The 49,495-nt window shown below is 72.6% G+C and carries 45 protein-coding genes; 21 read left to right on the top strand and 24 right to left on the bottom strand.

Annotated features, from left to right (window positions below):
* Window positions 1-684, top strand: a 684-nt coding sequence (locus BG452_RS29165; protein WP_188307346.1) for a hypothetical protein, incomplete at its 5' end; no start/stop codon positions are given.
* 8 nt (window positions 685-692) lie between these two features.
* Window positions 693-1,526 carry a polysaccharide deacetylase family protein gene (locus tag BG452_RS29160; RefSeq protein WP_188307345.1) on the top strand — a complete coding sequence of 278 codons (834 nt, stop codon included), beginning with the start codon at window positions 693-695 and terminating at the stop codon, window positions 1,524-1,526.
* On the opposite strand, the gene BG452_RS29155 is transcribed toward BG452_RS29160, so the two are convergent.
* Window positions 1,411-2,247, bottom strand: a complete 837-nt coding sequence (locus tag BG452_RS29155; RefSeq protein ID WP_188307344.1) for a helix-turn-helix domain-containing protein — start codon at window positions 2,245-2,247, stop codon at window positions 1,411-1,413. The two genes, BG452_RS29160 and BG452_RS29155, sit on opposite strands and share 116 nt — an antisense overlap.
* A 129-nt stretch (window positions 2,248-2,376) precedes the next feature.
* On the opposite strand from BG452_RS29155, the gene BG452_RS29150 reads away from it, so the two are divergent.
* Window positions 2,377-3,441, top strand: coding sequence for an aldo/keto reductase (locus BG452_RS29150; protein ID WP_188307343.1), 1,065 nt, complete (start codon window positions 2,377-2,379; stop codon window positions 3,439-3,441).
* A 196-nt stretch (window positions 3,442-3,637) separates the two neighbouring features.
* Window positions 3,638-5,152, top strand: coding sequence for a tyrosinase family protein (locus BG452_RS29145; RefSeq protein WP_223242886.1), 1,515 nt, complete (start codon window positions 3,638-3,640; stop codon window positions 5,150-5,152).
* 314 nt (window positions 5,153-5,466) lie between these two features.
* Here BG452_RS29145 and BG452_RS29140 read toward each other — a convergent pair whose 3' ends face one another.
* On the bottom strand, window positions 5,467-6,447 hold the full coding sequence (locus BG452_RS29140) for an AraC family transcriptional regulator (RefSeq protein WP_188307341.1): 981 nt from the start codon (window positions 6,445-6,447) through the stop codon (window positions 5,467-5,469).
* Between the two features lie 210 nt (window positions 6,448-6,657).
* On the opposite strand from BG452_RS29140, the gene BG452_RS47820 reads away from it, so the two are divergent.
* On the top strand, window positions 6,658-6,999 hold the full coding sequence (locus tag BG452_RS47820; RefSeq protein ID WP_188307340.1) for a hypothetical protein: 342 nt from the start codon (window positions 6,658-6,660) through the stop codon (window positions 6,997-6,999).
* A gap of 1 nt (window position 7,000) precedes the next feature.
* On the opposite strand, the gene BG452_RS29130 is transcribed toward BG452_RS47820, so the two are convergent.
* Together BG452_RS29130 and BG452_RS29125 are read right to left on the bottom strand one after the other, a co-directional pair.
* Window positions 7,001-7,846: a YhjD/YihY/BrkB family envelope integrity protein gene (locus tag BG452_RS29130; protein ID WP_188307339.1), complete on the bottom strand. Its 846-nt coding sequence runs from the start codon at window positions 7,844-7,846 to the stop codon at window positions 7,001-7,003.
* A 217-nt stretch (window positions 7,847-8,063) separates the two neighbouring features.
* Window positions 8,064-8,633: a TetR/AcrR family transcriptional regulator gene (locus tag BG452_RS29125; protein WP_188307338.1), complete on the bottom strand. Its 570-nt coding sequence runs from the start codon at window positions 8,631-8,633 to the stop codon at window positions 8,064-8,066.
* Between the two features lie 71 nt (window positions 8,634-8,704).
* On the opposite strand from BG452_RS29125, the gene BG452_RS29120 reads away from it, so the two are divergent.
* From BG452_RS29120 to BG452_RS29110, 3 genes are all read left to right on the top strand, one after another.
* A complete protein-coding gene (locus BG452_RS29120) occupies window positions 8,705-9,190 on the top strand; it encodes an FBP domain-containing protein (protein ID WP_188307337.1) in 486 nt (161 codons plus the stop codon).
* 308 nt (window positions 9,191-9,498) lie between these two features.
* Window positions 9,499-10,317 (top strand): PP2C family protein-serine/threonine phosphatase, encoded by an 819-nt coding sequence (locus BG452_RS29115; protein ID WP_188307336.1) that lies wholly within the window; start codon window positions 9,499-9,501, stop codon window positions 10,315-10,317.
* A gap of 76 nt (window positions 10,318-10,393) precedes the next feature.
* Window positions 10,394-11,395: an MASE1 domain-containing protein gene (locus BG452_RS29110; RefSeq protein WP_188307350.1), complete on the top strand. Its 1,002-nt coding sequence runs from the start codon at window positions 10,394-10,396 to the stop codon at window positions 11,393-11,395.
* Between the two features lie 102 nt (window positions 11,396-11,497).
* Here the strand turns inward: BG452_RS29110 and BG452_RS29105 are convergent, their stop codons facing one another.
* Window positions 11,498-12,871, bottom strand: a complete 1,374-nt coding sequence (locus tag BG452_RS29105) for a hypothetical protein (RefSeq protein ID WP_188307335.1) — start codon at window positions 12,869-12,871, stop codon at window positions 11,498-11,500.
* A 513-nt stretch (window positions 12,872-13,384) separates the two neighbouring features.
* Window positions 13,385-14,230: an alpha/beta hydrolase gene (locus BG452_RS29100; RefSeq protein ID WP_188307334.1), complete on the bottom strand. Its 846-nt coding sequence runs from the start codon at window positions 14,228-14,230 to the stop codon at window positions 13,385-13,387.
* A 117-nt stretch (window positions 14,231-14,347) separates the two neighbouring features.
* Between BG452_RS29100 and BG452_RS29095 the strand changes: the two genes are divergently transcribed.
* Window positions 14,348-15,280: a LysR family transcriptional regulator gene (locus BG452_RS29095; RefSeq protein ID WP_188307333.1), complete on the top strand. Its 933-nt coding sequence runs from the start codon at window positions 14,348-14,350 to the stop codon at window positions 15,278-15,280.
* 151 nt (window positions 15,281-15,431) lie between these two features.
* On the opposite strand, the gene BG452_RS47815 is transcribed toward BG452_RS29095, so the two are convergent.
* The 3 genes from BG452_RS47815 to BG452_RS29080 all read right to left on the bottom strand — a co-directional run bounded on the left by BG452_RS47815 (window position 15,432) and on the right by BG452_RS29080 (window position 20,277).
* The gene (locus BG452_RS47815; protein WP_188307332.1) at window positions 15,432-17,384 is read right to left on the bottom strand and encodes an Ig domain-containing protein; all 1,953 of its coding nucleotides are present in this window, start codon (window positions 17,382-17,384) and stop codon (window positions 15,432-15,434) included.
* 213 nt (window positions 17,385-17,597) lie between these two features.
* Window positions 17,598-19,571, bottom strand: coding sequence for a HAMP domain-containing sensor histidine kinase (locus tag BG452_RS29085; protein WP_188307331.1), 1,974 nt, complete (start codon window positions 19,569-19,571; stop codon window positions 17,598-17,600).
* Entirely contained in the window at window positions 19,561-20,277 is a 717-nt protein-coding gene (locus BG452_RS29080) for a response regulator transcription factor (protein WP_317621278.1), read from the bottom strand. The genes BG452_RS29085 and BG452_RS29080 overlap by 11 nt, the downstream gene beginning before the upstream one ends.
* 201 nt (window positions 20,278-20,478) lie before the next feature.
* Between BG452_RS29080 and BG452_RS29075 the strand changes: the two genes are divergently transcribed.
* The 7 genes from BG452_RS29075 to BG452_RS29045 all read left to right on the top strand — a co-directional run bounded on the left by BG452_RS29075 (window position 20,479) and on the right by BG452_RS29045 (window position 27,615).
* Window positions 20,479-21,150 carry a hypothetical protein gene (locus BG452_RS29075; RefSeq protein WP_188307329.1) on the top strand — a complete coding sequence of 224 codons (672 nt, stop codon included), beginning with the start codon at window positions 20,479-20,481 and terminating at the stop codon, window positions 21,148-21,150.
* Window positions 21,134-22,522: a peptidoglycan-binding protein gene (locus tag BG452_RS29070; protein WP_188307328.1), complete on the top strand. Its 1,389-nt coding sequence runs from the start codon at window positions 21,134-21,136 to the stop codon at window positions 22,520-22,522. Before BG452_RS29075 ends, BG452_RS29070 begins: the two co-directional genes overlap by 17 nt.
* Window positions 22,519-23,205, top strand: a complete 687-nt coding sequence (locus BG452_RS29065) for an ABC transporter ATP-binding protein (RefSeq protein ID WP_188307327.1) — start codon at window positions 22,519-22,521, stop codon at window positions 23,203-23,205. The genes BG452_RS29070 and BG452_RS29065 overlap by 4 nt, the downstream gene beginning before the upstream one ends.
* A complete protein-coding gene (locus BG452_RS29060; protein ID WP_188307326.1) occupies window positions 23,202-24,434 on the top strand; it encodes an ABC transporter permease in 1,233 nt (410 codons plus the stop codon). The genes BG452_RS29065 and BG452_RS29060 overlap by 4 nt, the downstream gene beginning before the upstream one ends.
* A 281-nt stretch (window positions 24,435-24,715) precedes the next feature.
* Window positions 24,716-26,320, top strand: a complete 1,605-nt coding sequence (locus tag BG452_RS29055) for an MFS transporter (RefSeq protein ID WP_188307325.1) — start codon at window positions 24,716-24,718, stop codon at window positions 26,318-26,320.
* A gap of 254 nt (window positions 26,321-26,574) precedes the next feature.
* Entirely contained in the window at window positions 26,575-27,012 is a 438-nt protein-coding gene (locus tag BG452_RS29050; RefSeq protein ID WP_188307324.1) for a universal stress protein, read from the top strand.
* Window positions 27,013-27,147: 135 nt separating this feature from the next.
* Window positions 27,148-27,615 (top strand): ricin-type beta-trefoil lectin domain protein, encoded by a 468-nt coding sequence (locus BG452_RS29045; protein ID WP_188307323.1) that lies wholly within the window; start codon window positions 27,148-27,150, stop codon window positions 27,613-27,615.
* Window positions 27,616-27,717: 102 nt separating this feature from the next.
* On the opposite strand, the gene BG452_RS29040 is transcribed toward BG452_RS29045, so the two are convergent.
* Window positions 27,718-28,998 (bottom strand): alpha/beta hydrolase family protein, encoded by a 1,281-nt coding sequence (locus tag BG452_RS29040; protein WP_188307322.1) that lies wholly within the window; start codon window positions 28,996-28,998, stop codon window positions 27,718-27,720.
* A 587-nt stretch (window positions 28,999-29,585) separates the two neighbouring features.
* Window positions 29,586-30,284: a TetR/AcrR family transcriptional regulator gene (locus tag BG452_RS29035; protein WP_317621277.1), complete on the bottom strand. Its 699-nt coding sequence runs from the start codon at window positions 30,282-30,284 to the stop codon at window positions 29,586-29,588.
* 160 nt (window positions 30,285-30,444) lie between these two features.
* Here BG452_RS29035 and BG452_RS29030 point away from each other — a divergent pair, with 160 nt between their 5' ends.
* Entirely contained in the window at window positions 30,445-30,825 is a 381-nt protein-coding gene (locus BG452_RS29030) for an NAD(P)H-binding protein (RefSeq protein WP_188307321.1), read from the top strand.
* On the top strand, window positions 30,825-31,790 hold the full coding sequence (locus tag BG452_RS29025) for an amidohydrolase family protein (protein WP_188307320.1): 966 nt from the start codon (window positions 30,825-30,827) through the stop codon (window positions 31,788-31,790). The genes BG452_RS29030 and BG452_RS29025 overlap by 1 nt, the downstream gene beginning before the upstream one ends.
* Before the next feature lie 210 nt (window positions 31,791-32,000).
* Here BG452_RS29025 and BG452_RS29020 read toward each other — a convergent pair whose 3' ends face one another.
* Together BG452_RS29020 and BG452_RS29015 are read right to left on the bottom strand one after the other, a co-directional pair.
* Entirely contained in the window at window positions 32,001-33,230 is a 1,230-nt protein-coding gene (locus BG452_RS29020) for an MFS transporter (protein ID WP_188307319.1), read from the bottom strand.
* A gap of 182 nt (window positions 33,231-33,412) precedes the next feature.
* A complete protein-coding gene (locus BG452_RS29015; protein ID WP_223242885.1) occupies window positions 33,413-34,801 on the bottom strand; it encodes a jacalin-like lectin in 1,389 nt (462 codons plus the stop codon).
* Between the two features lie 294 nt (window positions 34,802-35,095).
* Here BG452_RS29015 and BG452_RS29010 point away from each other — a divergent pair, with 294 nt between their 5' ends.
* Entirely contained in the window at window positions 35,096-36,016 is a 921-nt protein-coding gene (locus BG452_RS29010) for an NADP-dependent oxidoreductase (protein ID WP_188307318.1), read from the top strand.
* Window positions 36,017-36,190: 174 nt separating this feature from the next.
* On the opposite strand, the gene aspA is transcribed toward BG452_RS29010, so the two are convergent.
* The 4 genes from aspA to BG452_RS28990 form a co-directional block, all read right to left on the bottom strand.
* Window positions 36,191-37,600 carry an aspartate ammonia-lyase gene (aspA, locus tag BG452_RS29005; RefSeq protein ID WP_188307317.1) on the bottom strand — a complete coding sequence of 470 codons (1,410 nt, stop codon included), beginning with the start codon at window positions 37,598-37,600 and terminating at the stop codon, window positions 36,191-36,193.
* Between the two features lie 50 nt (window positions 37,601-37,650).
* A complete protein-coding gene (locus BG452_RS29000) occupies window positions 37,651-38,667 on the bottom strand; it encodes an asparaginase (protein WP_188307316.1) in 1,017 nt (338 codons plus the stop codon).
* A gap of 99 nt (window positions 38,668-38,766) precedes the next feature.
* Window positions 38,767-40,206, bottom strand: a complete 1,440-nt coding sequence (locus tag BG452_RS28995; RefSeq protein ID WP_188307315.1) for an amino acid permease — start codon at window positions 40,204-40,206, stop codon at window positions 38,767-38,769.
* Window positions 40,203-40,880, bottom strand: a complete 678-nt coding sequence (locus tag BG452_RS28990; protein ID WP_188307347.1) for a FadR/GntR family transcriptional regulator — start codon at window positions 40,878-40,880, stop codon at window positions 40,203-40,205. Before BG452_RS28990 ends, BG452_RS28995 begins: the two co-directional genes overlap by 4 nt.
* A gap of 609 nt (window positions 40,881-41,489) precedes the next feature.
* Here BG452_RS28990 and BG452_RS28985 point away from each other — a divergent pair.
* Window positions 41,490-42,398 (top strand): LysR family transcriptional regulator, encoded by a 909-nt coding sequence (locus BG452_RS28985; protein ID WP_188307314.1) that lies wholly within the window; start codon window positions 41,490-41,492, stop codon window positions 42,396-42,398.
* 72 nt (window positions 42,399-42,470) lie between these two features.
* Here the strand turns inward: BG452_RS28985 and BG452_RS28980 are convergent, their stop codons facing one another.
* The 4 genes from BG452_RS28980 to BG452_RS28965 form a co-directional block, all read right to left on the bottom strand.
* Window positions 42,471-43,730: a hypothetical protein gene (locus BG452_RS28980; protein ID WP_188307313.1), complete on the bottom strand. Its 1,260-nt coding sequence runs from the start codon at window positions 43,728-43,730 to the stop codon at window positions 42,471-42,473.
* A 249-nt stretch (window positions 43,731-43,979) separates the two neighbouring features.
* Entirely contained in the window at window positions 43,980-44,222 is a 243-nt protein-coding gene (locus BG452_RS48190) for a beta-propeller fold lactonase family protein (protein ID WP_188307312.1), read from the bottom strand.
* A 157-nt stretch (window positions 44,223-44,379) separates the two neighbouring features.
* The gene (locus BG452_RS28970; RefSeq protein WP_188307311.1) at window positions 44,380-45,039 is read right to left on the bottom strand and encodes a helix-turn-helix domain-containing protein; all 660 of its coding nucleotides are present in this window, start codon (window positions 45,037-45,039) and stop codon (window positions 44,380-44,382) included.
* Window positions 45,040-45,065: 26 nt separating this feature from the next.
* Window positions 45,066-46,109 carry a zinc-dependent alcohol dehydrogenase family protein gene (locus BG452_RS28965; RefSeq protein ID WP_188307310.1) on the bottom strand — a complete coding sequence of 348 codons (1,044 nt, stop codon included), beginning with the start codon at window positions 46,107-46,109 and terminating at the stop codon, window positions 45,066-45,068.
* A 110-nt stretch (window positions 46,110-46,219) separates the two neighbouring features.
* Here BG452_RS28965 and BG452_RS28960 point away from each other — a divergent pair, with 110 nt between their 5' ends.
* Window positions 46,220-48,052: a GAF domain-containing protein gene (locus tag BG452_RS28960; RefSeq protein ID WP_188307309.1), complete on the top strand. Its 1,833-nt coding sequence runs from the start codon at window positions 46,220-46,222 to the stop codon at window positions 48,050-48,052.
* Between the two features lie 17 nt (window positions 48,053-48,069).
* On the opposite strand, the gene BG452_RS28955 is transcribed toward BG452_RS28960, so the two are convergent.
* From BG452_RS28955 to BG452_RS28945, 3 genes are all read right to left on the bottom strand, one after another.
* The gene (locus BG452_RS28955) at window positions 48,070-49,050 is read right to left on the bottom strand and encodes an Acg family FMN-binding oxidoreductase (RefSeq protein ID WP_188307308.1); all 981 of its coding nucleotides are present in this window, start codon (window positions 49,048-49,050) and stop codon (window positions 48,070-48,072) included.
* 16 nt (window positions 49,051-49,066) lie between these two features.
* On the bottom strand, window positions 49,067-49,204 hold the full coding sequence (locus BG452_RS28950; RefSeq protein ID WP_188307307.1) for a hypothetical protein: 138 nt from the start codon (window positions 49,202-49,204) through the stop codon (window positions 49,067-49,069).
* A gap of 124 nt (window positions 49,205-49,328) precedes the next feature.
* Window positions 49,329-49,495, bottom strand: a 167-nt coding sequence (locus tag BG452_RS28945) for a response regulator transcription factor (protein WP_188306486.1), incomplete at its 5' end; no start/stop codon positions are given.

Below are 49,495 nucleotides of genomic sequence, written 5' to 3'. Positions count from 1 at the left end.
ACACCCGCGACGCCCGTACCCGGACAGCCGGCCCCCGCCCCGCGCCGCCCCGTCCGCCGGCTGGGCGTCGCTCTCGCCGCGCTCGCCGCGACCGTCTGGCTGGCCACCGGCGGCACCCAACTGGCCGTCGCCTACGGCGGGTTGGACACCATCGACGCCGAGCACACCGGCCGGACCTACCTCGTGGTGCACCCGCCCGGCGGCGAAGCCCTCCCCCCGGCCACCCTCAAGGCGCTGTCGGCCGCGGGCGCCGCCGTCGCCGTCGACACCGCCCAGGCCGCCGCCGACCCCGCCGAGGTCCGCCGCCTCGCCGGGGCCGGACTCACCCTGGTCAATGCCGGCTACGGCCCGCCGTACGAGACCGGGATCGTCACCGGCCGCAGCTCCCTCGACGCCGGGGCCACCGCGCTGCGCTCGGCCACCGGCGCGGCCAGCGACTTCTTCCTCTCCAGCCGCCACCTGGACGCCCTGGACCTCGGCCTGGCCGCCTTCCACCACGAGCACCTGGTCGTCCCCGACGCCCGGATCGCCTGCGGCAGCCCCACCACCCCCGAGCTGAAGCCCGGCCAGATCGTCCTGCTCGAATGCGGCAAGGCCCAGCCGGCGGACCTCGCCGACACCCTGAAGCGCCTGCTCACCTCCCACCGGCCGCCGCGCCTCGGCGCGCTCATCACCCTTTCCTGAGGCCCGCCATGAAGCCCCGCACCCTGCTGCGCCTCGGCGCCACCGCCGCTGCCGCCGTCACCGCCGCCCACGCGGCCCCCGTGCTCTCCACCTACGGGCCGCTGCGCAACCGCCTGCTGCCCCGCCTCGCCGGGACGGGCCGCCCCGACCACATCGCCCTCACCTTCGACGACGGCCCGGACCCGTACTCCACGCCCTCCTTCCTGACGCTCCTGCAGAAGTACGACGTACGGGCCACCTTCTTCCTGCTCGGCTCGATGGCCGAGCGGACGCCCGCCCTGGTGCGGGAGATCGCCGACGCCGGCCACGAGATCGCCGTCCACGGCTGGGCGCACCGCCCGCTGCTGCTGCGCGGCCCCCTGGCCACCCACCAGGACCTGCGCCGCGCCCGCGACACCATCGCGGAGCTGAGCGGCCGCGCACCGCAGTGGTTCCGGCCCCCGTACGGCGTCATGAGCACCGCCGCCCACCTGTCCGCCCGCCGCCTCGGTCTCACCCCCGTGCTGTGGACGAGCTGGGGCGAGGACTGGACCAGCCGCGCCACCCCCGACACCGTCCACCGCACCGTCACCGCCGACCTGTACGGCGGTGGCACGGTGCTGCTGCACGACTCCGACTGCACCTCCGCCCCCGCCGCCTGGCGGTCCGCCCTCGGCGCCCTGCCCCAGCTCCTCGACCACTGCGCCGCCCAGGGCTGGCAGGTCGGCCCGCTGCGCGAGCACGGCGTCACCGCGCGCACAGCCGGTCCAGTGCCGTCCGGCTCGCCTCGTCCGCAGGGCGGTAGACCAGCACCCGCTGGTCCGGGTCCTGAAGCGGCACCAGCACCTCGAACCGCACGGTGATCTCCCCGGCCTCGGGGTGTCGCAGCACCTTGCTGCCGCGGCCGTTGACCCGGACGTCCCGCTCCGCCCACAGGCGTGCGAACTCCTCATCACCAGACGCGAGTTCGGCGATCAGGCCGGTCAGCGCCCGGTCCTCCGGGTGCGCCGCCCAGGCGGCCCGCAGATGGGCGACGCCGTCCCGCACGGTGTGCTCGCGGTCGGCGTAGAACCCGAGCATCGCCGGGTGCGCCAGGCACAGCCACATCGCGTTGCGCCGCGCGGGCGGCAGGGTGTCGAAGTCCGGTAGCAGTGCGGCCATTTCACCGTTCCAGGCCAGGATGTCGAAGCGGTGGTTCAGCACCATCGCGGGCTGCGGCGACAGGTCGGCGACCAGCCTGGCCAGCTCCGGCGGTGCGGTGGCGGCGGGCTGGTCGGCGGTGCGCGGGCGACGCTGACGGGACAGGTCGAACAGGTAGCCGCGCTCGTCCGGGCTCAGCCGCAGCGCCCGGGCGAGCGCGTCCACCACCTCCGCCGAGGGGCGCGGGCCCCGGCCCTGTTCCAGCCGCACGAGGTAGTCGGCGCTGATCCCGGCCAGTTCGGCGACCTCCTCCCGGCGCAGGCCGGGGGTGCGCCGGAACTGCCGCCGCGAGGGCAGTTCGAGGTCTCGCGGGTCGAGGCGTTCGCGTCGGCTCCGCAGGAAGGCGGCCAGCTCCTGGGTCGCGTCCACGGTAGAGGTCATCATGCCCGGTCCAACAGCGAGGCTGGGACGGGCGTTCCCAGGAACGGCCGTCCCTTACCCCCGATCCGCCGGGGTCGCAGGCTGGTTCCCGACGCCGGACGACCGGCGGCCGACGAATCACAGGAGGACCTGATGTCGCTCACCCTCGACACCTACCGGCTGCTGGGCCGCTCCGGACTGCGGGTCTCACCCCTGGCCCTGGGCGCGGCCACCTTCGGCACCGAATGGGGCTGGGGCGCCGAACGGGACGAGGCACGCAAGCTGTTCGACCACTACGTCGAGCGCGGCGGCAACTTCATCGACACCGCCGACACCTACACCGACGGCAGCTCCGAGCGCCTGCTCGGCGAGTTCGCCCACGGCGACCGCGAGCGGCTGGTGCTGGCCACCAAGTACTCGACGCTGCGCCGCCCCGGCGACCCGAACTCCGGGGGCGCCCACCGCAAGGCCCTCACCGCGTCGGTGGAGGCCAGCCTGCGCCGGCTGCGCACCGACTACCTCGACCTGCTCTACCTGCACGTGTGGGACTCCACCACCCCGGTCGAGGAGGTCCTGCGCGGCATGGACGACCTGGTCCGGCTCGGCAAGGTGCTGTACGTGGCGATCTCCAGCGCCCCGGCCTGGCAGGTGTCCCGGATGCAGACGATCGCCGACCTGCGCGGCTGGTCACCGCTGGTCGCGCTGCAGATCGAGTACAACCTGGTCGAACGCACCGGGGAGCGTGACCTGATTCCGATGGCCCGGGAGATGGGCCTGGGCGTGGTCCCCTTCTCCCCGCTGGCCGGCGGGGTGCTCACCGGCAAGTACCGCCGCGAGGAACCGGGGGCGCCGGAGACCGGCTCCGGCGACAGCGCCCGACGGGCCGCCAACCAAGCCCTGGGCGCCGTCACCGACCGCAACCTGGCCATCGCCGAGGCCGTACGGGAGGTCGCGCAGGACGTGGGCCGCACCCCCGCCCAGGTCGCCCTGGCCTGGACCCTGCAGAACCCGGCCGTGACGGCGCCGATCATCGGCGCCCGCACCCCCGCGCAGCTGCTGGAGAACCTCGGCGCCCTGGACGTCGACCTCGCCGACTCCCACCTGGCCCGCCTCGCCGAGGCCAGCGCCTTCCCCCTCGGCTACCCGCACGACCTGCTCGCCGGTGACCACATCCGCAAGGTCACCAGGGGCGACCTGAGGTTCGACACCCACCGGTAGGGTGCGCCGCCGCCCACGGCACCCGAATGGCCTCACCCGCGTCTGACCGTCCGCAGGAATTCGGCTCCCGCACGACGATTCTCCGAGCACGGGCCCGTGTCGATCGTATGGAGGCCTTTGCCGCACCGCATACTCGCAACCGCAAATGCTCCCTGTACGACCGAACTCCCCCTGCCCCGAGCCCAGCGGAGGACCCATGAGCACACCCCCGGCCAGCCCGAACGGTGATCCGATCGTCGCGGCGCCGACGTACCTCGCGGACATCAGCACCTACTTCCGCCCCGACGACATCGCGCACATGGCCGCCAAGGGCATCGAGCTCGGCACGTACGACGGGGTCAAGCAGAACGCGTTCTCGATCCTCGCCCACACCTCGCCGCCGAACGCGGACATGCCGCCGGACGCGGCGGGGAAGTGGAGCGCCAACCGCTGGCAGACGTTCAAGAACTGGATCCTCGCCGGGTACCCGATCGGTACGGCGCCGACCCCGGTCGTTCCGCCACCGGCCGGGGCGGCGGCCACCCGGCTGCGCAAGGACGTCACGACCCTCACCGACGCCGAATTCGCCCTCCTGACAACGGCGTTCAACGGCGTCATGGCCCGCGACACCACAGCACCGGACGGCTACTTCACCCTGGCCGGGCAGCACGGTCTCCCGAAGGCCTGGTGCCTGCACCACGAGGACCGCTTCAACCCGTGGCACCGCGTGTACCTGCGGGAGTTCGAGGACGCGCTGCGCTCCGTCCCGGGCTGCCAGGACGTGACGCTCCCCTACTGGGACATCTCGACCCCGCTGCCGGACCGGTTGCAGCACCCGCCGTTCGACCAGTACGTCCTGCCGGCCGACCCCGGCGCCACCGTGCATCCGCCCGTGACCAAGTTCTTCCCGTACACGACCAAGCGCTACTCGGCGGCCGAGATCACCCAGAACATCCAGGACTACTCGGTCCTGGAGGAGATCGCGACCTCGATGGTCCAGTCACTCTGGGGCGCGTACAACACCAACGGTTACCAGGACTTCTCGATCCAGGCCCACGACAACGGCCACGGATCGACCGGGGAGACGATGGGCATCCAGGAGGTGTCCGCCTTCGACCCCGTCTTCTGGTTCTTCCACTGCAACATCGACCGGCTCTGGCTGAGCTGGCAGACCCGCGCCGCCGCCACCACCCTCGACGGATTCCGCACCAGACTGGCCGGGCAGGACGACACCTGGCTCAAAGCGCCCCTCCCGCCGTTCACTTCGACCCCCGACCAGACCATCGCCACCGACATCTCGTACGACCGGCTTGACCTCCCCAGCGCCATGGAGGGCGGTATGGCCGGCGCCATGGAGAACCTGACCGGAAGCATCGACGCCGCCCGCACCTTCTCCTTCCGGAGCAGCGACCCGGTCTCGGTACGGGTGAAGGGGATCAACCGGCTGAACATTCCGGGGTCCTTCATCGTGACCCTGCTCGCCGACGGCGAGCCGATCGCCAAGCGGTTCTTCTTCCAGCCGAACGACCCGCAGCGCTGTGAGACGTGCAGGCAACACGGCATCATCAACCTCGACTTCCGGATGCCGCAGGACCGGCTCGTCGACCGGACACTCTCCGTGCGGATCGACGTCCCCGGCCACTCCGGGGAGATCGGCACGGCCTTCCCGCTCTCGCAGGCGGGCAACCCCACCGTCAACGCGCGGCTGCTGGTGGGGGAAGCCCAGCCGTAGCGTCTCGCGGCCGGACCCGAGCCGCGCCGCCGGTCACCCGAGGGGGATCCGGCGGCGCGGCTCTTCTGCGGACAGACGAAGCGGGCCGGCTGGAAGCTGGTGAGGCCGAGCTGCCGGACGCCGTTGGTCTGGCCGGTCCGCCCGCCGGTCAGGCCACCGTCCGGACGGACGGTACACGGTCGGGACGGGGCACCCCGGCTCAATTCAGCTGCCCCGTCCCGGTGCCCGGCCGCTCGCACCGCGCCCGGCGTCGCGCGGGCGGGGCGGCCTCCCCCGTGATACCCGCCCAGTGTGCGGCAGCCCGGCGGGCGCGGCTATCCGGTTCGCTCGCTTCCGAACGCGTTTTCCGGACAGCCTCCGGTCAGGACCTCGGAGGGCAGCCGCCCGTAGGCCTTCCGGTACTCCTGGGAGAAGCGGCCCAGGTGGGCGAAGCCCCAGCGCAGTGCGACCTGGGTGACCGTCGCGGCGGATCCACCGCGGGCGGCGGCGAACAGGTCATGGTGGGCGTGGTCCAGCCGGACGCGGCGCAGATGGGCGAGCGGTGTGGTGCCCAGGTGGATGCGGAAGCCCCGGCGCAGGCTGGGCAGGCTCACCCTTGCGGCCTGGGCGATGTCCGCGACCGAGATCGGCTCGTGGGCGTGCTCGGCGCAGAAGGTGACGGCCCGGCGCACCGCGGCCGGTGCGGCGACCACGGCGGGAGCGCGCCCCAGGTTGTGCGGTTGGATGTCCAACAGGCCGTGCAGCAGCAGCTGTTCGTGGTGCTGCCGGGCGAGCGGCGAGCGGGCGAACAACTCCCCGCCGGCGGCCCGCGCGTAGGCGCGGGCGAGGTCCAGCCAGTCGGCCATGGCGGCGGACTCCCGCTCCAGGGCCGGGTCGAAGCGGACGGCCTGTTCGCCGGGCTCGCCCCGGCGGACGGCCACGGCCCGGTCCACGGCCTGGCGGGCGATCAGCAGGACGGTGTTCACGCAGTCCCGGCCCCAGTCCATGGCGAGGTGCTGGCCCGGCCCGGCGATGCTGAACGGCGTGGACAGCGGACGGCCGTCCACGGTCACCAGGCCGGAACCGGCCAGTGGGATCTGGAGGCTGTAGAAGTCGGTCAGCTCACCGGGGACGACGTCGACGTCCGCGCCGTAGCCCAGTTCGTAGACCGATACGTCACCCTGCCAGTGCCGGACGAATCGGCCGCCGCCGGCCGCCGGGACTTCGCGCACCCGCAGCTTGTGCGGCGCGAACTCGGCGGCCACGGTGTCATGGAGGTCCCGCACCTCGCCGCCGCTGAACAGCACCGTCGCCATGCCCGTCCCCACTCCCGGCCCGCTGCGGGGCGCAGCGGTGTGTTGGAGCCCAGTATCGGCGTCATGGCGTGAGGAGTGGGAAGTCGGTGTGGCCGACTTCCCACTCCGGGGTGGCGGTGGCGCTCGAAGTGGACTGTGGGGCGGGGTGGTTGTGGTGACGGGTGGTGACGGAGCAGTAGGCTGATCTGCGATCCGGACGAGGTCCAGATCATGAACGCGCGCTACAACATCCTCAGGGCGCAGGCCCTTGGCCCCGAAGAGTCCCTGGCCTTGACCGAGAAGATCCTGGGAGAACGATGCCGATTCCGGGCCGGGCCGGGCCGGTCGTTCGGCCGTCGCGCCAAGCGCGCGATCGGGGCCGGGATCCTGCCGGTCGCCGCGCTGCTCTTCGTCCTCTGGGGTCACCCCACGGCGCTGCCGGTGTTCTGGTTCGCCGTCGTGGTCCTGATCGCCTTCGGGATCCGTGAGTTCCTCGCCCCCGGACCCGGGCTCGCCGGGCTGCGCCGAGAGGCGCCGCTGGGCCCGGGCGACCCGCGGTCCGCCGCGGGGTAGCTCAGCGCTCGGGCTTCCGGGAGCGACGGTGGGCCGCCAACTGCTCCCGGGCGGTCTGCCACCTCAGACGCGCGTGCGCGATCACCTCGTCCCATTCCCGGCGGACCTCGTCGTCGGCGGGGCGTTCCCCCCGCTTGATGCGGTCCAGCTCGTCCCGCACCTCCCGCCCGACCGCCGCCGAGCCGACCAGGACGAACATCACGCCGAAGAGGGCGGAGACCAGCGCGAAGACCGCGCCCATCGCGCCGTACTGGTTGGCGGACGAGCTGAACAGCCGGGGCAGGTAGACGGTGGCGCCCACCGAGTACGCGGCCTCCCCGACCGCCCCGACCAGACCGAACGGCAACAGGTCCCACCAGCTGACCCTTCCCGCGGAGAGGACCCGGCCGCTCCACATCAGGAAGACCGCGGTCACGGGAGTCTGGACGGCTACCGCTCCCAGGGACAGCCGCCCCTGCCCGAGGACGGCGGACAGCCAGGCCGTCACGGTGAGGTAGACCAGCAGCCCGGCGCTCCACCGCAGGCCGTTGAGCGTGTTGCGGACGCTCAGCGGCAGCAGCTCCCAAGTCTGTTCGAACAGCCGTTGGACGGCGCGCGAGAAGCTCAGCAGCGACACCGCCAGGAACAGCAGCCCGAACACGCCCACCCCGGTGTCCACCCCGGCACTCGGCGAGAAGACGTACAGCACGGCCTCCGCGCCGCCTCCGGTGAGGCCGTACCGGTCGATGATCCGGTGGGCGGTGTCCTTGGAGCCGAGGTGGGCCAGGACGACGCCGGAGACGATCACCAGCGGGATCACGGCCGAGAACGCGCTGGAGGCCAGGGCCATCGAACGGTCGAAGCCCACGAGCCGCTGGAACCGGTTGACCAGGCGCAGCGCGAAGGCCGGCCGCAGCCAGAAGGTCAGGGCGCGCAGCAGACTCTCTCGGGTGACCAGCGCCTTGCCGCCCTCTCCGTCGTCCGGCCCGGCTGATTCGCGACTTAGCGCTAACCGCTGCCGCCGCGCGGGAAACCCGCTTCACCCGTGCGGTGCAGCGACGTGCCGGCTCCCGGCCCGGCTGCCGTCAGGCCTTCGGCCAGTTGCGCAGCAGGGCGTCGAGGGCGTCCAGGATCCGCGACCAGGTCTGTTCGGTGGTGCGCGGGGTGTGCTGGAAGCTCCCCGCGCGCTCCAGGGCCACATAGCCGTGGAAGGTGCTGCCGAGCAGGCGGACGGCGTCGGTCTCGTCGGGTTCGGCGAGGTCGTAGCCGCGCAGGATCGCGCGGGTCATCTGCGAGTGCCGGACGGCCGCGCTGTTGAGCGCAGTCGCGTAGTCGAGTTCGAGCTGCGCGGCGGCGTAGCGGCCCGGGTGTTCGCGGGCGTAGTCGCGGTAGGCGTTGGCGAAGGCCGCCAGGGCGTCCTTGCCGGCGCGTCCGGCCAGGGCGGCGGCGACCCGGTCGGCGAGTTCCTCGAGGGCGAGCAGGGCGATCCTGGTCTTGAGGTCCTGCGAGTTCCTGACGTGCGAGTAGAGGCTCGCGTCCTTGACGCCGAAGTGCCGCGCCAGCGCCGAGACCGTGACCTTGTCGAAGCCGACCTCGTCGGCCAGGTCCGCTCCCGCCCTGGTGAGTCGTTCCGCGTTCAGTCCTACGCGTGCCATGCCCTGCCCTTCGATCGACTGAGGCCATTATACGTTTGCCTAATCCTCCTAGGTAATTTACGTTGCTCCCTATGAAGCCGATGACCGAACAAGAGATCCGCGCCGCCTTCGTCAACTGCAGCAAGGGCGAGGCCAAGCGCCTGCACGTGCCCCGCGACCTGGCCCAACAGCCCTGGGACGACCTGGACTTCCTCGGCTGGCGTGACCCGCAGGCCCCCGACCGCGGCTACCTCGCCGCCGAGGTCGACGGCCGCACGGTGGCGATCGCGCTGCGCTCCTCCGGCGCCGCCTCCTGGCAGGCCCGACGCAGCATCTGCTCACTCTGCGTGACCACCCACACCGGGCGCATCTCGCTGCTGGTCGCACCGCTCGCCGGGAAGGCCGGCAAGCAGGGCAACTCCGTCGGCGCGTACATGTGCACCGACCTCGCCTGCTCCCTCTACGTGCGCGGCAAGCGGGAGGTCGGCACCCGGCTCCACGAGTCGCTCACCGTCGAGGAGAAGATCGAGCGGATAGCGGCCAACCTGACCGCCTTCGTCGCCAAGGTCACCGCCTGAACGGGGACGCGCGACGGGGAGCCGCGGAGCCGCGAGAGCCCGCACTCGACGCGATCGACGGGCCGCTGCGCCGTTCGCCCGCCGGTCGCAGTTGCCGGCGGGCCACCTGTGACTCGGCGCCGGACACGCTCCGGAGTGCGAATCCGGCAGCCCCGCCCGAGCGCCCCGCCGATCACCTTTCGGCCATGAGGTCATCACCGTCGGTTCGGTTACCACGGGTGACCGCGGCGTCGCTCGGGCGGCCGTCCCCCGTTCGGCCGACATACGCTGACCCTGACCACCCCGTCCCCCACGCCGCCGGAGGGTCGATGAGCCGACGCCGCCCCACCGATCGCCCGAGCGCGGACGACCTGCTGACCGAGCTCGGCCGGCTCACCGCGTCCGCGCTGGAGCAGGCCGAGCTCCAGCGGGCCCGGGTGGAGCTGGCCGAGGCGTTGCAGCGCGAGCTGCTGCCGGCCGCGCTCCCGCAGCCGCCCGGGCTCCGGGCGGCCGCCCGGTACGCGCCGGCCCGGCACGGGCTGAGCATCGGCGGTGACTGGTACGACGGCTTCCGGCTGCCGGACGACTCGGTGGCCTTCTCGCTCGGCGACGTCCAGGGCCATGACGTGGAGGCGGCGGCGATCATGGGCCAGGTGCGGGTCGGCCTGCGCGCCGTGGCAAGGACGGCCACGGACCCCGGCGAGGTCCTCGGCCGCGCCAATGACCTGCTGATCTCCATGGACAGTCGCCGCTTCGCCACCTGCAGCTTCCTGCGCTACGACCCGGCCACCGGGGACCTCTCGCACGCTCGGGCCGGGCACGTCCCGCCGGTCTGGGCGAACGCCGACGGTCGCTGGGGGCACTGCCCCGACGATGACGGCGGCCCGCCGCTGGGCGTGCTGCCCGGCCAGACGTACCCGGTGAGCCACCACCGCTTCTCCGGGACGGAGGTCATCGCGCTGGTCACGGACGGGGTGGTCGAGGGCCCGGAGTTCCCGATCGAAGCCGGACTGGCCCGGGTGGCGGCCGTGCTGCGGGAGCGGGTCGCGGACGACCCGGACGCCCTGGCCGCCGAACTGCTGGAAGTCGCCGACCTGACCGGCCACACCGACGACGCGGCGGTGCTGGTGCTGCGCCACGACGACTGAGCTACGACCCGGTCGGCCGGGAGCCCGCGCGTGTCACGCCCGCACCGAGGTGCCCGAACGTAGTCAGATGACTACCATGCCGCCGACGACCGAGCCCCGTTCCCGCGACCCCCGCCAGCTGGCCGTGGCCGCCGCGCGCCTGCTCGCGGTCACCGCGGTCTACCTCGCGGCCGGCCGGATCGGCCTGCTGCAACAGGTGGTGGTCGGCGGGGCCAAGGTCACCCCGCTCTGGCCGCCGACCGGGATCGCGCTCACCTGTCTGCTCCTGTTCGGGCTCCGCTTCTGGCCCGGGGTGGCCCTGGGGGCCTTCCTGGTGATCCTCGTCACCGGGCCGCCGCGCTGGGGGTCGATCGGCATCGTCACCGGGAACACCCTGGCCCCGGTCGCCGCGTACCTGATGCTGCGCCGGGCCCGGTTCCGGATCGAGCTGGACCGGCTCCGGGACGGCATGGCCCTGGTCTTCCTGGGAGCGTTCACCGGGATGCTGATCAGCTCCGGCACCGGCACCGCCGTCCTGGTCCTGAACGGGACCCTGCCGGTCGACGGGTTCTGGTCCACCTGGTCGGCCTGGTGGACCGGCGACGCGATGGGCGTCCTCGTGGTCACCCCGCTGCTGCTGGCGCTGCGCACGGCTCGGCTGCCCGCCGGTCTCCGCGCGTTCGACTGGGTCGAGCCGGTCCTGCTGCTGGCCGGCACCGCCGCCGTGACCGTGATCGCCACCTCCACCACGCTGGGTCTGCTCTTCCTGGTCTTCCCGTTCCTGATCTGGGCGGCGCTGCGCTTCCAGTTGCCCGGCGCCGCGCCCTGCGTGCTCCTGGTCTCGGTGCTCACCATCACGGCGGCCACCCACCACTCCGGTCCGTTCGCCGGGCACGGGCTGGTCGCCGACATGGTGATCCTCCAGGCACTCAACGGCTGCGCGGCGCTCACCGGACTGCTGCTGTCCGCGATCGTCGCCGAGCAGCGCAACACCTACCGGCGGATCGAGCAGGCCTGCGTCGAACTCGCCGAGGTCGTGCACCGACTGGCCCCCGGCAAGATCGACACCAACCGGTGGCTGCCGCCGGACGGCGAGTGACGGGGGCGCTCACACGCCCGAACTGGGCACCGCCGTGCCCGCTTTCGGCGAACCGCCAGATCCCGCACGGAACGTACTCAGCGTCGCCGGGGCGGGCCGCGTTCAGCGCCGGAACAGACCGCGTCGCTTCGCCTTCACCGGCGGCGGAGGCGGCGGGTCGAGAAGGGCCACGACAGCCTCGATGAAGGGACGGGCCTCGGCGGTCATGCCCGTCCGGTGCAGCCGGTGACGGCTCGCCGTCTCCCACTCGCCCAGCACCGCCCCGCGCTCGCCCGTGATCGGGTCGACCGCGTACTCCAGGGCGAAGGCCCGTTGCCCGGAGCCGTCGCCCGGCCAGGCCAGCACGACCGCGAAGGCCTCCGTCGCCGCCCGCGGCACCGGGAGCGCGACCAGGAGCATCCGGTGCCGGCCCGCCTGGACGAATCCGCCCTGGAGGCCGTCCGGTGCCAGCCGCTGGTCCGCGGGCAGCGTCGCGCCGTGCTGCTCCCAGAGCCGCAGCAGCTCGGCGCCGATCCGCTCCCCCGGCACCGACCCCAGGTGGGTGAGCGAGGGCAGCAGGCGGTGCGCGAAGCCGTAGTGGTGCGGGCGCCGTCCGGACACCTCCCCTTCCCCGCCGGCCAGCCGGGTGACGGCGGCGATGACCTCGTCCGCGTTCACCAGCTCCAGCTGTCCACCCCCCGCCACCGCGGTGAGCGGGGTCAGCTCGCCGCCCCGCCACCAGTAGGTGTGCGGGGACAGCGGCGCACCGGACGCGTCGAACTCCCGGGCCGCCGTCTCGATCAGGACCTGCAGCACCTCCGGCACCCGCAGGTCGAACGGCGCGAACAGCAGGGAGAACGGCGTGGGGAACGCCACCACCGCGCCGTCCGGCGGCAGTTCCCGCCCCGTCAGCTCGCGGTGGATGGCGTCCAGGACGAGCACCCGGCTCCCGGTCAGCGCCGAACTCCCGCTGACGACATGGAGGTTGCCGCCCTGCCCGGTCGGCCGGACCTCGTGCCGCTCGACGGGCAGCCGGGCCAGCCGCGCCCGCGCGCCCCGGCGCAGGTACGACGCGTCGGCGAGTTCGGCGACGGCCTCGGAGGTCAGCACCTGCCAGCCGACGGGCGACTCCAGTGCGAGGAACTCCAGCATCCCGGGCACGACTTCGAGCGCGTGCGGGTACTGCGCGGGGTCGGCCAGGGTCGCGGCGTCCAGGAGCAGCGGGTAGAGCCGGGCGACCGTCTCCTCCGGCGAACCGGCCCTGCCCGCCCCCGGGCCCTGGACGGCGGCGACCAGTTCGAGGACATGGGCGCGGACCAGCTCCGGCAACGGTGCGTCCGACCGCCGTTCCACCAGTTCGAGCAGCCCGCCGAGCCCGTAGTCGCGCCCCTGGGCGTCCCGGGCGACGTCCCCGTGCAGGGTCACCTCGCTCCCCGCCTCCGCGAACACCGCCCGCACCAGCGCGGCCAGTTCCGGCTCCAGCTCCCGACGTCCCATCGTCCCCTCCCGGCTCACGGTTCCCCTCCGTCCGTACCAAGACGCCCCCGGCCTGCGCCCGGTTGCCCCGCGCGGCGCTCCCGGTCCTCACCGTCGCCGCGACCGGCGGGTCCGGCCGGCGCCTGGGTTCGTACACATGACGGTCCGAAGGGGCCATCCTCGCCCGCGCACCGCGTCGTGTCCATGCGCCCGAGGTGCCGATGATGCGCGCGACGTGCCCGGATCATGACGGCCTCGTGACGGACCGGGGCAGGGTGGTGACCGCGCCGGACGGTGGCGTCGACCGCCGTCGTCCTCACCGCCGCCACCTCGCTCAGCCCGGCCGGCACCACCTCCGGCTCACTGATCGTTTCGGGTGTGAGGTTCGCGGACGGCGGAGCCGGACGAGGCCGCAGGCCGGCTCGGCCTCGGGGCTTTCGAGCCCCGCGACCGGCAGTACGAGCCGCCCGCCGCCACCGGCCGCGCGCCGCCCCGCGCTCAGGAACGCGGGACCCTTCACGGGCCGCTGCCGGCTCACGAGGCGAGAACCGCGGCGAGCTCGCCCGGCCGGGCTGCGAACGGGCTGTGGCTGCCGGGCAGGGTACGCACGGTGAACGGGTTACCGGGGAAGGCCCGGTCGGCTTCCGCGATCATCAGGTCCTGCGCGGCGGGTGCCAGCGCCCGGTCCTCGGCGCAGCGCAGGAAGGTTCGTGGAATGCGCCCCCACCGTGCCGCGGTCAGGGTGACCGGAGCCGTCGGGATCGCCAGCGGCAGATCAGGGCTCAGCGCGGACCGCCACCGGTCGAAGCGGTCCAGCGGGGTGTCGTGGTAGTGGGTTTCCCGCAGTTCGTCGAGGTAGGCGGGATCCGTTGAGAGCGGATTGATCCGTACGGCGCCCAGGGCCTCGGGGTCGCCGAGGTTCAGGTTCCGGCCCAGCGCGGTGGCGTTCTCGGGTGAGCCCAGGTAGTCGAGGAACCGCGGCCGCCCGCCCGGGACGAACGCGGACAGGTAGACGATCCGGCCCACCAGCTCGGGCGCCCACTCCGCGGCCAGGGACGCGGGGCCGCCGCCCGCGCTGTGGGCGACGAGCACGACCGTGCGATGGTGACGCACCTGGCGCAGGACGCTCAGTACGGCCTCGGCGCAGTCGTCCATCGTCACGGGGGCCAGCCGTGACCTCTCGGTCAGTAGGCCCGGCTGGCCGGGCAGCAGGTATCCGGTGGGCAGGGGTGCGTCGAAGCCGTGCCCCGGCAGGTCGACGGCCACGCTCGCAGCGCCCAGTCCGGTCAGCACGCGCTGCGTCGCCGCCCACTGTCCGGAGCTGTGCCAGGCGCCGTGTACGAGAACGAAGACGGTGCCGGTCAGAGATGCGTTCTTCATGGCTCCATTCCAGACAGGAACCACAGCGCCATCCATTCCTAGATCTGGTAAGTGGCGTGGCGATATCTTTGAGGTCTTGTCGGCGGCCGACGGGATCGATGGGATGGAGGGCGAGCCGTGGAAGCGCGACACCTGCGGTACGCGGTTGCTCTCGCCGAGCACGAACACTTCGGCCGGGCGGCCGGCGAGCTGGGCATCGCGCAGCCGCCGCTGTCCAAGCAGATCGCCGACCTGGAGCGCGAGGTCGGGGCCCGGCTGTTCGACCGCACACGTCAGGGGGTGTTCCCGACCGCCGCCGGTGAGGCGTTCCTCGCGCGGGCCCGCCGGGCGCTCGACGAGATCGCGGCGGCCACGGTCGATGCGGGCCGGGCCGCGCGCGGCGAGACGGGACGTCTGCGCCTCGGCTTCATCGCCTCGGCACTGCTCGGCCCGCTGCCGGGCGTGCTGAGCCGGTTCGGCCGTGAACGGCCCGACGTGAGACTGGAACTGCACGAGATGGCGACCAGCCGCAGCAGCTCAGCTCTCGTCGCCGGGGAGCTGGACGTGGCCCTCACCCTCGGCCCGCCACGGGGCGCCGGAGCCGAGCATCTCGCGTCCGTCCCGATCGGACGCGACCACGTGATCGCCGTGGTGAGTACGGTGCACCCGTACGCGGGTCAACAGTCGGTAACGGCGGACCAGTTGCGGCGACAGCCACTGATCGTGTCGGCCGGCGAGGACGAGCCCGCCGTGGTCGCCGGACTGCGCACCCTGCTGGGCGCGGACTCATCGGCTCTCGGCGGCGCGACCGTCGCGAGGGACGTGCACACCATCATCGGCCTCGCCGCCTCCGGCGTGGGCGTCGGCCTGGGGCCGTCCCGCATGAGGGCGGTCCCGCGTCCGGGAGTGCGGTTCTGCGAAGTGACCCCGCGCACGCCCCTGCCCGATCTCGTCCTGTCCTTCGCGGGCCGCGATCACTCCCCGGTGCTGCGCGCCTTCCTCGACACCATCCGGGAGACCTGCCCCGACGTCGGTGCCGCACTCAACGACCGGCTCCGGCACCACACTTGATCCGGGCCGGTCCTCCCTTCGCATGCGGGTGTCCAGGGCGACGCGACCGTCCGCCGGCTCGGTTCCGTCCATGTGCTCGTGGGGTGCGTGGGCGGTATCGGCCCCCGCCCCCGGGTCCCGTCCCGGCGGACGGGACCCGGGGGCGGACCGCTCAGGTCAGCTTCACCGACGCGTCGTCGATCAGGAACGCCGTCTTTCCGCTCGTCGAGTGCGCGACCAGTTTGATGCCGACCGTCGAGCCGAACTCGGCCGCCACGTACGGGGTCAGGTCGAAGGACTGCTGCCGGTAGCCGTCGGTGGCGTCCAGGTTGGTCCAGGTCTTCACGGTCGCCAGGTAGTTGCCGCTCCACTGGTCGTACAGCTCCAGCGAGAGCGTGTCCGCCGCCGTGCCCCCGGGCGCGGATGCCCCCTGGGCGCTGCCCGTGATGTTCAGCCAGAAGGAGAGCTGCTCCTTCGAGTACCCCGGGGTCGTCTCCACCCACTGGGTGATGGAGTCGTCGTTCGCGGTGTTCTGCCCGAGCCAGGCATAGGTCGCGCCGCCGTGCGCCTGGTGGGCGGTGGACGGCGTGATGACGTTGTAGCCGGACGCGTTCCAGACGCCGTGGTCGGCGGTGCCGTTCTCGAAGCCCGGGTCGTTGAGCTGCTCGATCGGGGTGCAGCCGGTCTGCGGGCCGTGGAAGAACCCGGCCTTGAAGGTCTGGCTCTGGCTGTTGCCCTGGTCGTCCCGGCCGACGACGGTGATCGTCTTCCAGCCGGTCGCGTGCGTGGTGCCGGTGATGCGGCCGGTCGTCGGGGCGATCCGCAGGCCGGCGGGCAGGCCCTTGGCGCTGTACGTGACCGGGCGCCCGGCTCGGTCGGAGGCGAGCACCGGGATGTCGACGGGCTTTCCGCTCTGGACCGTCTGCTCACACGGCTGGGTGACGAGCAGCGGCGCGTTCGCGAAGACCGGGTCGTCGCCCGTGCACAGGTGGTCGTAGTTGGACCAGGTGGTCTGCACCGGGAAACTGCCGGTGGACAGCTGGAGGTTGAACATCCCGCCGTTGCGGCCGACCGGGATCCAGGAGCACTTGTCGCCGTTCTCCTGGCCGGTCGCGTCCGTCCAGGCGCCGGAGGGGTTCTGGTCGGTGATGGTCTCGGCGTACTCGTGGCCGCCGATGATGCCGTAGCCGTCGAGGCGGCCGCGCGCGCCGGGGTTGATCCAGTTGGTGCCGCAGGCGGGCACGTCGGTCAGGTACGGCATCAGGGTGTAGGCGAGGGTGCCGGCCGAGCTGCGCATGAAGGTGTGCCAGGCGCAGTAGCCGAGTTCCTTCCACTTGTCGGAGTCCAGGCCCTGGCCGGTGTTGATGACGTACTGGACGTCCCGGTTCTGGGTCGGGTCGCCGTTGCCGAAGTGCTGGGCGGCGGCGATGACTTCGGCCGCGATCTCCGGCTCGGTGGCGGCCTTCGGCGCGGGCTTCGCGTTGTCCACCCAGACGCCCGCCAGGGTCTGGCCGGCCACCGGCATACCGACGTGGTTGGCCTCCGGCGGGCAGTAGGACGTGCCGGGGGTGATGCCCTCGCAGTACTGGGTCATCACCTTCGACCAGGTGTCGGTGGTGCTGCCCAGGCCCTTGAAGAAGTCCTGCTGGTAGGGCGCGGCGGCGTCCGGGTCGCCGGAGAGTGTGACGTTGCCGGTGGCCGGGTCGGTGCCCGGGGTGCCCCACTGGCTGCCCCAGTAGATCAGGTAGACCTTCGGCTGGCCGGTGGTGACGCCGATGGAGTCCTGGCCTCCCCGGTAGGTCATCTGGAGGTCGTAGTTGTTGCGCGGGGACGCGGTGACGCCGTGGGTCTTCGCGGCCTGCCGTTGGGCGAAGGTGTCGGCGTTGGGCATCACGTGCGGGCGGGTCGCCCCGACCTGCACCCAGGTGCCGTCGATCTGCTGCCAGCCTTCGGCGGCGGGGTGCGGGTCCTTGGGGGCCGGAGCCGTGGGCGAGGACGACGGCACCTGTGGCCGGTCCTGGGCGGAGGCGGTGCCGGTGCTGCCGGCGGCGGCGAGGCCGAGGGCGAGGGCGCCGAGCAGGAGCCGACGTAAGGCTCCACGGTGGCGTGGGCGTGCTGCGGGCACGGGCTGGTCCTGACTCTCTGTCGGGGAACGGCGAAGTGACAGCCGCCCGTGCGCCTTCCATTGACGGACGCCCAGTGCGGCATGTGAAATGACACATGTCACCGGTCACATGGGTCAAGAGTCATGGCCCGAGGTTCGTGTCCGCACCTACCGGGCCACGACTTTGAACGTTCAAATCCAGCCGTTCAGATCACCCGTCCCGTCCCGAGCCCGCTACCGCGCCGGACCGCCACGGTCCCGTTCCTGCTCCACACCGACCCGGCCACCGGTCGCCGACGCGTGCGCTACCGCCGCTTCGGCGGTCAGCGGCAGCCGCAGGGTGAAGACCGCGCCCCCACCCGGTTCGCTGGCCGCGGCGACCGTTCCGCCGTGGGCGTCGGCGAGCTGGCGCACGATGGCCAGCCCCAGACCGCTGCCACCGGTCTGCCGGCTGCGGGACTTCTCGGCGCGCCAGAACCGGTCGAAGACATGGGGCAGCTCATCGGGCCCGATGCCCGTGCCGGTGTCCGCCACCTCGATGACCAGCTCGTCGCCCACCGGGCGGGCTCCCACCGTGACGCTTCCGCCGCTCGGTGTATGCCGCACGGCGTTGTCCACCAGGTTCCCGACGGCCTGGCGCAGCCGCACCGGGTCGGCCACCAACTCGGCCTCCCCGGCCGCGGGCAGCACGCTCAACCGCACGCCGGCGGCCTCGGCCCGGGCCCGGTGGGCCTCGGCGACCTGGTCGAGGAGCTCGACGATCCGCACGGGCCCGCGGTGCAGCCGGAAGCTGCCCGCGTCGGCCGCCGCCAGGTCCCGCAGGTCGTCGATGATGTGCTGCAGCAGCAGCGCCTCCTCCAGCAACGAGGCGATCAACGACTCGTCGGGCACGGCCACGCCGTCCTGGGTCGCCTCCAGCCATCCCCGGATGTTGCTGAGTGGCGTGCGCAGTTCGTGCGCGACATCGCTGACCATCGCCTTGCGCTGCTCCTCGATCCGCTCCCGGCGTTCGGAGAGGTCGTTGAACGCGGCGGCCAGGTAGCCGATCTCGTCGTCGCCGGTCACCGGGACGCGGGCGTGCGGTTCGGTGGGGTGCTGGGCGGCGTCGGTCAGCGCGCGCAGCGGCCGGACCAGGCGGGTGGCGAGGAGGACGGAGAGCGCCACGGTCAGGGCCAGGACCAGGCCGGTGACGCCGGCGATGCGCAGGGCGCCGGCCCGGGTCAGGTGGAAGGCGGGCGCGGTGGTCCCGTTGCTGTCGCTGATGAACAGCAGTGCGGCGGGGGCGACATAGGGGGCGAGCTGCTGGCGGCGGCTGGTGTCGATGCAGCTGACCACGGCCTGATCGGCGCTGCCGGGGTTCGGCTTCGGCACCGGGGCGGGCGTGACAGCCGGGGAGGTGGCGGGGCCGGGCGGGACGACCGCCGGCCCCGGGGAGTGCCCCGGGCTCCGCACCTGAGGGCCCTGCGGGCTCGGGCTCGGCACCACCCCGACGGGGCCGATGCCGAGCTTGACCGGCCCCAGCCCCGCGGGCGACAGACAGGCGTCGACCAGCTCGCCGAGCCCGCTCAGCGCCTTCTGCTCGCTCGGGGTGGGAGCGGACAGCTGTGGGAGGGCACAGGCGGTGGCGCTGCCGTCGTCGGGGGCGAGTCCGGCGACGGTCACGTTCGGCCGGCCGCTCAGGTCGGTGCCGGTCTCGGCGGCGAATCCGCGCGTACGCAGGCAGTCGGCGGTCGCGGCGGCCTCCGCACGCAGCTGAGCGCGCTCCTCAGGGGTGAGGGCGAACGGTCCCACCGCGCGCGGGTCGATCCGGGTGGTGCCACCGCCCGGGGCCAGGGTCCGGTCGACGGCGAGCGGGTCGATCACCGCCGACGCCTTGGGCGGGTCCGGCGAGGCGGGCGGGGCGGCGGATCCGGCCAGGGGCTGGCGGCCCTGGTCGGTCAGGGCGATGTGACGGCCCGTCCGCTTCGCCAGGTCCGCCAGTACGGGGCCGGCATCGTCCCAGGCCTGGTGGGTCGCCGCGTAGCCGAGCAGGGTCTCGTAGATGCCGGCGTCCTCGGAGAGGGTCTGGACCCGTTCCTGCTGGATCTCCTGTGACGTGGTGTTCACCGCCAGCCAGGCGGTGGCCGCCACCGAGCACACGGCGACCAGGATCGAGGCGGCCAGCAGCCGGACCAGCAGGCTCTTGCGCAGCGGTACCCTACGGCGCATGGCGGCGTCCGCCCGTGCCGTCGGTGAGCTTGTAGCCGACGCCGAAGACGGTCAGCAGGCGCACCGGGCTCCGGGGGTCGGGTTCGATCTTCCTGCGCAGGTTCATGACGTGCACGTCGATGGTGCGTTCGGATACGTAGTGGCCGAACCCGCCTGCACCACCCAGCAGTTGTGCCCGGCTGAAGACCTGTTCGGGGTGCGCGGCCAGGGTGCCGAGCAACTCGAACTCCCCTGGCGTGCAGGGCACCAGGGCGCCGGCGACCCGGACCTCGTGGCGGTCCGGGTCCACCGTGAGCTCGCCGACCCGCAGCACCCGGTCCTGCGCCCCCCGGACCTGCGACCGCTGCGAGCGCCGGAGCAGGACGCGCACCCGGGCCATCAGTTCCCGGGGGCTGAAGGGCTTGGTCATGTAGTCGTCGGCGCCCAGGTCGAGCCCGAGCAGCAGGTCGTCCTCGGCGGACCGGGCGGTCAGCACCAGGATGGGGAGTTCGGACTCACGGCGCAGGATGCGGCACACGTCGAGGCCGTCCACCCGGGGCATCATCACATCGACGATCAGCAGGTCCGGCTCACGCCGCCGGACTTCGTCGATCGCCGCGCGTCCGTCGTGGACGACGGCGGCGGTGTGGCCCTCCAGCTCCAGGTAGCGACGGATCAGTTCGGCCTGCTTCGGGTCGTCCTCGGCCACCAGGACATAGGTACTCACGTCTTCGATCATAGGTGGGCCCGTCCGGCGCTCCTTCCGGTGGCGTGAGCCCCCATCAGCCAGCGGATTCCACGGTCGTGGACCGAGCGGCAGGCCACGCCATCGGAATCGAAGAACATCCTGACAACTTCCGAACATCCGTTGGTGATCATCGCAGCCATGCCGAAGTCAACTGATGATCGTTCCCAGCGTCCGGACCGCTTGCCACTGAGGACCGCGGTCCTCTCCGCCGCGCTGCTGGTCCCGCTGGCCGCGCTGACGGCGTGCGGTTCCGGCCCGGGCGCGCAGAGCGGCGCACCCGGCGCGGCGGTGGCCTCGCTGGCGAGCAGCGCGCCTCCGGGCAGCCCCACCGAACCCCCCGCCGCGGGTGCCGCTGAGGCCGCGGGCGCGGGTACCACTCCGGCCGCGGGCGCGGCCTCCGGTACCCCGTCCCCCGGGTCCACCGCCGATCGCCCCCAGCAGCGGCTGGACGACACTCAAGAGCACGACGCCCAGCTCTGGACCGGCTACTACAACTGCCTGGGCGACAACGGAGTCCCCCTGACGGGCGGGATCGCCCCGGCCGGACAGCCCATGCAGAAGCAGCCGCCGCCGGGGACGTCCATCCCCCAGTCCGCCCTCACGGCCTGCCAGTCCAGGATGCCGCTGATGCCGCCGGAGATGGATCCGAAGCTCAACCCGAACTACAGCACCGATTTCAGCGCCTGGGTCAACTGCATCAACGGCAAGGGGCTGAAGGTCAAGGCCTACGGCACCCCGGGCAGCGGGAACAGCGGGTGGAGCTACGACGGGCAGCCGACGATGCCCCAGGCGCAGCAGACCCAGGTGATCGCGGCCTGCAAGACGGAGGCGTTCCGTGGCAACGGGCACTGACGCCGGCCACGTCGGCATCGACGACGTGGCCGCCACCGATCCGCCCCCGCGGCGCAGCCGCAAGCGGCGCGTGACCGTGATCGTCGCTCTCGTCGTGGCGGTCGGCGGGATCGGAGCGGGCGCGGTGGCGCTCCGCGGCCACCCGAAGCCGGCCGGGGCCGCGAGCAGCGGCGCACCGGTCCAGACGGTCGCCGTGGTCAGGACGGACCTGTCGAACTCCCAGACCCTGAGCGGCACCCTGGGTTTCGGCACGCCCCAGACCCTGATGGGCGCCAAGCAGGGCATCGTCACCGCACTCCCCGCCGTGGGAACCACCGTGACCAGGGGTCAGCAGCTGTACCGGGTGAACGACCAGCCGGTGCCGCTCTTCTACGGCGGGACCCCGCTGTTCCGGTCCCTCGACAAGCCCAACCTGGTGGGCCGGGACGTCCAGGTGGTCGCGAGCAACCTGCAGGCGCTCGGCTACGACGTGGGAGCGCAGCCGAAGGTCGGAACGGTGATCACCCAGCCCGTGCCCGACCCGGCACCCGGCGGCAGCACGCCGCCGCCGAAGGACGGGACGGGACCGGCGGTGCCGGCCGCCGGGACCGGCCCGGGACCGTCCGGCGGGGCGGGCACGAGGCCGGCTTCGGGCAGCACGGGTGCGCCCGGCGGCGGGACGGCCGCCCCCACCGCCCCGAGCGCCGGCGGCAGCACGCCGGCGGCGCCGACCAAGGTCACGGTGGGATCGGGCGACGGGGTCGTCACCGCCTCCCTGATCGCCGCCGTCAAGCACTGGCAGAAGGACGCCGGCCTGCTCCCGACCGGAAGTCTCGGCATCGGCGACGTGGTGGTGCTGCCGGGCGCGATCCGGGTCGGCGCCCTGCAGGCGCAGCTCGGCGGGCAGGGGGCCGGGGCGCTGATGTCGGTCACGCCGACCGACAAGGCAGTGACCGTGCCGGTGGATCCGGTCAATGTCGGTTCGATCAAGCAGGGCGACAAGGTCACCGTCAGCCTGCCCGACAGCTCGACGGCACCGGGCACCGTCGCCGGCATCGGCACGGCCGTCCAGGGCAGCCCCAAGGGCGCCTCCGGCGCGGGCGCCGGGCTGAACACCCCGCCCACGGTCGATGTGACCGTGGCCGTCGACGACCCCTCGAAGGTGAAGGACTTCGACTCGGCCACCGTCCAGGTGGCCTTCGTGTCGGCGACCGCGACCGGGGTGCTGGCCGTTCCGATCGGCGCGCTGCTCGCGCTCAGCGGTGGCGGATACGCCGTGCAGCTCCAGGACGGCGGGCTGGCGGGGGTCCAGACCGGCATGTTCGCGAAGGGCATGGTGGCCATCACCGGCGACGGCATCGCGGCGGGCACCCGGGTGGTGACCACCTCATGACTCCGGTGCTGGTGGTGCGCGGGGCCGGGATGGCCTATCCGGGCGGGGTCAAGGCCCTGGACGACGTCTCGCTGACCATCGACGAGGGCGAACTGCTGGCGATCCTCGGACCGTCCGGCTCGGGCAAGTCCACCCTGCTCAACATCATGGGCACCCTGGACCGGCCGACCAGCGGCACGGTGGAGATCGGCGGCCACGACATCGCCCGGCTCTCCGACCGCCGGCTGTCCGCGCTGCGCGGACGCTGGCTGGGCTTCGTGTTCCAGCAGTTCCACCTCACCGACGGGCTCAGCGCCGTGGAGAACGTCGCCACCGGACTGCTCTACGCGGGAGTGCCCCGCCGCCGACGGGCCCCGCTCGCACTGGAGGCGCTGGGCCGGGTCGGTCTGGCCCACCGCGTCGGGCACCGCCCGCACCAGCTCTCCGGCGGCGAGCGGCAGCGGGTGGCGATCGCCCGCGCGCTGGTCAACGAGCCCGCGCTGGTGCTCGCGGACGAGCCCACCGGCGCCCTGGACACGGCCAACGGCAGAGCGGTCCTGGCCCTGCTGACCAAGCTGAACGACGAGGGAACCACCATCGCGATCATCACCCACGACCGGGGCATCGCCGAACTGATGCCGCGTCGGATCGACATCCTGGACGGGCACCTGGTGTCCGACAGCCGGACGGGGGCCGGTGCATGAGCAGCGGCGGCACTCACCGATCCGTCGCGGACCGGACGAAACCGGTCCGATTGGCCCCGACCGACGTGCTCGGCCTCGGACTGCTGGGCATCCGCACCCGTAAGGCACGTGCGGCACTGTCGGCCCTGGGCATCTCCATCGGCATCGCCACGATGATCATCGTCATGGGCATCCCGGCCTCCAGCCAGCAGGCCCTGCTGGCGCGGCTCTCGGCGCTGGGCACCAACATGCTGCAGGCCACGGCCAACCCGGGCCAGAATCCTCCGGTGGTCTTCCCGCCCGAATCGCCCGACATGGTCGCCCGGATCGGCCCGGTGACCATCGCCAGCGCGGTCGCCAACACGCAGACCAGCGTCGCGCGTTCCGACCGGATCGACCCCGACCACGCCAACGGCCTCGCCGTCCTGGCCGGCCGGCTGAACCTGCTGCAGGCCGTCAACGGCAAGGTCCGGACGGGCCGCTTCCTCGACGCGGCCACCGAGAAGTTCCCCACCACGGTGCTGGGCGCCGCGGCCGCGACCCGGCTCGGCATCACCACGCTGCCGCCCGGTGCGCCCGGCCCGCAGGTCTACATCGACCACCACTGGTTCACCGTCATCGGGATCCTCGCCCCGGTGCCGCTGGCACCGGACATCGACCGCGCGGTCCTGGTCGGCTGGGACGCCGCCAGGACCCAGCTGGGCTTCGACGGCAACCCGACGGTGATCTACGTCCAGGCCCGGGAATCACAGATCGAAGCCGTCCGCGCGGTGATGCCCGCCACCATCGATCCACAGCAGCCGGGCCTGGTGCAGGTCAGCCGCCCCTCCGACGCGCTGGCCGCGAAACGGGAGACCCAGACGGCCTTCTCCGCGCTGTTCATCGGCCTCGCGGGCGTGGCCCTGCTGGTCGGCGGGATCGGCGTCGCCAACACCATGGTCATCTCGGTGCTGGAGCGGCGCAGGGAGATCGGACTGCGCCGGGCGCTGGGCGCCAACCGAGGGCAGATCCGGGGCCAGTTCCTCGCCGAGTCGGTGGCGCTGTCCGGGCTCGGCGGCCTCGCCGGCACCGCCCTCGGCGCCCTGGTGACCTTCGGCTACACCACCTACCAGGGCTGGCCCCTGGTCATCCCGCTCCAGGTCCTGCTCGGCGGCATCGGCGGGGCCGTCCTGGTCGGCGTGGTGGCGGGCGTCTACCCGTCGATCCGCGCCTCCCGGCTCACCCCCACCGAGGCCCTGGCCTCCACCTGATCGGGCGGCCACGGGGGTCGGCGGCCACTTCCACCGCTCGGGTGGGGGCGGCCCGCGGACGGCGCTCGGGCCCGTACGCCCCGTACGGCGCTCCGCGGCCCTCGCCGACCGGCGACACCCGATCAGCCTCCCGGAGCGGCCGGTCCCCCGGAGTGCGGAGACACTGGCCGGGTGGAAGCGGTGACCGTCGACGCCGTCGCCGACCACGGCCCGGCCGCCACCGCGGCCGGTGGTGGCCGGAACAACGCGTGAGCGGGCCCGTGAACCCTCCTGGAGGTGCCGTGAACCGGTGGAAGCCGCTGTACGTCCTCGGGCTGGCGCAGTTCCTCATGGTGCTGGACGCCTCGGTGATGAACGTGTCGATCAGCCAACTGGTCAGCGACTTCGACACCGAGGTCACGGCGATCCAGGCGGTCATCACCCTCTACACGCTGGTCATGGCCGCCTTCATGATCACCGGCGGGAAACTCGGCGACATGTTCGGGCGCCGCCGCGTGTTCGGCCTCGGGCTCGTCGTCTACGGCGTCGGATCGGCGCTGACCGCCGCCGCGCCCACGCTGTGGGTGCTGGCACTCGGCTGGTCCATCATCGAGGGCTTCGGGGCCGCCCTGGTCCTCCCAGCGCTCGCCGCCCTGGCGGCCGGCACCTACCGGGGCCGGGACCGGGCCATCGCCTACGGCGTCATCGGAGGCCTCGCCGGTGCGGGGATCGCCGTGGGCCCCCTGCTCGGCGGGTGGGTGACCACCTACCTGACCTGGCGCCTGGTGTTCGCGGGCGAGGTCGTGCTCGTCGTGGTCATCCTGCTCCTCATGCGGTGGATCGAGCCGCAGCCCGTGCCGGAGCACCGGCCTCGGCTGGACCTCGGCGGCGTGGTCCTGTCGGTCGCGGGACTGGCCCTGGTGGTGCTCGCCGTCCTGCAGAGCAGTTCCTGGGGGTGGCTCCATCCCCGCAACCCTCCTTTCACGGTGTTCGGGTACTCCCCCACGGTCTTCGTCATCGCACTGGGCATGACCCTGCTCGTCCTCTTCCACGCCTGGGAGGTACGCCGGGCGGAGCCGCTGGTGCGGTTCAGCCTGTTCGGCATCCCGAGCCTGCGCTCGGGCCTGTTCATGCTGTTCAGTCAGAACGTCATCCTGCTCGGCCTGTTCTTCGCCATTCCGCTCTACCTCCAGGTTGTCCATGGCCTGGACGCCTTCCAGACCGGACTGAGGCTGTTGCCCGTGTCGGTCACGATGCTCGTCGCGGCGATGAGCGGTCCCCTGCTGGGCAGGTTCGCGTCCCCGCGCACCGTGGTGCGGGCCGGCCTGCTGGTGCTCCTCGCCGCGACGCTGTGGCTGCTCGGCACGATCGAGCCCGAACTCAACGGCCTCTCCTTCGCACTGTCGATGGCACTCCTGGGCCTCGGCATGGGCCTGCTCGCCTCCCAGCTGGGCAACGTGGTGCAGTCGAGCGTCGGCGAGGCCGATCGCAGCGAGGTCGGCGGACTGCAGTACACCGCCCAGAACCTCGGATCGTCCCTGGGCACCGCACTGATCGGCGCCATCCTGATCGGTGCCCTGGCGAGCGCCTTCACGGCCGCGCTCGCGAAGGACCCGGCGGTCTCGGAGGCGGTCCGTCAACAGGCCGGCATCAGGATCGAGTCGGGGCTCAACTTCGTACCGGCCGACCAGGTCGCCGCCGCCCTCGCCCAGACCCCGATCCCCCCGGAGGAAGCGGACGCGGTGGTCTCGGCGTACCGGACGGCGCAGCTCGACGGTCTCAAGGCCGGCGTCCTGGCCGCCGCCGGAATCACACTGGCCGGCTTCCCCTTCACCCGCCGGCTGCCGGCCGACCGCACCGGCGGCGGACCGGCTCCCTCGACCCGCTCCTCCTCGCCCGGCGAGTGACACGGCTCCGAGCCGACAGGAAGCGACCTGTCCGGCGGCCGGCGGCAACGCCTCGTACCCCCGCTGCCGTCCGCCCTCGACGGGATGTGCCGCACCCTCGCCACCGGCCCGTCCTGACGGTCCCCGCCCCGGCCGGGCACCTGTGCCGTCACCCGGGTGCCGGGCCGTGCTGGCGGCGACGGCGGACGGCACCCACCGTGGTGGGAGGGGCGACGACCTACAGGACAGTGCACCTACAGGACGGTGAAGTACAGATGGACGCGAATGACTCCGCTCCCCGCATCGTGGTCGGCGTCGACGGCTCTCCGTCGTCGTATGCCGCACTGCGCTGGGCGATCCGACACGCGACGCTCATCGGCGGGGTCGTGGACGCGGTGGGCGCCTGGGAACCGCCGAGCCGCTACGGCTGGTCCGCGCCGGTGGTCGACACGTCCTTCGACGAGAATCTCGCCCAGCAGCGCTTCGCCGACGAACTCGACGAGGTGCTCGGACCGGACCGACCGGTAGAGGTACGGGAACGCCTGGTGCTGGGCGACCCCTCCGACGTCCTCCTGCAAGCAGCCCGGGGAGCCGAGGTACTGGTGGTGGGCAGTCACGGGCGCAGCGGTTTCACCCGCGCGCTGATCGGTTCGGTGAGCATGCGCTGCGCTCAGCACGCCACCTGCCCGGTGGTCATCATCCGCCCGCAGTGACGCTCATCCCCCCCTGGTCGAGGACGTCCTCGACAGCCAGTCCGTCCGTCCGGCCGGCCGTCGGAGTGGGTGGTGAGGGGTAGTGAGCAAGGTCGGAACGCCGGCCCGTCACCGACACGGATGGGGAACGTCGTCATGATCCGCATGTCTCTGGTCGCAACCGGCACAGCTCTCATGCTTGTCGCGTCCATCCCCACCCCCGCGGCGGCAACACCGGAACTGTACGAACGCTTCCTGATCGAGCACCCGCTGGACGGCACCTGTCTGACCGCCTTGCCGGGACTTTCGGACGTCTGGCTGCAGGGCAACTGCGACTCCCAGGAGGGCACCGTCTGGCGTAACCCCGAAGGGGGCGAGATCCAGTTGGAGACGACCGGGAAGAGCGGTGGCTGCCTCGATGTCGACGTCGACAAGCGGGTGTTCCTCCATGCTTCCTGCACTGGCTCGCCTTCCCAGACCTGGCAGGCGGGTGGCGGGCAGATCAGCAACGACCGCTTCGGGGACTGCCTGGACGGGAACGTGAAGGCCGGCGAGCCGGTCTACCTCGACCCCTGCAACCAGACCCGGTTCCAACACTGGCGCATCCAAGGCCTTGCACGCTGAAAGAGCCGGGGAACCCGACGGCCGTACGGCTCTGTCCAGCGACCGGCGTGTCTCCCGTGGTGTCGTGGCCCGGCGCGGCGGCTCGGGTCGAGGGCGCGCCCGCTACCGCTCGTACACCATCTCGGGGAAGCGCCCGGACGGGCCGTCCAGGAGGTGGTCGTCATGGCCGCGCAGCCAGCGGTCGAAGAAGGAGGCGACGTACGAGCGGGTGGCGAGCACCGCGCGGTCGGGGCGGACGTCGCCGACGTCCTCGGTCAGCTGCGTCCGGCTGATCGCGCCCTGGCGGGCGAGCTGGGGCAGCAGCGATTCGGAGTCGGTGTAGGAGCCGTGGCGCGAGCCGGTGAGGGTGAGGTCGGCGTGCCAGCCGGTGCTGTGCTGCCAGAGGGCGGCCCAGCCGGGCTGCTGGTGGTAGCTGCCGGAGTCGGGTTCCTGGGTGCCCATGAGCAGGAACGGCCGGTCGAGGCCGTCCGCGGCCACGCTGGTCAGCTCGACGCCGGTCTGCCCGTCCGGGCCGGAGAAGTGCAGCGGGCCGTCGAGGTTGACGGCGGCCTTGAGGCGCGGGTCGTCGTGCATGGCCTGGAGGGCGGCCGAACCGCCCCCGGAGTGGCCGACCATGCCGATCCGGTCGAGGTCGAGGGAGGCGCCGAGACCCGCCGGCAGCCGCCCGTCGTACCGCAGCCCGGCCACCTGGTCCAGCACGAAGCGGGTGTCGTCGACCCGGGTCTGCAGCATCTTGCGCAGGAGGGCGCCCATGTCGGCGCCGGGGACGAACAGCGCGGGCATCACCGAGGTGGCCAGGCTGCCGTCGGGAAAGGCGACCTCGGAGGCCTCGTAGGTGTGGTCGACGGTGACGACGACGTAGCCGCGGGAGGCGAGGTCCTCGACCAGTTCGGTGTTCCAGGTCCGCGGGTCGCCGAAGCCCGCCTCGTACAGCAGGACGGGCCGCTTGCCCCCTGGCAGGGCGGGCGCGTCGGCGCGGGCATGGGTCCGGATCCCGGCCCAGTCGGTACGGCCGGGCTCGAAACGGTGCTCGGTCTGGGCGAGGCTGCCGGCGCTGCCGAAGTGCTCGGCGGCGGCGGGCACCATGTACGGCGCCCGGTCGGAGCCGGTGGCGGGCCGGGTGGTCGGGTACCAGAAGCTGATCATCAGCTCGCGGTGCCGCCCGGGCTGCCAGGGGTCGTCCCGGTGGTCGTCGGTGAGCCGCAGGGCCGTCGTACCGACCGGGTAGGGCCCGGTGGGCCCCGGCAGCGCGGCGCGGGCCTGCTGCCCGCTGCCCTGACCCGCCTCCGCTGCCACCGCCACCGCGCCCGGTGCGCCGGCCACGCCCAGGGTCACCGTCGCCGCCAGCAGCACCGCCGCCACGACGCGTCCGCGCCTGCTCATCGCTGATCCTCCTCGTTCCGGCGCCGTCCGGCGCCACGGGCACCGACGGTACGGGCGAGAAGCGGCCCGAGCCGTCATACCGGGGAGCCAAGTCAGGCCGTGGTACCCAGGTATGACGTTGCCTCGGCCCTTGGCCACTGCGGCGATGGCGGCCAGGGGTCTGTCGGTCCGGAGGGTGTTCTTCACGGGGACGCCTCCCGTGGCGAGCGGTCGGCGCTCGGCGCCGACTCGGACAGCATCTCTGGGTGGCCAAATTCACCTGACGGATCGTCGGTCGGTTCCGCCTGGACGGTGGTCGGCTGGGCCCGCCGCTCGAACGGGCGCCAGAACGGGGCCGTGGGGGCGGGTATTCGGCCGTGCTCAAGGGGCCTTCCTGGTGAGGGCTTTGATCCGGTCCATTGTGCCGCGGAGGCAGCGGCGACTACCCGACCATCCGGGCGGACGGGGCGGCGGTCGGCCGGTGGCCACCCCGGCGGCCGTGGTCAGCAGGGTGCGCCGGGCGGGTGCGGCCGGTGCGAGCGTTCGTACGCTCCGGCAACGGGCCCGCGCGAGCAGCGGGCCCGGCCACGGCCGGGGCGCGAGGGGTGCTACGCCCGCGAGAGTTCCGCGATCTCGCCCACGGGCCGTCCGGTGTGCAGGGCGAGCGTCTGCGCGATGAGTTCGGTGAGGTCGGGCCAGGGCATGTTCCCGTGCGCGTTGTACAGCGCGACCAGGCCGTGCAGGGCGGTCCAGAGCAGCAGGCCCGCCTGCCACTCCTGCTCCGGACTGCGACGGTCCTCGTCTTCCTGACCCTCCGGCCGACCCCGGCGCTGCGGGTGCTCCGGCCGGTCCTGCCTGGCGGCGGCCAGCGCGGCGACGACGGAGCCGAGCAGTTCCTCTCCCGCGCCGTGCGCGTTCGTCGGCACCAGCGCGGCGGGCATCCCGCCGCCGAAGAGCGTGCGGTACTCCCCGGGGTGATCGACCCCCCAGTGCACGTAGGCGGCGCACCGGCCCACCAGGTCGGCCAGCGGCCCGTCGGCGTCCTCCGCCGCCGCCCGCATCACGGCCGCGAGTTCGTCGTAGCGCTGCCGTAGCACGTGCTGGACGAGCGCGCCGAGGTCCGGGAAGTGCCCGTAGATGCTCGCGGGGGCGACGCCGACCTCGCGGGCGACCTGCCGGAGGGTGAGCGTCTCGGGGCGTTCGAGCGTGGCGAGCAGCCGCGCTGCGGCGGCCACCAGTTCGGCCCTGAGGGCCTGCCCCTGTCCCCGCGGGTTCCGTCGGCGGGGGGCGGCGTTTTCGCTGCTCACAGGCGTCCTCCCGGCGTTCGGCAACGGTCGCCCACTCTACCGCCGGCCCCGCACGCACCTCCAACACGCCCTTCCCGCTGCTCTCTTCGCGCCTTGACAGCAGTTACCAACACTTGTTCACTTAAAGTAGCCAACAGGTGTTCAGTCATCGGGAGGAAGCATGCGCATCGCCGTACTCGGGGCGACCGGTAGGGTCGGACGCCACGCCGTCGAGCAGGTCCTCGGACGCGGGCACGAGGTCGTCGCCCTGGTCCGCCGCCCCCAAGCCCACCCGCAGAACCGTCCGCAGGCCCACCCGGTACCCGGACAGCGGCAGCCGGCCGTCGAGGTCCGCCGGGCCGACGTCACCGAGCCCGCCGCGTTCCCCGACCTGTGGGCCGGCGGCGTCAGCACCGGCCGCCGCACCGTCCCGCTGGAGGACTACGCCACCCCCCTCCTGCCGCCGCACGCCTCCCGCGCCACCGTCGCCGCGCCGATGCTCGACGAGGCCGAACGCCCGGCCCACGGCGCGCGCATCCTCGTCCCGGTAGGACACGCCTGATGCGCGGCTACATCGCCGTCGAGGAGGCCATCGCGATCCCCGGCCTCGCCGACCGACGGCCGCCGTTCCCGGTCCCCGACAACCTCCAGCCCGCCTTCCTCGCCGACATGGCCGCACGGCTGCCCGACGTCACCCGGTTCCGGCTGCCCGACATGGACGCCAACGGCATCGCCCTGCAGGTGCTCTCCCTCACCGTCCCCGGCATCGAAGCCGACCCCGACCCGACCCGCGCGGTGGACAACGCCCGCTACGTCAACGACCACCTCGCCGAACTCGTCGACACCCACCCCGGCCGGTTCGCCGCCTTCGCCGCGCTCCCGCTTCAGGACCCGGCCGCCGCCGTCACCGAACTGCGCCGCAGCGTCGAACAGCTCGGCTTCAAGGGCGCGCTCGTCTACGACCACATCCAGGGCCGCTACCTCGACGACCCCGCCTTCGACCCCGTCTGGGCCACGCTCGGCGAACTCGGCGTCCCGCTCTACCTGCACCCCGGAATGCCGCCCGCGGACCGCTGGCACGTGCTCGACGCCCACCCCGAACTCGACGGCGCCCTGTGGAGCTGGCAGGCGGCCACCGGGGGCCACGCCATGCGCGTGATCATGTCCGGGGTGTTCGACCGGCACCCGGACACCACGATGATCCTCGGCCACGCCGGCGAGTTCCTCCCCTTCCAGCTCTCCCGCTTCGACTCGCGCTACGCGACCGTCACCGTCCCCCGGCCGCTGCGCCGCAAGCCCTCCCAGTACTTCGGGACGAACGTGCTCGCCACCACCAGCGGCGTGCTCTCCCCGGCCGCGATCGAAGCACTCGTGCACGTGCTCGGCGCCGACAACGTGCTGTTCGCCGTCGACTACCCCTACGAGCGGACCGACGCAGCCGTCAGCGCCCTCGAACGCACCCGCCTCCCGGACGCCGACAAGCAGAAGATCGCCTCCGGCAACGCCCGCCGCCTGCTGCGCCTGTGACCGCGACCCTCCACCCGCGACCGCCCGCTCCGGCAGCAACTGGCGGCTGAAGCAACGGAACCGGGAGAGTGAGGGGAGCGGGACGGGGAAGGGCTGCCGGAGCGTCGTCGGTCCGGTAGTGGGTTGCGTGATGCGCGGTGGGCGCGCATCGAACCGTTGCTGCCGGACCGTTCGCCGTGCTTCGGACGGTCAGTTCGCGAGCGTGCGCGGTCAGGTGGTCCCGATGCGGACCTGCGCCGCCGGCACGGTCCTGCCGATCACGCCGGCGAGCACTGCGCCGAGGGCGCTGACGCCGATCAGCGCCAGCCAGATCGCTGTCGGCCCGGTGGAGAGCAAGCCCGAAAGCGTCATCGGGGCCACCGCTCCCGCGGTTGTCACGGCGAATTGGTTCAGGGCCAGGTAGCGGCCGCGGAGGGCGTCCGGGGCGCCTTCCGCGGCGACCGTCGACGTGATGGCGCCGCCGAAGACCTCGCCGAATGTGTAGACCCCCGCGCCGAGAAGAACAACGGCGATCGCAAGGGCGGCCGCGGTCACGTGGTCGGCGGCGAGGAACAGCAGGTAGCCCGTGGTGAAGGCGGCATGGCCTGCGATGAGGACGTGACTGCGGGTTCGTCCGCCGAGTCGGTTGACGACGAAGCTCTGACCGAAGCCGACTATCAGAGTATTGAGGGTGAAGACCGCTCCCGCTGTCCAGCCCGGCAGGCCCAGTATGTGCACCGCGTAGACGGGTATCGCGATGCTGAGGGCGAACAGCGAGATGGCGAAGCACAGTTGATGCGCGACGACTGCCAGGTACCGCCGGTCCCGGAGCACTCGCCGCCAGCCTCCGGCGGCGTCCCGGGCCGCTGCTTCCGGGACGACGTTCGGCACCGCCCGCATGAGCACGAAGGCGGCGACGTACGACAGGGCGTTGACGGCCACGATCGCGCTGAATACACCGCGCGTGCCGATACCCACGGCGACGGCGGACACCAGCCCGCCGACCGCGTAGCCGAGGTTGCGTATGGATCCGAGGGCGCCGAACCAGCGCTCGCGTTCGCCCGGTGCGGCCAGTGCTGTGACGGTCACGCCGTAGCAGCCGAAGAACACCGCTCGGCCGGCACTGTTCAGCCACGCGCAGGCCACGATCTGCCAGGGCCGATCCGCGCCGAAGTAGCCGACGAAGCCGAGCGCCTGGGCCAGGTTCGCCGCCTGCAGCACCGGCTTGGCGCCGTAGCGGTCGACCAGGCCGCCGACCAGCGGGCCCGCGGGGAGGGCGAGCAGTCCGCCCGCTGTCAGTGCCGCGCCCACCTGCACCAGCGTCAGCGAGGTCGTGGCCAGGAAGTAGAGCATCGTCACGGGGATGAAGACCCCGGTGCCGATCGCGTCGATGACGATCGCCGCGACGAAGCGGCCGTGGCGGGCCGTCACACGGCGGACTACCGTTTCGGAGATGATCATCGGGCGACGGTATAGATCGAATACCGGTATCCACAAAGCGTTTCTTTCGACGACGCGTTCCGTGGTGTTCGACTCGCTGCCGGGCAAGACCTGCGCCCGGCGGGCGCAGTGGTGTGCGGGAGGGGCTCCCCGGCCCGGGTGGCGGCCCGGGCCGGGGAGGTGAGGAGCGGTGCGGGAGGGGCTCAGCGGCGGGTGAACAGGAAGCCGAGCTTGTCGACCTCGTCGCCGGCGCGCCCGTGGAACCCGGCGAACTGCCAGCCGTCCGGCGCGGTGCGGGTCACGCAGTCGGCGGTGCCGGTGCCACCCGACAGGGTACGGCCCAGGTTGGTGCCGAACGAGGCGTGGAAGATGCGGGTGTGCCCGCCGTAGGAGCCCTGGCAGAGGGTGGCCGAGTTCACGAACTCGCCGCTGCCCAGGGTGAGCGAGGAGGCGGTGCCGCCGGAGCCACCGTGGGTGAGGGAGGTGCCGTCCGCGAGGGTCAGTCCGACCTGGTCGATCCGGGTGCCGCTGCGCAGGCTGACCGTGGTGGCCCGTGCACCGGCCGGGACGCGGTCGACGTCGTCGTAGAAGTCGCCGTGCGGCCCGCCGAACTGATCGCTCGCCAGGTAGGCCGGGTTCCGGCTCCAGTCGAAGCCCACGGCGACCGGGTCGTGGTCGGAGAGCATCGTGCCGGAGCCGTCCAGGAAGTCGGCGTGCTTGTTCGCGTACGAGGTCGCGGTGAGCGTGAGCATCGCGCTGCTGCGGTACAGGACCTTGTCGACGATCTCGCAGGTGTCGGTGGGCGCGTTCTGGTCGCACAGCAGCGGGTCGGCGCCGCGGGTCGGCGCCACTCCGCCGCGCTCCAGCTGCACCCACGCGTCGGTCAGGCCGTTGTCGGCGGCGAAGCCCGCGATGGTGTCGTCGGCCCGGGTGTAGCGGGTGTTGGTGTCACCCATCACGACGACGGCGTTCCCGGCCGAATGGGTCCTGATGTAGCCGGTGAGCTGCGCCAGGTTGGCGGCGCGGGCGGCCTCGTCGCCGGGCTCGGTACCCGCGTTCGTGTGGAGGTTGTAGAAGTCCGTGTACACGCCTTCGGCCAGCCGGGTCCGCATGAAGCTGAAGCCCTTGGGCGTGAGGCAGTCACCGGAGTCCAGCCGGCAGTCGTTCCACTTGACCCGCTCGAAGTCGTCGGTGTCGTAGCCGAGGCGGGACAGGGTGTTGAGGCCGCTGCCGATGCCGGCCCCGCCGCTGGTCGCCGTGCGGTTCGGGTGGGAGTCGGCGGCGTACAGCGCCGCGTGGTAGTTGAAGTCCTCCTGGACGTGCACGATGTCGTACGGCGCGAGCCGGCCGCCGATGGCGGTGGTGCTGCTCTGCCGTTCGGTCGAAGCGCTGTTCACCGCCTGGGGAAGGCCCGCCACGTTGTAGGTGAGCGCGGAGAACGACCCGGCCGCGGGGGCGACTTGCGCGCTCGGCGGGGCGGTGACGGCTTGCGCGCTCGGCGCACCGATCAGGCCGCCCAGCACGGTGGCCGCGCCGAGCGCGCCCACGAGGGTGGAGCGGAGGAAGGGATGGCGGGGGCGGGGCTCGGACATCGAGGCTCCGATCGGAGTACGGCCACGGGGATCCATCGCCGGGAGCGTATGAGCGAATGATGTGAGCGTCAACACTGTCTATGAGCAGTCAATACTTCGCTGGCCTGCAGATTTGTTGCCCTGTTTCGCGGTTTATTCAACGATTCCGTTAGCGTTAACAGACTGTTCTTGCCGATGCCGGAGGGCGGTGCCGAGATGCCGGGCACCCACTCCCGGCATAGCGTGACCGACGGCACCCCGCCCGGCCGGAGGCGGTGCGTGAGGCCGCAACACCACTTCCCTGGAGGTCAGTTCATGCGCGCCGTGACCTACGACTCGTATGCCCCGGACAACTCCCGGCTGCAGTACGGCGAGGTGCCCGACCCGAAGGTCGGCCCCGGGCAGGTGCTGATCCAGGTCCGGGCCGCCTCCGTCAACCCGGTCGACTGGAAGGTGATGGCCGGCGGCCTGGACGGCATGATGGACACGGTCTTCCCCGCCATCCCGGGTTGGGACGTGGCCGGCGTCGTCACCCGCACCGGGCCTGACACTCCCGAGTTCGCCCCCGGCGACGAGGTGATGGCCTACGCCCGCAAGGACGCGGTGCAGGCCGGCACCTTCGCCGAGTACGTCGCGGTCTCCGCGCCCGCGGTGGCGCGCAGGCCTTCCGGGCTCGACTGGGCCCAGGCGGCCGGACTGCCACTGGCCGGCCTCACCGCGTTGCGCTGTCTGGACCAGCTCGACGTCGGCTCCGCCGACGTCCTCCTGGTGCACGGCGCCGCCGGTGGCGTGGGCAGTCTCGCCGTGCAGCTCGGCCGCGACCGCGGGGCCCGGGTGATCGGCACCGCCTCCGAGCGCAACCACGCGTTCGTGTGCGAACTCGGCGCCGAACCGGTGACGTACGGGGACGGCCTGGCGGAACGCGTGCGTGCGCTGGCCCCCGGCGGCGTGTCGGCCGTCGCGGACTTGGTCGGTGGCCAGCTGGAGACGACGCTGGCCGTCCTCGCCGAGGGCGGACGGCACGTCTCCGTCGCCGATCCGGAGGTTTCCCAGCACGGGGGCCAGTGGATCTGGGTCCGCCCGGACGGCGCCAAGCTGGCCGAACTGGCAGCGGTCGTGGACCGCGGCGCGCTGACCGTGGAGGTCGCCCGGACCTATCCGCTGGAGCGGACGGCCGAGGCCTTCGACGCCAGCCGCACCGGTCACACCCGCGGGAAGCTGGTCGTGGTGCCCTGACCGAAGGTCACGACGCCCGGACACCGGAGGCCGTACGGCTCGGATCCCGGCGATGGCCGGTCACCCCTGACCGGTGTCGAAAGGCGTGCCGTCGCACCGGAACCCCCAGAGTCCCGGACCCCCCGGAACCCCGGTGCGGCGGCACGCCGCGCGGCCCGTCCGCCGTGCTGTCCGTCAGGCCATGGGAACGCCGCTGCCCGCGATCACTTCGGGCCGCAGCAGGGCGGCGAGCCGCTCGGCCGGCAGCAGCCCCCTCTCCAGCACGAGTTCGGCCACGCCCCTGCCACTGGCAAGGGCCTCCTTGGCGATGTCGGTGGCCGCCGTGTACCCGATGTGCGGATTGAGCGCGGTCACCAGGCCGATGGAGCTTTCGACGGTGGCGCGCAGTCGCTCGGTGTTCGCCGTGACGCCGGCCACGCAGCGTTCCGCGAGGGTGAGGCAGGCTGCGCGCAGGTGGGTCACGGACTTCGACAGCGAGTGCAGGATGATCGGCTCGAAGGCGTTGAGCTGGAGCTGGCCCGCCTCGGCGGCCATGGTGATCGTGACGTCGTTGCCGATCACCTCGAAGGCGACCTGGTTGACGACCTCCGGGATCACCGGGTTGACCTTGCCGGGCATGATGCTCGAACCTGCCTGCACCGGCGGCAGGTTGATCTCGCCCAGCCCCGCGCGCGGCCCCGACGACAGCAGCCGCAGATCGTTGCAGGTCTTCGACAGTTTGACGGCGACGCGCTTGAGCACGCCGGACATCTGCACGAACGCCCCGCAGTCCTGGGTGGCCTCGACCAGGTCGGCGGCGGTGACCAGACGCAGCCCGCAGATGTCCGCGAGGTGGCGACGGGCAGCCTCGGCGTACCCGGCCGGAGCGTTGAGGCCGGTGCCGATCGCCGTGGCACCGAGGTTGATCTCGTGGAGCAGCTCGACGGCCTCCGCGAGCCGGCAGCGGTCCTCGCCCAGCATGACCGCGAAGGCCGAGAACTCCTGGCCGAGGGTCATCGGCACGGCGTCCTGCAACTGCGTGCGGCCCATCTTCAGGACGTCGCGGAACTCGACGGACTTGCGGGCGAAGGCGTCCTGGAGGACGGCCATCGCGTCGAGCAGACCACGCACCGCGTAGACGGTGGCGATCCGGACGGCGGTCGGGTAGACGTCGTTGGTGGACTGGCCGAGGTTGACGTCCTCGTTGGGGTGCAGGTACGAGTACTCGCCCTTGGCACGTCCCATCAGCTCCAGCGCCCGGTTGGCGATGACCTCGTTGGCGTTCATGTTGGTCGAGGTCCCGGCGCCGCCCTGGATGACGTCGACGACGAACTGGTCGTGCAGCTTCCCGCCGCGTATCTCCCGGCAGGCGGCAACGATCGCCGCGGCCTTCCGGGGCTCCAGCAGGCCGAGTTCCTCGTTGGCGAGGGCGGCGGCCTCCTTGACGGCGGCGAGGGCGTCGATCAGGTGCGGGTAGGTGGAGACGGGCGTGCCCGTGATGGGGAAGTTCTCGGCGGCGCGCAGGGTGTGAACGCCCCAGTAGGCGTCGGCGGGGACGTCACGGTCTCCGAGCAGGTCGTGTTCGCTCCGGGTGGCGGTCGACATCGTCTGCGGGTTCTCCTCTTGAGATGGGGTGGTCGTGGGGCCGGGGCCGGTCACGAGGGACGGGCGAGGGCGTGGGGCGCCAGGGCCGGCACCGGCCTTACCCCGCCGACGCGCCGGCCGCCGCCCGCCGTCGCCTCACCGGTGCAGTCCACCAGCAGGCCGGGGTCGACGCCGGCCAGCGCCAGGGCGGCGGCCACCACCGGGATCCTCGCCCGGTTCGCCCCGTCCGCGATCTTCACCGCAATGGCGCGACCGTCCGGCAGCGCGGCGATCTGCACGCCCTCGAACCCGTCCTTGGCGAGCAGCCCCGGCACCGCACGCATCAGCGCAGCCGTGTCGCGTCCGGTCCCCGACGCCATCTCCGGGTGGCCGCGTAGCGCGTCCGCGACCCGGAACTCCGCAGTGCCCGGCAGCGCCGTGGCGATGCGGGCGGCGGCCCGGGCGAGGCCGTGCAGGGAGACGGCGAACAGCGGGGTGCCGCAGCCGTCCACGCTGACGTGGGCGGCAAGCTGGCCGGTGAGCTCCTCCACGACCTCGGCGATCGCGGTCTGGAGCGGGTGTGCGGGGTCGAGGTAGGTCGCCAGGGGCCAGCCGTTGAGCTTGCAGAGGTAGAGCATCGCGGCGTGCTTGCCGGAACAGTTCTGGGCGAGACGGGACGGCGGACGCCCACCCCGCACCCAGGTGTCCCGCACCGTCGGGTCGTACGGGAGGTCGGGGACGTTGCGCAGGTCGTCCTCGCCGAGACCGGCCAGTTCGAGGATCCGCCGGGTGCCCGCGAGGTGGCGTTCCTCCCCTGAGTGACTGCCCATCGCGAGGGAGAGGAGTTCGCCGTCGAGCGGCAGCCCGGCGCGCACCATGGCGACCGCCTGCAGCGGCTTGAGGGCCGAGCGCGGGTAGCAGGCGACCTCGATGTCGCCGAGCCCGAACCGGGCTTCGCCGTCTGGGTCGAGGACGACGACGGAACCGTGGTGGACGCCCTCGATCACGCCGCCGCGGGTGACGTGGGCGACCGGGACGTGCCGGGGTTCGCGGATCGCGGGTGCGTCCGCGAGGGAACTTCTGTGCATCACTGCCTCGATCGGTGGTGGGTCACTGGTGGTCCGGCGGCCGGCGGCGGCCCTCGACAGTCGGCGTGACCGTCCCGGTGTCGAGGGCCGCCGCCGGTGTCAGCCGTCGGACCCGGCGGCCGCGCGCGCGAGGCGCCCGCGGATCGCGTACCAGCCGGCGACCAGCGCCGCGGCGATCAGCGGCACGCAGAGCACGGTGGTGCGTCCGGCGCCGCCGTCGGCGTACATCAGGATCAGGACGGTGGCGAGGAAGGCCAGCGTCACGAGTTCGGTCCAGGGCGATCCCGGCAACCGGTAGGCGGGGCGGGTCAGTTCGCCGGCCCGGGTCTTCCGCCAGAAGAAGAGGTGGCAGACCATGATCATGCCCCAGGTCGCGAGGATGCCGATCGCCGCGAGGTTGAGCACGATCTCGAACGCGTCCGCGGGCACGACGAAGTTGAGGCCCACGCCGAGGACGCACATGCCGCTGGTCAGCAGGATGCCGCCGTAGGGCACCTGGCTGCGGCTCATCCGGGCGGTGAAGCGCGGGGCGGAACCGCTGACGGCCATGGAGCGCAGGATGCGGCCGGTGGAGTAGAGACCGGAGTTGAGCGAGGACATCGCCGCGGTGAGGACCACCAGGTTCATCACACTGCCGGCCGCCGGGACGCCGATGTGCGAGAGCACGGTCACGAAGGGGCTCTGGCCCGCGGTGTACCTGTCCCACGGCAGCAGCATCGAGAGCAGCAGCACCGAACCGACGTAGAACAGGCCCACCCGCCACATGATCGAGTTGATCGCCTTCGGCATGATCTTCTCGGGGTTCTCGGTCTCGCCCGCGGTGACGCCGACCAGTTCGACGGAGGCGTAGGCGAAGACGACGCCCTGGATGATCAGCAGCATCGGCAGCAGACCGTTGGGGAAGACGCCGCCGTTGTCCGTGATCAGGGAGGGGCCGGGCACGGCGCCGTCCACCGGGTGCCGGGTGACCAGGAGGAAGACCGCGATGCCCATGAAGACGACCAGCGCGCTGACCTTCACGATGGCGAACCAGAACTCCAGTTCACCGAAGACCCGCACCGATATGAGGTTGACGGTGAGGACCACCGCCAGGGCCACGAGCGCGATCACCCACTGCGGGACGTCGGAGAACAGGTGCCAGTAGTGGGTGTACGTGGCCACCGCGGTGATGTCGGCGATACCGGTGGTGGTCCAGTTGAGGAAGTACATCCAGCCCGCGGTGTACGCGCCCTTCTCGCCCAGGAACTCCCGCGCGTAGGAGACGAAGGCTCCGGAGGACGGCCGGTACAGGACGAGTTCGCCGAGCGCGCGTACGACGAGGAACGCGAAGAGGCCGCAGACCGCGTAGGCGACGAACAGCGAGGGGCCGGCCTGGGCGAGACGGCCCCCGGCCCCGAGGAACAGCCCGGTGCCGATGGCACCGCCGATGGCGATCATGCTGACGTGCCGGGGTTTCAGGGACTTGCTGTAGCCGGTGTCCCCGGCGTCGACGTGACGGGTGGAGGGGCGCTTCTCATCCTTGAGGAATTGCTCGCTCACGCCTCGGGTCTGCCTTCTGTCGGGGTGTCCGCGCGCTGGGGGCGCACGATGTCGGTGAGGGTCGCCTCGACGCGGCGCAGGTGGTGGGACATGGCCTCCACCGCGTCCGGCTCGGAACCGTCGGCCAGCGCCTCGACGATCGCCCGGTGCTCGCAGTTGGACTGCTCACGGCGATCGCCCAACTCGTTGAGGAAGGCCGACTGACGCGCCAGTGCGTCGCGGATCTCCTCGATGACCCGGCGGAAGACCGGGTTGCCGGAGGCCTCGGCCACCGCCAGGTGGAAGACGGTGTCCAGTGCGACCCACGCCGTGGTGTCGGTCTCCCGCTCCATCCGGTCGAGCAGATGGGCCAGGTGGTCCAGGTCCTCCGGGGTGCGGCGCAGCGCCGCGTACCCGGCCACCGGGATCTCGACGTGTCGGCGGACTTCCAGGAGGTCGCGGGCAGCGTAGTCCCCGAAGGTGGGGTCCTCGACCGTGTTCGCCACCACGAAGGTGCCCCTCCCGGTCTTCGAGACGGTCAGTCCCATGGTCTGGAGCGCCCGGAGGGCCTCCCGCAGCACGGGACGGCTGACCTCCAGGGTGCGGCACAGCTCCGCTTCGGAGGGGAGCTTGTCCCCCACCACGTACTCGCCGCGCTCGATGGCACCGCGGAGGTGGCCGAACACCGCTTCCATGGCACTCACACGCCGGGGCATCGGACTGGCTGTCTGGCTGTCTGACAGGTTCACGGGCTGAATCCTGCGGGGTGCCGCGCGGTGCTGTCAAGACCCCTCGCCACCGGGACAACTCCCCTGAGGTGAACTTCTGTTGACGCTCCCCCGCCGGAAGCCGCCCCGGACCGGCCTTCGTGGACCTGGCCGCGTTCATCAGTGCGTACACCACCACCGAGCCGGACCCCGGCTCGGTGCGCCAGTGCACGCCCACGGCGAAACGGTGCCTCGTGCTCCCGCCCGCCCCACCGGGCGTCGGTGAGGTCGGCGGTGGGTCCGATGAGCGGTGTGCGCATCCCACGTCCTTACAGGGCTGGAACCGGCGGTCGACGGCCGTCTCCTCCACAGCCCGCCGGCCCGGCGCACGCCGGCGGAGAGGCCGGCGGGCAGGCCGGCGGGCTGTGGAGGAGGGGGTGCACGGCGCGGCGGCGCACGGATGCGCCCGCGATGGCGATCGGCCACGGCGCGGAGGCGGAGACTTGCGCGTCCGGGCCGCAAGCAAGAATCCTGCTGCCGTTCACCTCCGAGCACAAGAAACGACGTCTTCGCGACAGATAAGTGAGCGTTAACTCGATGCAGAAGCTCGACCCCCGCCTGCTCGCCACTCTCGAAGCGGTGGTCCGCCACCGTTCCTTCAACTCCGCGGCCCGTGAGCTGGGTTACAGCGCGCCCGCCGTCTCGCAGCAGATCGCCGAACTCGAACGCCGCGCGGGTCTCCGGGTGCTCGAACGCCGGCCCGTACGGCCCACCCCGGCCGGCCAGGTCCTGCTCGACGCCGAACAGGGGGTCAGGACCGCACTGGCGGCGGCGTCCGTGGAACTCGACGCCATGCGCGCCGGCACGGCCGGACGGATCCGGCTGGGCGCCTTCGCGTCCGCCGCCACCGGCATCGTCCCGAAGGCGTTGGCGCAGCTGCAGGCGACCTACCCCGACGTGCAGGTCAGCCTCTCCCAGCTGGAGCCCGAAACGGGCTACGTCCGTCTCAAGCGCGGAGACATGGACCTGGCCCTCACCTACGACTACGACTTCATACCGCTGCCGCCGCCCCGCACGCTGCGCCGGACGCTGGTCGCGCGGGACCCGGTCGTGGCGGTGGTCCCGGTCGGCCATCCCCTCGCCGACCGCGAGGTCATCGACCTGGCGGACCTCGCGTCCGAGACCTGGATCGCGGCCCCGGAGGCCGCGCTGCGCCTGGAACTGCTCGCCCAGATCGCCAAGACCCCGGGATTCCGGGCGCGCCTGGAATACGAGGGGGACGACTTCAACACGGTGCTGGGCTTCGTCGCCGCGGGCCTCTGCGTCGCCGTCATGCCGCAGCTGGCACTCCCCCGCGGTGTCACCCAGGTCGTGGCACGCCCACTGGCCGACCCGGAGCTGACGCGTTTCCTCTACTCCGTCCGGCTGGACACCCGGCACACCCCGCAGGCCCTGTTGGCGCTGGAGCAGCTGCTCGCCGCGCAAGCGCTGGCCGCGCTCTCCTGAGGCTTTCGTGACGCACCGGCCGCCGTCGAGCCCCCTGCCCTCGCGGACCGGTTCCCGGGGCCTCCCCTCCCGCTACACCGGCCGGCCGCTCTGGTTGGCCGTGAGCCGCTCACGCCAATCGGCCACGACCTTCGGGGACGTCGCGGCCAGAGCGGCGATCGCCTCGTCGTCCCGCCCGTCGTTCCAGCTGAGGACGCGGGTGAGGACGGTGTTCCGCACGCGCCGGATCTCCTTGACCAGTTCCTCGAGGCGGTTCAGCTCCTCGCCGGTGGCGGCGAGCGTCTCCTCGACCGCCGCCCGTTCCTCGGCCCGCTGTCGCCACAGGTAGGCCGGCAGCCCGGTGAGGACCGCGCCGTCGTCGGCTGCGGCACTGCGGAAGGTGTCGACGAGGTGGTCCAGTACACAGTCCGTGGCATCGGCGAGACTTGCGCCCACGACCTTGGCGGCTTCCCACGCACTGCGTCCGGCGTCGGTGGTCCGGAGCCAGCTCCCGGCTTCGACCGGCGTGCGGTCTCCGCAAGCCGCGGCCCGGTAGGCGTACAGGGCCGCGCGGTGGCCGTAGAACGTGTAGCCCTCCTCGATGTGGACGCGCGCCGAAGCGCACATCCGTCCTGGAACGCCGCCGTACCCTGAACCGGGCTCGTACGCGGCATAGGCATCCAGCTCCGCGTCCGTGGCCGTCGGCCAGGACGGGTCGCACAACTCCGGGTTCCGGGCCAGGAAATCCGTCACTTCGACTCTGCTGCCGGGGACCGGACTCGTGCGGAAGTCGGCCCAGACCACCGTTCCCGTCGTGTCGGACGTGTACTCACAGGCTCGTTCGAGGTCGGACCAGGCCGTGGCGGCCTCGGCGGACCACTCCAGGTCACCGCTCGGGCCCACCCGGTGCAGGGAGTCGACCACGCGTTGAACCGTGGGCAGCAGCCGCCGGGCCAGCGCATGGAGGTCCTCGGACGTGGGGAACCGCCAGGAGGACGCGCCCTCGCCGTCGGCGACGCGATGGGTGAACGGGTGGAAGAGCACGGCGGGCGAGGGCAGGGCCCCGTCTCCGACCTCGCCCCGCCGGTGCCCCGGGAGTCCGGCGGCGGGGTCGTCGTCCGGCTTCCGCCAGTCGGTGTCCCCGAACCACACGGCGCCGGTGCCGACGTCGACGGCCAGCCACTGCTGATAACGGTTCCCCGGCCCGAACCGCTCCCGCCGGTGCTCGGCCCGCCGGTCGTGCCACACGTACTCCGCCGGCGGCGGGCTGAGTTGGACGGCGACGAATCCTTCCTGAGGGGTGTATCCGACGACGACGTGTGCGGTCGGCTCGTCGTGCTCGGTCCCGGACATGCGGCTCCCTCCGTGTCGCACAGTGGCGGATCCGCCACTGTGCGCACCGAGCCTGCCTCGCGAAAGCCCTCTGATCAAATCCGATCACTTACGGACTTGTCCCCCACCGAGAGTCCGTACACGAGCGGAATCGACGCGGCGGATCACGGGGGCGGTCAGGGAACGCCATCACGGCCGAACGGTGAACAGAAAGCGAATCAGGACTTGACACGACGTCACCGAGGGTCGCAGGATCGGCTCTCGGACCTGTCAGACAGCATGGCGGACGCTTCGGCTCCGACGCCGCTCGGGAACCGACCGGCCCACTCGGGAACCGACCGGCAGGATGCACGGGGGCTCGGTGGTCGCCGACAGCTCGCCGGCCAGGGCCAAAGCCCCGGACGACGGATCGAGGCGGAAGGCCGTCAGCGAATCGGACCTCTGGTTCGCACAGAACAGGAGTCGCCCGTCCGGAGCGAGAACGATGCCCCTGGGCCAGGCCCCCGCACGCAACGGTGACGATCGGCTCGACGAAGGTGCGTCAACGGGCCGCTCCCGCGACGAGGGAAGATCGGCGGCCGCGGTCCGGCCGCACAGGCGGTTGCGGGCGAACGCGATGGCGTCCGGGTGGAGCCGAACACCCGGCCGTCGGCGCGGAGTTGGTCGAGGTTCACCCCGTGCCGATCCGGCGGCCGGTGACCTCCACGGGGCGGATGCGCACCCACAGGGGCCGGGAGCCGCCGGCCCATGGCTCGGCGCCGGGCAGGGTGGAGAGCCGTTGCTGCTCGTCCGGGTCGTCGATGTGGTGGGCCTCGCCGAGGATCAGGACGCTCCAGCCGAGGCTGCGGTGGTCGTCGATATGGTCCACCTGGAAGGAGGCGGGCGAGCCGTCGGCCGGGGCCGCCGCGCCGTGCGGCGCCGTACGGTAGACGATCGTCCGGGTGTCCACCGCGTAGTTCACCGGGAGCACGACAGGTGCCGGCCCGATCGGCAGGCCGATCCGGCCGACGCCGTGGGTGCCGAGCAGTTCCCAGCACTGCGGTTCGGTCAGGTGGAACAGCAGGGGGCGGGGGGCGGCGGCGTCGGGCTGTCCCGGTGGGGCGTCGGGGTTGCGGCCGGTCAGCAGCTGCGGCCAGGTCGTCCCGAGCGCGGTGGCGAGCCGGACGAAGGCGGGCGGGTCGAGCTCCGGCCCGGTCTGCAGGAGTTGGCGCAGGTAGGCCGGTGCCATGTTGGCCCGGTAGGCCAGCATCCCTTCACTCAGGCCGAGTTGGTCGCGGCGCTGGAGGATCCGGCGGGCGATGGCGGTGGGGTCGGTGCGGTCGGTGATCATGGTCGCGGCTCCTCGGCACGCACGGGTCAGGTCCGGAAGAGCGCGACCTTGAGGGCTCCGGTGTCGGCGGCGTCGGCGAAGACGTCGTACGCGTCCTGCATCTCGTCGAGCCCGAAGCGGTGGGTGACCAGCCCTGCGACGTCCAGCCGGCCGACGGCGAGCATGTCGAGCAGCAGCGGGGTGGAGTTGGTGTCGACCAGGCCGGTGGTGATGGTGACGTCGCGGATCCAGAGGTCCTCCAGGTGGAGCACCGCCGGCTTGCCGTGCACGCCCACGTTGGCGACCCGGCCGCCGGGGCGCACCAGGCGGGTGCACAGTTCGAAGGACTCGGGGACGCCGACCGCCTCGATCGCGACGTCCACGCCCAGTCCGTCCCGGCTCAGTCCGCGGACGGCCTCCGGGGTCGCCTCGGCCACGGTCAGCGTCCTGTCGGCGCCGAAGCGCTCGGCGGCGTCGAGGCGGCTCTGCGCGAGGTCGATCGCGATGATGCGGGACGGGCTGTAGAGGCGGGCGGTGAGGATGGCGGCGAGGCCGATCGGTCCGGCGCCGACGATCGCGACGGTGTCGCCCGGCCCGAGGCGGCCGTTGCGGACGCCGACCTCGTAGGAGGTGGGCAGGATGTCGGCGAGCAGCAGGGCGTCCTCGTCCCGGACGCCGTCGGGCAGCTTGTACAGGGAGGTGTCCGCGAAGGGGGTGCGGACGTACTCGGCCTGGCAGCCGTCGATCAGGTGGCCGAGGATCCAGCCGCCACCGCCGGTGCACTGGCCGTAGCTCGCGGCCCGGCAGTAGGCGCAGCGGCCGCAGGCGCAGATGCAGGAGACCAGCACTCGGTCGCCGGCCGTGACGGTGCGCACGCCCGGTCCGGTCTCGGTGACGGTGCCGACGGCCTCGTGCCCGAGGACGCGGCCCTCGGTGACCTCGGGGACGTCGCCCTTGAGGATGTGCAGGTCGGTGCCGCAGATGGTGACGGCGTCCACTCGGACGACGGCGTCCTCCGGGTCTTGGACGGCCGGGTCGGGGGCGTCGCCCCAGGTGCGGCGGCCGGGTCCGTGGTAGGTGAGCGCTTTCATGCTGCGATCGCTCCTCTCGGAGGGCGGAGACGGCGGTTCCGCTCGTACTTCCAGCGTCTCCCGGGCCGCGCCCTTTGCCAGGGGCCCGGTGGGGTGCTCCCGCTGGGCCGATGGACCCCCTCCTCGCACCCGCCGGGCCGGGGCGATCACGCCTACGCTGGTCAGTGGGACATGGGGGGCGAGGCAGGGAGGACCCCTTGGGCAGCGTGTCGGAGACCAGCCCGTCGGAGGCCAGCGCTTCGGAGTCGGGCGTCCCCGTGCCGAAACTGCGACTGGACGAGCTCCTGGAGGAACTGCAGGCCCGGCTGGACGCCGCCCGCGGCACCCGTGACCGGGTGCACAGCCTGCTGGAGGCGGTGCTGGCGGTCGGGCGCGACCTGGAACTCTCCCAGGTCCTGCAGCACATCGTGGAGGCGGCGGTCACCCTGGTGGACGCCGAGTACGGTGCGCTCGGCGTGATCGGCGAGGACCAGCGGCTGTCGCAGTTCATCCCGGTCGGGGTCACCGACGACCAGGTCAAGCTGATCGGCAACCTGCCGTCCGGGCACGGCATCCTCGGCGAACTGATCCGCCACCCCGAACCGCTGCGGCTCAGCCGGATCTCCGGTCACCCGGCGTCCTACGGATTCCCGGCCGGACACCCCCCGATGAGCAGCTTCCTGGGCGTGCCGATCCGGATCCGCGGCAAGGTGTTCGGCAACCTCTACCTGACCGAGAAGCGCGGCGGCGGCGACTTCGACGACGAGGACGAGTCGGTGCTCGCCACCCTGGCCGTCGCCGCCGGGGTGGCCATCGACAACGCCCGGCTCTACGACCGGGCCCGGCGGCGGCAGCGCTGGCTGGAGGCCAGTGCCGAGGTGACCAGCGCCCTGCTGTCGGGCAGCGCGGAGCAGGAGGTGCTGGACCTGCTGCTCGCCCGGGCGACCGAGATCGCCGGCGCGGACCTCGCCGTCGTCGCCGTGCCCCTGCCGGAGACCGGCGAGCTGGAGGTGCGGATCGCCGTCGGCCTGGGCGATCAAGAGCACCGCGGCCTGGTGCTGCCGATCGAGGGCTCGTTCATGGGGGCGGCCTTCCGTACCGGCGGCCTCGTGGTGAGCCCCGACGTCCAGCACGACCCGAGGATCACCGCCGGTCCGCCGCGCTGGCAGGGCCTGGGCCCGGCCCTCGCCATCCCCATCGGCACCAGCGAGAACGGGATCCGGGGCGTGCTGCTGCTGGCCCGGGCGGCCGGTGCGCCGCTGTTCGAGGAGGGCGAGTCCGGGCCGCTGCTGGGCTTCGCCGGCCAGGCGGCGGTGGCGATGGAACTCGCGGAGCGCCGCCGGGACTCCGAGCAGGTGGCGTTGCTGCAGGAACGCGACCGGATCGCCCGCGACCTGCACGACCTGGCCATCCAGCGGCTCTTCGCCACCGGAATGACCCTCCAGGGCGCCACCCGCTTCATCGAGCACCCCGAGGCCACCGACCGGGTCCTGCGCGCGATCGACGACCTGGACGAGACCGCGAAGACCATCCGCGCCACCATTTTCGGCCTGCGCCTTCGGGAGAAGGGCCCGGCGGCGAGCGGCCTGCGCACCCGCGTCGTCGAGGTCGTCGAACGCGCCGCCCGGTCCCTCGGCTTCGCCCCGGCCCTGCGGATGACCGGCCTGCTCGACGTCACCGTCCCCGTTGAGGTCGCGGACGCGGCCGTCGCCGTCCTGGAGGAGGCCCTGGCCAACGCCGCCCGCCACGCCCGGGCCGACGCCGTCGACATCTCGGTGGCCGCCGGGACCGACCTGACCCTCACCGTCACCGACGACGGAGTCGGCCTCCCCGAGGACGGTCGCCGCAGTGGGCTCGCCAACCTGGCCGACCGCGCCGCCGCACTGGACGGCACCTTCACCGCCCGCCCCCGCCCCGAAGGCGGCACCGAGCTGGTCTGGCGGGTCCCGATCCCGGGCGAGTGAACGCGGCAGCACCGTCGTCATTGCCGCTCCACGACATCCTTGGCTCCGAGGCGGGGTGTGGGGGCGCCCTCGGGGCCGTAGCCGAGGCGGATCAGGATCTGGACGTAGCCGGGGCCCCGATGCGGGTCACGGGCTTCCCACCGCAGGTAGGGCCACTCCATGGCCTGGTGCAGCAGGGAGGCCCGGACCCCGTGGACGGTGGCGGCGAGCAGGACGTGTTCCAGAGCGAGGCCGGCGCGCAGCCAGTCCCGCGGGGTGTCGTGCTCGGTGGTGAGGACGGCGACGCGGGGCTCGGCTTCGAAGGTGGCGGGGGCCTGGTGCTCGGCGGCGTGGAGGGCGGAGAAGTCGCGCATCGGCAGGTGGCCGGACACGTCCTGCGGACCGAGCGCGCCGACCGGGATGCCGTAGGGCGGTGCGTCGCCGGTGCGGATCCAGCTGCGGCTCTCGGTGCGCTGGGCCTCGTCGGTGGTGCTGCGGCGTTCGGCCTCGGCGGTGAGGTGGAGCAGTCGGGCGGTCTCGTCGTGGCCGGGCAGGTGGAGCACGGCGTCCTCGGCCCGGGCGCCGGCGACGAGTTCGTCGAGGACGGCCGGGGGCACGGGCCTGCCGGTGAACGGTGTGCGGATGGTGTGCCGGTGCCAGATCGCCTCGTACAGCCTGTCCGTGCCCGGGAGCGGCACGACAGCCGCCGTGTCCAACCGGACGGCGGCGAGCAGGTCCGGTTCGGCCGGGTCGGGCACCAGGCGCACGTCGGGTGCCCAGCCGAGGTGGCGGGCAGCGATCCGCAGGTTGAGGACGGCCGCGCCGACGGAGATGTGCAGCGCCCGGCCCTGCGGGTCGGCGGCCGGGACGGCGCGGCTGCGGTCGGCCCGCACCTCCAGGGTGGAGGTGTCCGGCTGGAGCCGGAAGCGCCAGGGCTGGCTGTTGTGGATCGAGGGTGCGGCGACCGCCGCGGAGACGAGCTTCTCCAGCGTGGGGGCGTCGAGGGTGAGGGTGGTCATGACCGCCTCCATGACGTCAGGCGGGCGGGTCGCCGCCGCGCAGGGTGTCCGGACGGGTGCGGCACTCGTCGGGGTGGATCTCGCCGCGGGCGAGGCCCACGGTCATCAGGCCGATGCCCCAGCCGTTCATGCCGTGGCCGTTCCAGTACGTCATCGCCGTCTCGTCAGCCGCGACGGGAGGTCCGTCCCTCCACGATGCGGCCGGGACCGTGCACGCCGCTTGGGCCGTTCGGCTCTAACTCCGGGCCCACCCGGGCTCCCGTCCGGGCCCTGTCGGCTCAGTGCGGGCGCTGGTGGTGCTGCCCGGACTCGTCCGCATGGGCGGCGATGACGGCGGCCTGGAGGCGACGCTCGACACCCAGTTTGGCGAGCAGCCGCGAGACGTGGTTCTTCACGGTCTTCTCGGCGAGGTAGAGCTCCCGGCCGATCTGCCGGTTGGTCTTGC

It is taken from the genome of Streptomyces sp. CBMA123 (assembly GCF_014596465.1).
Taxonomy (GTDB): Bacteria; Actinomycetota; Actinomycetes; order Streptomycetales; family Streptomycetaceae; genus Kitasatospora.
The sequence above is the reverse complement of the archived record's forward strand: the minus strand, read 5'-3'. Positions and strand labels throughout refer to the sequence as shown.

Bases quoted from the DNA above. Each gene is read 5' to 3' on its own strand.
- BG452_RS29160 (WP_188307345.1), top strand. From the start codon at position 693: ATGAAGCCCCGCACCCTGCTGCGCCTCGGCGCCACCGCCGCTGCCGCC.
- BG452_RS29155 (WP_188307344.1), bottom strand. From the start codon at position 2,247: ATGATGACCTCTACCGTGGACGCGACCCAGGAGCTGGCCGCCTTCCTG.
- BG452_RS29150 (WP_188307343.1), top strand. From the start codon at position 2,377: ATGTCGCTCACCCTCGACACCTACCGGCTGCTGGGCCGCTCCGGACTG.
- BG452_RS29145 (WP_223242886.1), top strand. From the start codon at position 3,638: ATGAGCACACCCCCGGCCAGCCCGAACGGTGATCCGATCGTCGCGGCG.
- BG452_RS29140 (WP_188307341.1), bottom strand. From the start codon at position 6,447: ATGGCGACGGTGCTGTTCAGCGGCGGCGAGGTGCGGGACCTCCATGAC.
- BG452_RS47820 (WP_188307340.1), top strand. From the start codon at position 6,658: ATGAACGCGCGCTACAACATCCTCAGGGCGCAGGCCCTTGGCCCCGAA.
- BG452_RS29125 (WP_188307338.1), bottom strand. From the start codon at position 8,633: ATGGCACGCGTAGGACTGAACGCGGAACGACTCACCAGGGCGGGAGCG.
- BG452_RS29120 (WP_188307337.1), top strand. From the start codon at position 8,705: ATGAAGCCGATGACCGAACAAGAGATCCGCGCCGCCTTCGTCAACTGC.
- BG452_RS29115 (WP_188307336.1), top strand. From the start codon at position 9,499: ATGAGCCGACGCCGCCCCACCGATCGCCCGAGCGCGGACGACCTGCTG.
- BG452_RS29110 (WP_188307350.1), top strand. From the start codon at position 10,394: ATGCCGCCGACGACCGAGCCCCGTTCCCGCGACCCCCGCCAGCTGGCC.
- BG452_RS29105 (WP_188307335.1), bottom strand. From the start codon at position 12,871: ATGGGACGTCGGGAGCTGGAGCCGGAACTGGCCGCGCTGGTGCGGGCG.
- BG452_RS29100 (WP_188307334.1), bottom strand. From the start codon at position 14,230: ATGAAGAACGCATCTCTGACCGGCACCGTCTTCGTTCTCGTACACGGC.
- BG452_RS29085 (WP_188307331.1), bottom strand. From the start codon at position 19,571: ATGCGCCGTAGGGTACCGCTGCGCAAGAGCCTGCTGGTCCGGCTGCTG.
- BG452_RS29065 (WP_188307327.1), top strand. From the start codon at position 22,519: ATGACTCCGGTGCTGGTGGTGCGCGGGGCCGGGATGGCCTATCCGGGC.
- BG452_RS29060 (WP_188307326.1), top strand. From the start codon at position 23,202: ATGAGCAGCGGCGGCACTCACCGATCCGTCGCGGACCGGACGAAACCG.
- BG452_RS29050 (WP_188307324.1), top strand. From the start codon at position 26,575: ATGGACGCGAATGACTCCGCTCCCCGCATCGTGGTCGGCGTCGACGGC.
- BG452_RS29045 (WP_188307323.1), top strand. From the start codon at position 27,148: ATGATCCGCATGTCTCTGGTCGCAACCGGCACAGCTCTCATGCTTGTC.
- BG452_RS29040 (WP_188307322.1), bottom strand. From the start codon at position 28,998: ATGAGCAGGCGCGGACGCGTCGTGGCGGCGGTGCTGCTGGCGGCGACG.
- BG452_RS29030 (WP_188307321.1), top strand. From the start codon at position 30,445: ATGCGCATCGCCGTACTCGGGGCGACCGGTAGGGTCGGACGCCACGCC.
- BG452_RS29025 (WP_188307320.1), top strand. From the start codon at position 30,825: ATGCGCGGCTACATCGCCGTCGAGGAGGCCATCGCGATCCCCGGCCTC.
- BG452_RS29020 (WP_188307319.1), bottom strand. From the start codon at position 33,230: ATGATCATCTCCGAAACGGTAGTCCGCCGTGTGACGGCCCGCCACGGC.
- BG452_RS29015 (WP_223242885.1), bottom strand. From the start codon at position 34,801: ATGTCCGAGCCCCGCCCCCGCCATCCCTTCCTCCGCTCCACCCTCGTG.
- BG452_RS29010 (WP_188307318.1), top strand. From the start codon at position 35,096: ATGCGCGCCGTGACCTACGACTCGTATGCCCCGGACAACTCCCGGCTG.
- aspA (WP_188307317.1), bottom strand. From the start codon at position 37,600: ATGTCGACCGCCACCCGGAGCGAACACGACCTGCTCGGAGACCGTGAC.
- BG452_RS29000 (WP_188307316.1), bottom strand. From the start codon at position 38,667: ATGCACAGAAGTTCCCTCGCGGACGCACCCGCGATCCGCGAACCCCGG.
- BG452_RS28990 (WP_188307347.1), bottom strand. From the start codon at position 40,880: ATGGAAGCGGTGTTCGGCCACCTCCGCGGTGCCATCGAGCGCGGCGAG.
- BG452_RS28985 (WP_188307314.1), top strand. From the start codon at position 41,490: ATGCAGAAGCTCGACCCCCGCCTGCTCGCCACTCTCGAAGCGGTGGTC.
- BG452_RS28980 (WP_188307313.1), bottom strand. From the start codon at position 43,730: ATGTCCGGGACCGAGCACGACGAGCCGACCGCACACGTCGTCGTCGGA.
- BG452_RS28970 (WP_188307311.1), bottom strand. From the start codon at position 45,039: ATGATCACCGACCGCACCGACCCCACCGCCATCGCCCGCCGGATCCTC.
- BG452_RS28965 (WP_188307310.1), bottom strand. From the start codon at position 46,109: ATGAAAGCGCTCACCTACCACGGACCCGGCCGCCGCACCTGGGGCGAC.
- BG452_RS28960 (WP_188307309.1), top strand. From the start codon at position 46,220: ATGGACCCCCTCCTCGCACCCGCCGGGCCGGGGCGATCACGCCTACGC.
- BG452_RS28955 (WP_188307308.1), bottom strand. From the start codon at position 49,050: ATGACCACCCTCACCCTCGACGCCCCCACGCTGGAGAAGCTCGTCTCC.
- BG452_RS28950 (WP_188307307.1), bottom strand. From the start codon at position 49,204: ATGACGTACTGGAACGGCCACGGCATGAACGGCTGGGGCATCGGCCTG.